This is a genomic window from Pseudomonas sp. SG20056 (genome assembly GCF_031764535.1).
Lineage (GTDB): Bacteria > Pseudomonadota > Gammaproteobacteria > Pseudomonadales > Pseudomonadaceae > Aquipseudomonas.
Window position 1 is genome coordinate 3018470 of record NZ_CP134499.1, and the last position, 56724, is coordinate 3075193.

Annotated in this window: 56 protein-coding genes (2 of these 56 only partly in view); 15 read left to right on the top strand and 41 right to left on the bottom strand. The window is 59.6% G+C overall.

Annotation, left to right across the window (positions count from 1 at the left end):
- The 6 genes from RHP75_RS14380 to RHP75_RS14405 all read left to right on the top strand — a co-directional run.
- On the top strand, positions 1-175 hold the 3' portion of the coding sequence (locus RHP75_RS14380; protein ID WP_311088787.1) for an rRNA pseudouridine synthase. Its footprint begins 536 nt before the window's first position; only the last 175 of its 711 coding nucleotides appear in the window; the start codon falls outside the window, past its left edge; it ends in the stop codon at positions 173-175.
- Between the two features lie 48 nt (positions 176-223).
- Positions 224-685, top strand: coding sequence for a DUF1456 family protein (locus RHP75_RS14385; protein ID WP_311088788.1), 462 nt, complete (start codon positions 224-226; stop codon positions 683-685).
- A 120-nt stretch (positions 686-805) separates the two neighbouring features.
- Entirely contained in the window at positions 806-1576 is a 771-nt protein-coding gene (locus RHP75_RS14390; RefSeq protein WP_311088789.1) for an SDR family oxidoreductase, read from the top strand.
- Between the two features lie 39 nt (positions 1577-1615).
- A complete protein-coding gene (gene tsaA / locus RHP75_RS14395; protein WP_311088790.1) occupies positions 1616-2311 on the top strand; it encodes a tRNA (N6-threonylcarbamoyladenosine(37)-N6)-methyltransferase TrmO in 696 nt (231 codons plus the stop codon).
- 80 nt (positions 2312-2391) lie between these two features.
- Positions 2392-2805: a VOC family protein gene (locus RHP75_RS14400; protein WP_311088791.1), complete on the top strand. Its 414-nt coding sequence runs from the start codon at positions 2392-2394 to the stop codon at positions 2803-2805.
- Positions 2806-3012: 207 nt separating this feature from the next.
- Positions 3013-4347: a diguanylate cyclase domain-containing protein gene (locus tag RHP75_RS14405; RefSeq protein WP_311088793.1), complete on the top strand. Its 1335-nt coding sequence runs from the start codon at positions 3013-3015 to the stop codon at positions 4345-4347.
- Between the two features lie 51 nt (positions 4348-4398).
- Here RHP75_RS14405 and fpr read toward each other — a convergent pair whose 3' ends face one another.
- Positions 4399-5178 carry a ferredoxin-NADP reductase gene (gene fpr / locus RHP75_RS14410; protein WP_160085103.1) on the bottom strand — a complete coding sequence of 260 codons (780 nt, stop codon included), beginning with the start codon at positions 5176-5178 and terminating at the stop codon, positions 4399-4401.
- Positions 5179-5299: 121 nt separating this feature from the next.
- Between fpr and RHP75_RS14415 the strand changes: the two genes are divergently transcribed.
- The gene (locus RHP75_RS14415; RefSeq protein ID WP_311088795.1) at positions 5300-6226 is read left to right on the top strand and encodes a LysR family transcriptional regulator; all 927 of its coding nucleotides are present in this window, start codon (positions 5300-5302) and stop codon (positions 6224-6226) included.
- Positions 6227-6237: 11 nt separating this feature from the next.
- Here RHP75_RS14415 and RHP75_RS14420 read toward each other — a convergent pair whose 3' ends face one another.
- Together RHP75_RS14420 and erdR are read right to left on the bottom strand one after the other, a co-directional pair.
- Complete coding sequence (locus RHP75_RS14420) at positions 6238-6609, bottom strand: diacylglycerol kinase (RefSeq protein ID WP_311088796.1); 372 nt, start codon at positions 6607-6609, stop codon at positions 6238-6240.
- 52 nt (positions 6610-6661) lie between these two features.
- On the bottom strand, positions 6662-7312 hold the full coding sequence (gene erdR, locus RHP75_RS14425; protein WP_275961219.1) for a response regulator transcription factor ErdR: 651 nt from the start codon (positions 7310-7312) through the stop codon (positions 6662-6664).
- 198 nt (positions 7313-7510) lie between these two features.
- Here erdR and RHP75_RS14430 point away from each other — a divergent pair, with 198 nt between their 5' ends.
- Positions 7511-8398 carry a DMT family transporter gene (locus tag RHP75_RS14430; RefSeq protein WP_311088797.1) on the top strand — a complete coding sequence of 296 codons (888 nt, stop codon included), beginning with the start codon at positions 7511-7513 and terminating at the stop codon, positions 8396-8398.
- Positions 8399-8401: 3 nt separating this feature from the next.
- Here the strand turns inward: RHP75_RS14430 and RHP75_RS14435 are convergent, their stop codons facing one another.
- A complete protein-coding gene (locus RHP75_RS14435) occupies positions 8402-9112 on the bottom strand; it encodes a tRNA-uridine aminocarboxypropyltransferase (RefSeq protein ID WP_311088798.1) in 711 nt (236 codons plus the stop codon).
- A 217-nt stretch (positions 9113-9329) separates the two neighbouring features.
- Here RHP75_RS14435 and RHP75_RS14440 point away from each other — a divergent pair, with 217 nt between their 5' ends.
- On the top strand, positions 9330-9728 hold the full coding sequence (locus tag RHP75_RS14440) for a quorum-sensing-regulated virulence factor family protein (RefSeq protein ID WP_269380511.1): 399 nt from the start codon (positions 9330-9332) through the stop codon (positions 9726-9728).
- Positions 9729-9731: 3 nt separating this feature from the next.
- On the opposite strand, the gene RHP75_RS14445 is transcribed toward RHP75_RS14440, so the two are convergent.
- Both RHP75_RS14445 and RHP75_RS14450 read right to left on the bottom strand, forming a co-directional pair.
- Complete coding sequence (locus tag RHP75_RS14445; protein ID WP_311088799.1) at positions 9732-9932, bottom strand: hypothetical protein; 201 nt, start codon at positions 9930-9932, stop codon at positions 9732-9734.
- A 36-nt stretch (positions 9933-9968) separates the two neighbouring features.
- Positions 9969-12371, bottom strand: coding sequence for a xylulose 5-phosphate 3-epimerase (locus RHP75_RS14450; RefSeq protein WP_311088800.1), 2403 nt, complete (start codon positions 12369-12371; stop codon positions 9969-9971).
- A gap of 129 nt (positions 12372-12500) precedes the next feature.
- Between RHP75_RS14450 and RHP75_RS14455 the strand changes: the two genes are divergently transcribed.
- Positions 12501-13904: an MBL fold metallo-hydrolase gene (locus tag RHP75_RS14455; RefSeq protein ID WP_311088801.1), complete on the top strand. Its 1404-nt coding sequence runs from the start codon at positions 12501-12503 to the stop codon at positions 13902-13904.
- A gap of 132 nt (positions 13905-14036) precedes the next feature.
- The gene (locus RHP75_RS14460) at positions 14037-15116 is read left to right on the top strand and encodes an LOG family protein (RefSeq protein WP_311088802.1); all 1080 of its coding nucleotides are present in this window, start codon (positions 14037-14039) and stop codon (positions 15114-15116) included.
- A gap of 197 nt (positions 15117-15313) precedes the next feature.
- Here the strand turns inward: RHP75_RS14460 and recX are convergent, their stop codons facing one another.
- The 3 genes from recX to RHP75_RS14475 all read right to left on the bottom strand — a co-directional run bounded on the left by recX (position 15314) and on the right by RHP75_RS14475 (position 17435).
- A complete protein-coding gene (gene recX / locus RHP75_RS14465; protein ID WP_311088803.1) occupies positions 15314-15778 on the bottom strand; it encodes a recombination regulator RecX in 465 nt (154 codons plus the stop codon).
- 10 nt (positions 15779-15788) lie between these two features.
- Positions 15789-16832 carry a recombinase RecA gene (recA, locus tag RHP75_RS14470; RefSeq protein WP_311088804.1) on the bottom strand — a complete coding sequence of 348 codons (1044 nt, stop codon included), beginning with the start codon at positions 16830-16832 and terminating at the stop codon, positions 15789-15791.
- 90 nt (positions 16833-16922) lie between these two features.
- Complete coding sequence (locus RHP75_RS14475) at positions 16923-17435, bottom strand: CinA family protein (protein WP_311088805.1); 513 nt, start codon at positions 17433-17435, stop codon at positions 16923-16925.
- 78 nt (positions 17436-17513) lie between these two features.
- Between RHP75_RS14475 and mutS the strand changes: the two genes are divergently transcribed.
- Together mutS and fdxA are read left to right on the top strand one after the other, a co-directional pair.
- Entirely contained in the window at positions 17514-20087 is a 2574-nt protein-coding gene (mutS, locus tag RHP75_RS14480) for a DNA mismatch repair protein MutS (protein WP_311088806.1), read from the top strand.
- Positions 20088-20225: 138 nt separating this feature from the next.
- Positions 20226-20549, top strand: a complete 324-nt coding sequence (gene fdxA, locus RHP75_RS14485; RefSeq protein ID WP_090248347.1) for a ferredoxin FdxA — start codon at positions 20226-20228, stop codon at positions 20547-20549.
- A gap of 567 nt (positions 20550-21116) precedes the next feature.
- On the opposite strand, the gene rpoS is transcribed toward fdxA, so the two are convergent.
- From rpoS to RHP75_RS14530, 9 genes are all read right to left on the bottom strand, one after another.
- Positions 21117-22127 (bottom strand): RNA polymerase sigma factor RpoS, encoded by a 1011-nt coding sequence (gene rpoS / locus RHP75_RS14490; RefSeq protein WP_311088807.1) that lies wholly within the window; start codon positions 22125-22127, stop codon positions 21117-21119.
- A gap of 105 nt (positions 22128-22232) precedes the next feature.
- Positions 22233-23090, bottom strand: coding sequence for a peptidoglycan DD-metalloendopeptidase family protein (locus RHP75_RS14495; protein WP_311088808.1), 858 nt, complete (start codon positions 23088-23090; stop codon positions 22233-22235).
- Between the two features lie 56 nt (positions 23091-23146).
- A complete protein-coding gene (locus RHP75_RS14500) occupies positions 23147-24085 on the bottom strand; it encodes a DUF368 domain-containing protein (protein ID WP_311088809.1) in 939 nt (312 codons plus the stop codon).
- Between the two features lie 23 nt (positions 24086-24108).
- Positions 24109-24744: a protein-L-isoaspartate(D-aspartate) O-methyltransferase gene (locus RHP75_RS14505; protein WP_311091950.1), complete on the bottom strand. Its 636-nt coding sequence runs from the start codon at positions 24742-24744 to the stop codon at positions 24109-24111.
- Between the two features lie 41 nt (positions 24745-24785).
- Positions 24786-25535 (bottom strand): 5'/3'-nucleotidase SurE, encoded by a 750-nt coding sequence (gene surE, locus RHP75_RS14510; RefSeq protein ID WP_311088810.1) that lies wholly within the window; start codon positions 25533-25535, stop codon positions 24786-24788.
- Positions 25523-26581, bottom strand: coding sequence for a tRNA pseudouridine(13) synthase TruD (gene truD / locus RHP75_RS14515; RefSeq protein WP_311088811.1), 1059 nt, complete (start codon positions 26579-26581; stop codon positions 25523-25525). The genes surE and truD overlap by 13 nt, the downstream gene beginning before the upstream one ends.
- Positions 26578-27051 (bottom strand): 2-C-methyl-D-erythritol 2,4-cyclodiphosphate synthase, encoded by a 474-nt coding sequence (gene ispF / locus RHP75_RS14520; protein WP_311088812.1) that lies wholly within the window; start codon positions 27049-27051, stop codon positions 26578-26580. Before ispF ends, truD begins: the two co-directional genes overlap by 4 nt.
- Positions 27052-27140: 89 nt before the next feature.
- Positions 27141-27986: an S-formylglutathione hydrolase gene (gene fghA, locus RHP75_RS14525; RefSeq protein ID WP_311088813.1), complete on the bottom strand. Its 846-nt coding sequence runs from the start codon at positions 27984-27986 to the stop codon at positions 27141-27143.
- 40 nt (positions 27987-28026) lie between these two features.
- Positions 28027-29139, bottom strand: coding sequence for an S-(hydroxymethyl)glutathione dehydrogenase/class III alcohol dehydrogenase (locus tag RHP75_RS14530; RefSeq protein ID WP_311088814.1), 1113 nt, complete (start codon positions 29137-29139; stop codon positions 28027-28029).
- Positions 29140-29262: 123 nt separating this feature from the next.
- Between RHP75_RS14530 and RHP75_RS14535 the strand changes: the two genes are divergently transcribed.
- Positions 29263-30150 carry a LysR substrate-binding domain-containing protein gene (locus RHP75_RS14535; protein ID WP_233684109.1) on the top strand — a complete coding sequence of 296 codons (888 nt, stop codon included), beginning with the start codon at positions 29263-29265 and terminating at the stop codon, positions 30148-30150.
- Here the strand turns inward: RHP75_RS14535 and ispD are convergent.
- The 23 genes from ispD to rpsB form a co-directional block, all read right to left on the bottom strand.
- Positions 30147-30857, bottom strand: a complete 711-nt coding sequence (ispD, locus tag RHP75_RS14540) for a 2-C-methyl-D-erythritol 4-phosphate cytidylyltransferase (RefSeq protein WP_311088815.1) — start codon at positions 30855-30857, stop codon at positions 30147-30149. The genes RHP75_RS14535 and ispD overlap by 4 nt on opposite strands.
- Positions 30854-31135, bottom strand: coding sequence for a cell division protein FtsB (gene ftsB, locus RHP75_RS14545; protein WP_090248365.1), 282 nt, complete (start codon positions 31133-31135; stop codon positions 30854-30856). The genes ispD and ftsB overlap by 4 nt, the downstream gene beginning before the upstream one ends.
- Positions 31136-31200: 65 nt before the next feature.
- The gene (gene eno, locus RHP75_RS14550; protein ID WP_311088817.1) at positions 31201-32490 is read right to left on the bottom strand and encodes a phosphopyruvate hydratase; all 1290 of its coding nucleotides are present in this window, start codon (positions 32488-32490) and stop codon (positions 31201-31203) included.
- Between the two features lie 145 nt (positions 32491-32635).
- Positions 32636-33481: a 3-deoxy-8-phosphooctulonate synthase gene (kdsA, locus tag RHP75_RS14555; RefSeq protein ID WP_311088818.1), complete on the bottom strand. Its 846-nt coding sequence runs from the start codon at positions 33479-33481 to the stop codon at positions 32636-32638.
- Positions 33482-33485: 4 nt separating this feature from the next.
- Complete coding sequence (locus RHP75_RS14560; protein WP_311088819.1) at positions 33486-35117, bottom strand: CTP synthase; 1632 nt, start codon at positions 35115-35117, stop codon at positions 33486-33488.
- Positions 35118-35285: 168 nt separating this feature from the next.
- On the bottom strand, positions 35286-36602 hold the full coding sequence (tilS, locus tag RHP75_RS14565) for a tRNA lysidine(34) synthetase TilS (RefSeq protein WP_311088820.1): 1317 nt from the start codon (positions 36600-36602) through the stop codon (positions 35286-35288).
- A gap of 60 nt (positions 36603-36662) precedes the next feature.
- Positions 36663-37613 (bottom strand): acetyl-CoA carboxylase carboxyltransferase subunit alpha, encoded by a 951-nt coding sequence (locus RHP75_RS14570; protein ID WP_311088821.1) that lies wholly within the window; start codon positions 37611-37613, stop codon positions 36663-36665.
- 168 nt (positions 37614-37781) lie between these two features.
- Positions 37782-41303: a DNA polymerase III subunit alpha gene (gene dnaE, locus RHP75_RS14575; RefSeq protein ID WP_311088822.1), complete on the bottom strand. Its 3522-nt coding sequence runs from the start codon at positions 41301-41303 to the stop codon at positions 37782-37784.
- Between the two features lie 111 nt (positions 41304-41414).
- Complete coding sequence (rnhB, locus tag RHP75_RS14580; protein ID WP_311088823.1) at positions 41415-42011, bottom strand: ribonuclease HII; 597 nt, start codon at positions 42009-42011, stop codon at positions 41415-41417.
- Positions 42011-43144 (bottom strand): lipid-A-disaccharide synthase, encoded by a 1134-nt coding sequence (lpxB, locus tag RHP75_RS14585; RefSeq protein WP_311088824.1) that lies wholly within the window; start codon positions 43142-43144, stop codon positions 42011-42013. The genes rnhB and lpxB overlap by 1 nt, the downstream gene beginning before the upstream one ends.
- A 3-nt stretch (positions 43145-43147) precedes the next feature.
- The gene (gene lpxA, locus RHP75_RS14590) at positions 43148-43924 is read right to left on the bottom strand and encodes an acyl-ACP--UDP-N-acetylglucosamine O-acyltransferase (protein ID WP_311088825.1); all 777 of its coding nucleotides are present in this window, start codon (positions 43922-43924) and stop codon (positions 43148-43150) included.
- Complete coding sequence (fabZ, locus tag RHP75_RS14595; RefSeq protein ID WP_160015687.1) at positions 43921-44361, bottom strand: 3-hydroxyacyl-ACP dehydratase FabZ; 441 nt, start codon at positions 44359-44361, stop codon at positions 43921-43923. The genes lpxA and fabZ overlap by 4 nt, the downstream gene beginning before the upstream one ends.
- Before the next feature lie 48 nt (positions 44362-44409).
- Positions 44410-45471, bottom strand: a complete 1062-nt coding sequence (gene lpxD, locus RHP75_RS14600) for a UDP-3-O-(3-hydroxymyristoyl)glucosamine N-acyltransferase (protein WP_311091951.1) — start codon at positions 45469-45471, stop codon at positions 44410-44412.
- Complete coding sequence (locus tag RHP75_RS14605; protein WP_090248384.1) at positions 45471-45974, bottom strand: OmpH family outer membrane protein; 504 nt, start codon at positions 45972-45974, stop codon at positions 45471-45473. The genes lpxD and RHP75_RS14605 overlap by 1 nt, the downstream gene beginning before the upstream one ends.
- A gap of 43 nt (positions 45975-46017) precedes the next feature.
- Positions 46018-48366, bottom strand: a complete 2349-nt coding sequence (bamA, locus tag RHP75_RS14610) for an outer membrane protein assembly factor BamA (RefSeq protein ID WP_311088826.1) — start codon at positions 48364-48366, stop codon at positions 46018-46020.
- Between the two features lie 89 nt (positions 48367-48455).
- Positions 48456-49808: a sigma E protease regulator RseP gene (gene rseP / locus RHP75_RS14615; RefSeq protein WP_311088827.1), complete on the bottom strand. Its 1353-nt coding sequence runs from the start codon at positions 49806-49808 to the stop codon at positions 48456-48458.
- 21 nt (positions 49809-49829) lie between these two features.
- A complete protein-coding gene (gene ispC / locus RHP75_RS14620) occupies positions 49830-51014 on the bottom strand; it encodes a 1-deoxy-D-xylulose-5-phosphate reductoisomerase (protein WP_311088828.1) in 1185 nt (394 codons plus the stop codon).
- Entirely contained in the window at positions 51011-51826 is an 816-nt protein-coding gene (locus tag RHP75_RS14625; RefSeq protein ID WP_311088829.1) for a phosphatidate cytidylyltransferase, read from the bottom strand. The genes ispC and RHP75_RS14625 overlap by 4 nt, the downstream gene beginning before the upstream one ends.
- Complete coding sequence (gene uppS / locus RHP75_RS14630; protein WP_090248390.1) at positions 51826-52581, bottom strand: polyprenyl diphosphate synthase; 756 nt, start codon at positions 52579-52581, stop codon at positions 51826-51828. Before uppS ends, RHP75_RS14625 begins: the two co-directional genes overlap by 1 nt.
- A 16-nt stretch (positions 52582-52597) precedes the next feature.
- The gene (gene frr, locus RHP75_RS14635; protein ID WP_090383231.1) at positions 52598-53155 is read right to left on the bottom strand and encodes a ribosome recycling factor; all 558 of its coding nucleotides are present in this window, start codon (positions 53153-53155) and stop codon (positions 52598-52600) included.
- On the bottom strand, positions 53145-53894 hold the full coding sequence (pyrH, locus tag RHP75_RS14640; protein ID WP_160015693.1) for a UMP kinase: 750 nt from the start codon (positions 53892-53894) through the stop codon (positions 53145-53147). Before pyrH ends, frr begins: the two co-directional genes overlap by 11 nt.
- A gap of 190 nt (positions 53895-54084) precedes the next feature.
- Positions 54085-54951: a translation elongation factor Ts gene (gene tsf / locus RHP75_RS14645; protein WP_311088830.1), complete on the bottom strand. Its 867-nt coding sequence runs from the start codon at positions 54949-54951 to the stop codon at positions 54085-54087.
- 182 nt (positions 54952-55133) lie between these two features.
- Positions 55134-55877 carry a 30S ribosomal protein S2 gene (gene rpsB / locus RHP75_RS14650; RefSeq protein WP_170049648.1) on the bottom strand — a complete coding sequence of 248 codons (744 nt, stop codon included), beginning with the start codon at positions 55875-55877 and terminating at the stop codon, positions 55134-55136.
- Between the two features lie 285 nt (positions 55878-56162).
- On the opposite strand from rpsB, the gene map reads away from it, so the two are divergent.
- On the top strand, positions 56163-56724 hold the 5' portion of the coding sequence (gene map / locus RHP75_RS14655; protein ID WP_090248397.1) for a type I methionyl aminopeptidase. The gene runs 221 nt beyond the window's last position; 562 of the gene's 783 nt are visible here — the first part of the coding sequence; the start codon lies at positions 56163-56165; the stop codon falls past the right edge of the window.

Below are 56724 nucleotides of genomic sequence, written 5' to 3' on the forward strand. Positions count from 1 at the left end.
CGAAACCCGCCTGCGCTTCGCCCTGAAGAACCCGCTGCCCGGACAGATCGTGTTTATGTGCAACAGCGTCGACCTCAAGGTGCTGGGCATGAAGCGTATCCGCATCGGCGGCGTGCCCATGGCCAAAGTCCCTGCAGGCCAGTGGCGCTATCTGGCAGGCAAAGAACGCTTCTAATTTTTTAGCTGATGCGTCTTGCGCATCAGCCCATTTCAGGACCACCCCATGCTTAATAACGACGTACTGCGCAGCCTGCGCTACACCCTCGACATCAGCGACGCGCAGATGGTTGAAATCATCCAGCTCAGCGGCAAGCAGGTCGCCCTCGACGACCTCGCGGCCATGCTCAAGAAGGATGACGAAGAAGGTTTTACCCCTTGCGACGACGAGCTGATGGCGCACTTTCTCGACGGCCTGGTGTACTTCAAGCGCGGCAAGGATGACAGCCGCCCGGCCCAGCCGTTTGAGCTGCCAATTACCAACAACATGGTGCTGAAGAAACTGCGTGTGGCCTTCGAGCTGAAGGAAGACGATATGCACGCCATCATGCAGAGCGTCGATTGCCCGGTGTCCAAACCGGAGATGAGCGCGTTGTTTCGCAAGTTCGGCCACAGCAATTACCGCACCTGCGGCGATCAGTTCCTGCGCAATTTCCTCAAGGGTCTAACCCTGCGCGTTCGCAGCTAAATCCCACCGTCGCGCTGCCATGCCTGCCCGCATGGTAGCGTATTTCCACGGGCAATGATGACTGCCATGGCGCCGTCAGATGATTAGGGTAGTGGCACTCATCCGCTAAAAGGATTCGCCATGTACCCCTACTTCAGCCTGCAAGGCCGCACCGCCCTGGTTACCGGCGGCACCCGTGGTATCGGCAAGATGATCGCCAAAGCCTTTGTCGAAGCTGGCGCCACGGTCTACGTCTGCGCCCGCGACGGCGAAGCCTGCGCGCAAACTGCTGCCGAGCTATCGGTTTTTGGCAGCTGCCACGGCATAGCCGCCAACCTGGCCAGCGAAGAAGGTGTGCAGGTACTGGCCGAGCAACTGGCTGGGCAGATCGACCACCTGGACATCCTGGTCAATAACGCCGGCACCACCTGGGGTGCACCGCTGGAAAGCTATCCGGCCAAGGGCTGGGAAAAGGTCATGCAACTCAACGTGACCTCGGTGTTTAGTTGCATCCAACAATTGCTGCCGCTGCTGCGCAAGGCCGGCAGCGCGGCGAATCCGGCGCGGGTGATCAATATCGGCTCGGTCGCCGGCATCACCTCGCATGGTGAAGACGCCTATGCCTACGGCCCAAGCAAGGCCGCGCTGCATCAGCTGTCGCGCATGCTCGCCCGCGAACTGGTCGGCCAACATATCAACGTCAACGTGATCGCCCCTGGGCGTTTCCCGAGCAAGATGACCCAGTTTATTGCCCAGGACGAGGCGGCCATGGCCGAGGACTGCGCACTGATCCCGATGCAGCGCTGGGGCCGCGAAGAGGAAATGGCCGCCCTGGCGATCAGCCTGGCGAGCACCGCCGGAGCTTATATGACCGGCGCGATCATCCCCATCGACGGCGGTTTTCACCTCTAGTCAGGTACTATGGCGGCGTTTTCACTCGATCACGCCGCCATGTCCTACTCCGTCTCGCCCATCGGTTTTGTCCGCTCCTGCTTCAAGGAGAAGTTTGCCATTCCCCGTCAGCCGCAACTGGCCCCGGCGGCCCGTGGCGTGCTGGAGCTAGTCGCCCCGTTCGATAACGGCGATGCCGTGCAGGGGCTGGAGCAGGTCAGCCATGTCTGGCTGCTGTTTCTGTTTCACCAGGCGCTGGAAGACAAGCCGCGGCTCAAGGTGCGCCCGCCGCGCCTGGGCGGCAATCAATCGGTCGGTGTGTTCAGCACCCGCGCTACGCACCGGCCCAATGGCATCGGCCAGTCGGTGGTCAAACTGGACAAGGTCGAAGCCGGCAAACTGCGGCTGTCCGGTATCGACCTGCTCGACGGCACCCCGGTGCTGGATATCAAACCCTACGTACCCTATGCCGACAGCGTCGCCGGAGCCTACAACCGCATCGCCGACAGCGCGCCGGCGCTGATCGAAGTCAGCTGGCAGGACAGTGCACTGATCCAGGCAAACGAACATGGGCAGCGCCTGAATGAACCACTGGTCGAGTTGATCGAGCAGTGCCTGGCCCAGGATCCGCGCCCGGCCTACCAGCAGCCCAGCCCCGAGCGCCGTTATGGCGTGCGCTTCTGGGATGTCGAGGTGCACTGGCACTACCCACAGCCCGGTAGCATCTGCGTACTGGAGGTCGTACCGGCCGACTGATCCTGGTTAGCACGCATAGGCTGAGCAGCAATTTTGTCTTATATTTACCAATTAAATGTATACAAAATAGGATGCTTACCATGCTCGAACGTCCCGGTCGCCTCAATGGCCTGCGCCACATCGCACTGCTGGTCCCCAACCTGGAAGCCTGCGAACGCTTCTACGTGGATATTCTCGGCATGCAGGTACTGCACCGCGCCAATGAAGACCTGGTCTACCTGACCTGCGGCAACGACAACCTCTCCCTAGGCCGCGCCAGTGTGCCCAGCAGCGGCGAGCAGGCGGTGGATCACTATGGCTTTATCGTCGACAGCATCGACGAGCTGCACGCCTGGTATGCCTACTTCAAGGAGCAAGGCGTGACCCTGCTCGACCGCCCTTTCGCCCATGGCGACGGCGCCCATAGCTTCCACCTGCTCGACCCCGCCGGCAACAAGGTGCAGCCGATCTACCATCCGGCCGTCTCCGGGCAGCGCTTCAGCCACGCGCAATAGCTGGCAATACGCCGCCGACGCAGCGTTCTACACTGGGTAGACGTAAGGCGCTAAAGCTACATCAGCCGCGTCTGGCAGAACCTGCGGCGGCAAACAGTCGTTCACTGTTCGCCGCCTTGCGGCTATGGTGAATACAAGGGCCATACTGCCAAATCGCCAGTAACCATCCCGATAAACCGTCATCACGTATCGACATAATGTGAGCGCATGAAAGCCAGCACCTACATGCCGACCGAAAACCTTGTCGATCTGCTGCTCGACGCCATCTGCGTGGTCGACAGACGCGGACGTTTCGTTTTCGTCAGCGCCGCCTGCCAGCGCATTTTCGGCTACAGCGCAGATGAGATGATCGGCCAGGTGATGATCGATATGGTGCATCCCGAAGACCGCGCCAAAACCCTGCAGGCCGCCAAGGAAATAATGGCCGGCGCGCATAAACCGAACTTCGAGAACCGTTACCTGCGCAAGGATGGCAGCACCGTGCACATCCTCTGGTCTGCGCGCTGGTCGGAAGACGATCAGGTACGCATCGCCGTCGCCCACGACATCACCGAACGCAAACGCAGCGAAGCCCTGCAGACCGCGTTATATGGCATTTCCGAAGCGGCCCACTCGGCCAAGGACCTGCTCGGGTTGTTTCAGCAGGTACACCAGATCATCGGCGAGCTGCTGCCGACCATCAGCTTTTCCGTGGCGCTGTACGATGAGCAGAATGACGAGCTGAGCTTCCCCTACCCCGCCGAACAACCACCGGCAACAGCTGCCGATACACCTCTGAATGCCACCACGCTGAGTGCCCAGGTGATTCGCAGCGGCAACACCCTGCTGTTGCCCGACGCCTGCCAGACACTGCCCGATGTTTCACACAGCTGGCTCGGCGTTCCGCTGCGCTCGCACCGCGGAATTATCGGCGCACTGCTGGTGCAAAGCAGTGCCTCCACGCGCTACAGCGAGCGAGATCAGGAGCTGCTGCAATTCGTCTCGACCCAGGTGGCCACGGCCATCGAGCGCCAGCAAATGCTCAGTCATCTGCAGTTTATGGCGCAGTACGATCAGCTCACCCAACTGCCCAACCGCGAACTGCTGCGCGACCGTTTGCACACGGCCCTGGCCCGCGCACGCCGCGAGCAGTCGCAAGTGGCGCTGCTGTTTCTCGATCTGGACAAGTTCAAGCAGGTCAACGACAGCCTCGGCCATGCCGCTGGCGACCAGCTGCTGCAGGGCGTCGCCCAGCGTATCCAGCTGTGCCTGCGCGAGGCCGATACGGTGGCGCGCTTTGCCGGTGATGAATTCGTCGTACTGCTGGAAGACTTTCATTCAGCCGATCACGCCAGCGTGGTGGCAGAGAAAATCCGCCAGAGTCTCAATCAGCCCTTCGAGCTGTGCGGGCAGAGCCAGACCATCCTGCCGAGCATCGGCATCGCTCTGTACCCGCAACACGCCCAGGATGAACAGCAACTGCTGCAGCACGCCGACAACGCCATGTACCAGGCCAAGCAGAAAGGCGGTAACCGCGCACACAGCGCCCTTGCGCTGGAATAGACGCGCACAAAAAAAAGCCCGCCGATTGGCGGGCTTCTGATGAAGGCAGGCTTACTTCTCGACGAAGGCGCGCTCAATCAGGTAGTCACCTGGCTCGCGCATGCGCGGCGAGACCTGCAAGCCAAACTCGTTGAGCACTTCGCTGGTTTCATCAAGCATGCTTGGGCTACCGCAGATCATCGCGCGGTCGTCCTGCGGATTGATCGGCGGCAGGCCGATATCCTGGAACAGCTTGCCGCTGCGCATCAGATCAGTCAGGCGGCCCTGATTCTCAAACGGCTCACGGGTCACTGTCGGGTAATAGATCAGCTTGTCCTTCAGCGCATCGCCGAAGAATTCATTCTTAGGCAGGTGCTCGGTGATGAATTCGCGGTAGGCCACTTCGTTCACATAGCGCACACCGTGAACCAAAATCACCTTCTCGAAGCGCTCATAGGTTTCCGGGTCCTGAATCACGCTCATAAATGGCGCCAGGCCAGTGCCGGTGCTGAGCAGGTACAGGTGCTTGCCGGGTTTGAGATCATCCAGCACCAGGGTGCCGGTGGGTTTCTTGCTGATGATGATCTCATCGCCTTCCTTGAGGTGCTGCAACTGCGAGGTCAGCGGGCCATCCGGCACCTTGATGCTGAAGAACTCCAGATGCTCTTCCCAGTTCGGGCTGGCAATCGAATAGGCGCGCATCAACGGACGGCCGGTTTCCTGCTGCAAGCCGATCATCACGAACTGACCATTCTCGAAACGCAGACCCGGATCACGGGTGCACTTGAAGCTGAACAGCGTGTCGTTCCAATGGTGAACGCTAAGAATGCGCTCGGCGTTAAGATTGCTCATGTTCGGAGCTCCGCAAAGGTAATGTCGCCTGCGCGCCTGCGCGCAATTGCATGGCATTGTAATGAGCGGCAGAATATCTGTTAACTTGATTATCAAGATATAGGTTATCTGTTATATAGATATGCGATTTACCCTCAGACAACTGCAAGTCTTCGTCGCCGTGGCCCAGCATGAAAGCGTGTCGCGCGCGGCCGACTCCCTGGCCCTGTCGCAATCGGCCACCAGCACCTCGCTCAGCGAACTGGAGCGCCAGTCCGACTGCCAGCTGTTCGACCGCGCCGGTAAACGCCTCAGCCTCAACGCTCTAGGCCTGCAACTGTTGCCACAGGCGGTGGCGTTGCTCGACCAGGCCAAGGAAATCGAACGCCTGCTGGGCGGCAAGAGTGGCTACGGCTCGCTGAATGTTGGCGCCACGCTCACCGTCGGCAACTACCTGGCCACCCTGTTGATCGGCAGTTTTATGCAGCGCCACCCGGAGTGCCGGGTCAAGCTGCAGGTGCACAACACCGCCTACGTGGTACAGCAAATCGCCCACTACGAACTGGACATGGGCATGATCGAAGGTGACTGCCAGCACCCGGATATCGAGGTGCAGCCCTGGGTTGAAGATGAGCTGGTGGTGTTCTGCGCGCCGCAACATGCATTGGCGCAGCGCGGTGAGGCGAGCCTGGACGAGCTGACGCGCGAGGCGTGGATTCTGCGTGAGCAAGGTTCCGGCACGCGCCTGACCTTCGATCAGGCCATGCGTCACCACCCCAGCAGCTTGAATATCCGCCTGGAGTTGGAGCACACCGAGGCGATCAAACGTGCGGTGGAATCAGGCCTAGGGATTGGCTGCATTTCCCGCCTGGCACTGCGCGATGCTTTTCGCCGCGGCAGTCTGGTGGCAGTGGAAACCACTGAGCTGGATCTACGCCGGCAGTTCTATTTTATCTGGCACAAGCAGAAGTACCAGACCGCCGCCATGCGTGAATTTATTGAACTGTGCCGTGCTCTGACCGCCGGCGTGACGCGCAGCGATCAGATCGTGCTACCGACTATCGCCTGAGGACGGCGGAGTTAGCCAAGCACGATAATCGCCCACACCAGGGCAATCAGGCTGAGAGCGGTGAACTGGGCGGCGCTGCCCATGTCCTTGGCATTCTTCGACAGCGGGTGCAGCTCCAGCGAGATGCGGTCAATGGCCGCCTCCACCGCCGAGTTGAGCAGCTCGACGATCAGCGCCAGCAGACACACCGCAACCATCAAGGCGCGCTCGACGCGGCTGACATCCAGATAGAACGCCAAAGGCACCAGGATCAGGTTGATCAGCAGCAGCTGGCGAAAGGCGGCTTCCCCGGTAAAAGCGGCGCGCAGGCCGGCCAGGGAATAACCGGTGGCATTGAGAACACGTTTAAGGCCAGTCTGGCCTTTGAATGGCGACATCATCACAACCATCTCGAGAAAGCCCGGCAGGCTACGCCAAGCCCGGGAGAAAAGCACTTCAGTTAGACGGAATCGATTCCAGCTGCTGCAACAGCAGCGCCGCCTGCGTGCGAGTGCGTACCCCAAGCTTGCGGAAAATCGCCGTGACATGGGCCTTTACCGTGGCCTCGGAGACGCTCAGCTCATAGGCAATCTGCTTGTTCAGCAAGCCATCGCAAACCATGGTCAACACGCGAAATTGCTGTGGCGTCAGGCTGGCCAGGCCGGCGCTGGCGGCCTTGGCCTCAGCCGACAGGGCAATCGCTTCCTGAGTTTGCTGCGGCCACCAGACCTCGCCATCAAGCACCAGACGCACGGCCTGCTGAATGGTTTCCAGCGGGCTGGATTTAGGGATAAACCCACTGGCACCGAACTCCCGCGAACGCGCAACGATGGACGGCTCTTCCTGGGCGGAGATCATCACCACCGGAATATGCGGGTATTGCCCACGCAGCAAAACCAGGCCGGAGAAGCCGTAAGCGCCGGGCATATTCAGGTCGAGCAGCACCAGATCCCAGTCAGTCTTCTGCGCCAGGCAGGCTTCCAGTTCGGCAATGCTGGCCGCTTCGACCAGCCTTACATCGGGCCCCAACCCCAGGGTTAACGCTTGTTGCAAGGCACTGCGAAACAGGGGGTGATCGTCGGCAATGAGGATTTCAAAAGCGGCCATGGTGAATCCTGTTTTTGTTATGTGGGTACCCGCCAGGGTACTGTCCAGGGCACGGTGAACAATGCGCACAGGCCGCAGGGTTGCGGCGCAACCAAGCCTGAAAACGCAGAAAAGCGACCAAGCATGCCCAGCACTGACGGGGTGGTCAAGCACGACGCTTTGCGGCACAGTTCGCAGCTTTGCCGACGAGAGTCTGAAATGCGAAGCCACGCCCTGCGCGCCGACCTGTTAATGCTGCTGACCGCGATGATCTGGGGCTCCTCGTTTGTCGCCCAGCGCCTAGGTATGGACTCCATCGGCCCCTTCCTCTACAGCGGCCTGCGCTTTGGCTTGGCGGCGCTGATTCTGCTACCCGTGCTGCGTCTACTGGAAGGTCGCAGCAGCAGCGCAACGGTAGCGCCACTGAACCGCCAACTGCTGCGTGGCGGTGTGCTGATGGGCCTGGCGCTGGCCCTGGGGATCAATCTGCAGCAGGTGGGCCTGCTGTTTACCAGCGTGACCAACTCCGGCTTTATCACCGGGCTGTACGTGATCATCGTGCCGCTGCTGGGGCTGTTTATCGGCCATAAAACCGGCCTGGGTATCTGGCTGGGTGCCTGCCTGGCTGTGGTCGGCATGTTCCTGCTCAGCGTTGGCGAGGGTTTTACCGTGGCCTCCGGTGACTGGCTGCAACTGGCCGGGGCATTCGTCTGGGGCGTACATGTGCTGCTGGTGGGTTTCTTTGCCGGCCGCCATGACCCGCTGCGCTTGGCCCTGGTGCAGTTCATCACCTGCGCAGTAATCAGCCTGCTACTGGCGGTGATCTTCGAGGAAATCCAACTGCAATCGATCATCGCCGCTGGGCCGGCGATTCTCTTCGGCGGCATCTTCGGTGTGGCCGTCGGCTTTACCCTGCAGGTGGTGGCGCAGAAAGACGCTATCGCTTCCCACGCTGCCATCATCCTCTCGCTGGAAGCGGTTTTCGCCGCCATCGCCGGGGCCTGGCTGCTGGGTGAGTCGCTGGAGCTGCGCGGCTACTTCGGCTGTGCGCTGATGTTTGCCGGCATGCTGTTGGCGCAGTTGTGGCCGAAAAAATTAGCTCACTAGTGCCTAGAGAAACTCGCGCAGGCGATCATGCAACGGATCATCCAGCGGCACCGCGCGCGGCGCCTTGGCTGCCAGGTAGTGCTGACTGAAGACATCCAGGTAGGCATTCAAACCATCCGCCGCCCGCTGGTCGCCGGCCAGTTCCAGGCACAGGGCCGCGACTTCAGCGGTGCAGAAATGATCATCGCGTTTGGAGCGGCGCAGTTTGTAGCGCGACAGCTGCTCGGCCTGCAGGCTGAGCACCGGCAGGCTGTCGAGGTAAGGGCTTTTGCGAAACATCTTGCGCGCCTCGCTCCAGGTCGCATCCAGCAGCACAAACAACGGCCGCTTGCCGGGCGCTGGTTGAACTTCGCTGACCACCCGTTCGGCGGCGACATACTCGCCCGGAAACACCAGGTAAGGCTGCCACTGCGGGTCGCGCAGCAACGCCGGCAAGCCGGCATCGACCTCAACCCGTGACCAGCCAAACGCCGAGGTATCGGCCAGTACGTCGGCAATCAGCCAGCCTGTATTGCTGGGTTTGAGCGCCTCGACATCGTGCATCAGCAGACACACCGCGGAAGTTGCGGCAATACGCGGGCGCCAGGCGCACAGGCAGTGGCTCATCACCAGGCGGCAATCATCGCAACGTACCGAGCGGCTACCACGGGCAAGAAAAGGTTTGGCACTGCGGGCAATCCGCGCAGCCCGCAAACGCGCGACGGCGTGGCTCATCAGGCATACACCTGACAGAAGAGAAGAAACGGCATGAGTCATCCAGGGGTCAGCAAGCGCGGCAGTCTAGCAAAGCCCGCTGCGGCTTATTCAACCGTGCGTCTTGCACCACCTGCCGTGGCAACTGCGTAAGTGTCGGCAGGCGAGTAAGATAACGGCACTGAACCTCTGCCAGGCACTGCCGGTCAGAAGGTGCGAATCGACTTTGGAGAACCCCATGCTGCGTTTGACCAGCCTGACCCTGGCCTTGAGCCTGCCCCTGTTTGCCCATGCCGCCACCCTGAAAGATTTTGAGCTGAGCAAGACCCTGGAAAAAGTCGCGCGCGAAAGCAGCGTGGGCACACCACGAGCGATCAACGAAGACATTCTTGATCAGGGCTACACCGTTGACGGCAGCGAACTGGTCAACCACCTCAGTGTGCGCAGCGAGCATGCGGCACAAATGCGTGGCAATCCGGACGTGGTTCGCGCACAACTGGCCAACAGCGTGTGCCGCAATGCCGGTTATCGCCAGTTGTTGGCGCGCGGTGCAGCGCTGCGTTATGAGTTCAGCGAATACAAGAGCAATCGCCCGGTGACCACCGAGCGCTTCAGCAAAGCAGATTGCGGCTTGTAAGGCTCAGCCGCCACCCTGTTGCGCGCGTCGCTGCTCATCATCGGCGCGCAGATCCGCCAGCAAGGCGTGCATATAACGCGAACGCCGCGCCGCACCTTCAAGCCGCTGCAAACACTCTTCTTCCAGGCTTATCTGGTTGTTGTGCGCGGCCTGCTGCAACAGGCGATACAAATCCACATCAAGATCCAAGGTCAACTTAGGCATACCTGCCCCTCCTTTTCCCGCATCCACTAGCCTGCGCTAACGCAGACAACGTGGTTCTCCCCGCCCTTGCACGGCAGCCTGCTCCTCGGCACTGAGCAAATCGCCAATCGGCTTTTCCAGCAACTCGGCAGCGGCCTCCAGCACATGCGCCCAGCTCGCCTGATTGGCGAACAGCATGCCGGCTTCATCCAGGGTGCCACCTCGATTACAGTAGCCCAGCACCCTGCTGTGTCGAGCCTCACCGAGCAGCGGCCACAGATGCCCACGGGCGACTTCCGGACGCATATGGGTCAGCAGCACACGCCTTGTGCTGGCAGCCGGGAATAACCGCTCAACCCGCTCGGCATCGACAATCACCGCCTGTTCCCAGGTATCGCGGGCCGCACGAAAACGCCCCGGCTCTTGCAAGTAAACCAGACGCCAGGCGCATCCGGCCGCGCTCAGACGAACGGCCGTGCGCTGCATTTCCGCCAACTGATAACTGCCGGTAGCGATCAGCAGCAAAGGCTGCTCGCCTTGGTGCTCGGCCAGCACAAGGGCGCCGTCCTGCGCCAGCTGCTCGGCCTGTTCGCGAGTGAATACGCAAGGCCGCTCGCGCTTGGCAATCACCATGCAGGCGAGCTGGCCACGCGTCTGGTAGATGCCCGGCAGCAGCGCCAATACAGAGTTGTGATCGGCTGGAAACAGCACCCGCACCATATCGCTCATCTCACCGAGCAAGGCCTCACAGAAGGTGGTGTCCTGGTGCGATTGCTGATTCTTGCCGTTCTCCCAGATGTGCGAGGTGGCCACCAGCGGCCAGCCAAGCCAACCTGCGGGGCGTCCCGCCTCTTTTTGCTGCCGGGCAAAAATGATCCGCTGGCGCACCGCGCCGAGCATCTTCACGCAGAAGGCCTCATAGCTGGCCACCAGATTCAAGCCACCCTGGTTGGCCAGGCAGGCGGAGACCACGGCTTCCTCATTGAGCGCAGTGATGATGGCGCCATCCAGCGCTTCCAGCTCGCTCTCCGGCGCGGTCACCCGGTGCTTGAGCGCCTTGAGAACGCCGCCCAGGCGATTGCTGGCCAGCTCATCGGGGTTACCGACACGCGGACGCAACTGCGGATTGGCCTGCACCAGATCGACAAAGAAACGATCCAGGGCCAGCATCGGCGAGCAGGCGCTGTCCTGATACTGCAACTCAGGCAGTTTTGGCAGCGCTGGATGACGCAGCGCCAGCGGGTTATCGCGCTCCAGCGGGCGGGAGCCTCGATCCGCAAACAATGCGCAGGCGGCGCTCAGCTCTTCCGGCGCGACCCAAAGCTGCGCCGCATGCTGATTGAACAGCTCGCGGGCCGCTGCATCGGTATGCGGGTTGGCCGGTAACGGCAGGTTGTGCGCCGCATTGCTGCCAGCGCCGTAAAAGCCGAAACCCTTGAGCGTTTCGGCAATGCCGTAGGGCATGGGCAGCGGGTAATTCAGCACGCCATCACGCAGCTCCTGCACACGGTGCCCCATACGCTGCTCCATGTCCCACAACGCGCAGACAAAAGCCGCCGGGTCGCAGCCATCGAAACTCACGGGATCAAAGCCGCAATGACGCAGGTGCTCACGGAAGTTATCCAGCCCGGCGGGCGTCGCCAGCTCGGTGCGTTGCTCGATGCGCCGACCATTGGCAATCATCAGCGGCAACGCCACACCGCAGTCCTCGGCGCGCCACCAGCGTGGCATCCAGTCACTGCCGCGTTGCTCTTCGGCCGCACCATCAGAGAGGAAGGCCACCAGCTTCTCGCCGGGTAACGGCAGATGAGCATATTGCAGCTCGGCAAAACCCAGATAGCCGCCTTCGGCAATGCCACCTGCCGTATGCGGATTAACGTGGCTGCCCAGCGGCGCGCTGACCTGGCCGGCGGCGTTCTGCGCATAGCTGTAGAAGTCCGCCACCAACTGGCTCATCCCGGCCTCGTCACAGGGGTAACGCTCGGCCTGTTCCGGGTGCTGATTGGCCGTTAGCAGGTTGAGCGCCTCGATGGCTGCCACACAGTGGCCCTGGCCCATCAGCCAGCCACGGGTTTCCCCGGTCAGGTTATTCAACGCCAAGTAACCGGCATAGGCCGGCACCATATTCAACGCGCCGCCGGTATGCCCTTCGGGCGACACCTTGAAGTCCTCTGCAGCCAACGCCACGCCATCGAGGCGCACGCGCTGGGCATAGGTCATATGCACCACCAGCCACAGCCCTGCGGCCGTCAGCCGATCCAGCGCGTGAAAGTGGCGGTAGACGCTCGGCAGATCCGCCTGCACGCCGGCCTGCACCAACTGGTGGGCCATGCGGTAGACCGCAGCGCAGGTCTGCGGACTGTGCTGCAAAGGACCATAACCGCGCTGCCAGGCGGCGAAGGCCGGCTCAAGGCGGGCATGCTCGGCCAACTCGCTGGCGCTGGGAAATAGCTGGGTCATATGCGGCTCCGATAGTTTTAGTCAGCTTAGAGCGCGGGATACAGGCAGATGCTGACCTGTATCAAAACCCCCGGTTACCTGATGGGACAGCCTTAAGCGCCACCCATTCAACTTGTTCAAGGATTAGCCATGGCCCTGCTCAACTTCCTCGGCGCAATTCAACAAGTCACCGGTTCCTGCTACCTGATCGAAAGCCGCGACGGGGCACGGGTATTACTCGACTGCGGCATGCGTCAGGGCCGCCGCGAAGAAGAGGACGGCAACCGCGCGCCGTTTGCCTTTGACCCGAACAGCCTGGACGCCGTGGTGATTTCTCATGCGCACATCGACCACACCGGCCTGCTGCCGAAACTCACAGCCGCCGGCTATCGCGGGCCGATCTTCGCCACTGATGCGACCTGTGAGCTGATGGAATTGATGCTGCTCGACGCAGCCTTTCTTCAGGAGAAAGACGCGGAGTGGGAAAACAAATGGCGCGCGCGGATGGGCAAGGCGCCAATCAGCCCGCTGTACACAACAGCCGACGCCAAACAGGCGCTGAGCCAACGCAGGCCAATGATGTATGGCGAAAGCCGCGAAGTGGCCAAGGGCGTACAAGTGACCTTTCACGATGCCGGGCATATCCTCGGCTCGGCGATTGTCGAACTCGAAGTGCAAGACCATCACCTGACCCGCCGCCTGGTGTTCTCCGGCGACCTGGGCAATACCTGCTCGCCTTTGATGCAAGACCCCAGCACGCTGAACAAAGCCGATGTGGTGCTGCTGGAGTCGACCTACGGCGATCGCGATCACCGCTGCAGCGAGGATACCCTCGAGGAGCTGGCGGAGATTCTGCAGCAGGCCCATCGCGATGGCGGCAACGTGCTGATCCCGTCCTTCGCCGTCGGCCGCACCCAGGACCTGATCTACTACCTAGGGCGCTTCTATCAGGAAGGCCGCCTGCCACAACAGGCGGTGTTTCTCGACAGCCCGATGGCCATAAGGGCCAACGCCATCTACTCACGCTTTCAGGACCAGTTCGCCGCCGAAGACCGTGCGGCGCTGGCAGCCAAAAAGGTTAAGCGCATCGAGGACTGGTTACCCATCCTGCGCGGCACGCCCAGTGTGGAAGAATCGATGGCCATCAACCGGATCAAGAGCGGTGCGATCATCATCGCCGGCAGCGGTATGTGTACCGGCGGACGCATCGTCCACCACTTCAAGCACAACCTCTGGCGCGACGACTGCCACCTGATCTTCCCCGGTTTTCAGGCCAAGGGCACGCTAGGCCGCAATATCGTCGACGGTGCGCAGAACGTGAAAATCCTCCACCAACGCATCGCGGTAAAAGCCAAGGTGCACACCCTCGGCGGCTTCTCCGCGCATGCTGGGCAATCACAGCTGCTCGACTGGGTCAGCCACTTCGAGCGCCACCCTGAGCTGTACCTGGTGCATGGCGAACTGGAGAAGATGCAGGCCCTGCAACTGGCCTTGCGCGAACGTCTGAACTGGATCGCCAACATCCCTGAACCTGGCGAGCAAATCGCCCTCTGATGCAATCCTGGCATGGGCTGTAGGTTGTAACGAATAGGCATGCGCCGCACAATCCATCAGCCAGCAGCCATACTCAGGACAAGGCCAATGCGGCAATAGCCTGCTCGGCCGGTCAGCAGAAGGAGAAGTTGTATGCCCGATGAATCGGACGATTTTCTGTCTCGGCATTTTCAAACCAGCGGCGTCGACCTGACCAACAAAGTGGAAGAACTGGGCATCCTTGCCGCACCGCCTGACAGCCCCAATACCAAGCTCTACCAAGCCATGCTCGGCACGGTTGTGCGCATGGCGCAGGCCGACCGCAACCGCTGGGACGCCAAGATCATGCTGCAGACCCTGCGTGAAATGGAGCTTGCCTTCAGCACGCTGGAACAATTCAAACGGCGGCGCAAGGTCACCGTTTTCGGCTCGGCACGCACACCGCCCGACCATCCGGTTTACCGCCTGGCCCGTGACCTGGGCGCGACCCTGGCCAAACACAACCTGATGGTCATTACCGGCGCCGGCGGCGGCATCATGGCGGCTGCCCACGAAGGAGCCGGCCTGGAAAACAGCCTGGGCTTCAATATCACCCTGCCCTTCGAGCAAGGCGCCAATGCCACCGTACAAGGCAGCAACAATCTGCTGTCATTTCACTTCTTCTTTCTGCGCAAACTGTTCTTCGTCAAAGAAGCCGATGGCCTGGTGCTCTGCCCAGGTGGTTTCGGCACTCTGGACGAAGCTCTGGAAGTGCTGACCCTGATCCAGACCGGCAAAAGCCCGCTGGTACCCGTGATACTGCTCGACCAGCCTGGCGGCACCTTCTGGACCAGCGCCCTGACGTTTTTGCAGGAACAGTTGCAGAACAACGGCTATATCCTGCCCAGTGATATGCGCCTGATGCGGTTGGTCCACAGCGCCGAAGAGGCTGCCGAGGAGATTGCTCAGTTCTACCGTAACTACCACTCCAGCCGTTGGCTCAAGGAACGCTACGTGATCCGCCTCAACCATGCGTTGAACGAGGCAGCCATGCAGCAGCTGAACAATGAGTTCCGCGATCTGTGCACGCACAGCGACTTCCAGCAACAAGCGCACTGCGACTCCGAGCAGGATGAACCGGAGCTGTGCCATATGACGCGCCTGGCCTTTTTCTTTAACGGCCGCAACCACGGCCGCTTGCGCGAACTCCTCGACCTGGTCAATCAGCCGCACAACTGGGCAGAAAACGCCTGAGTTTCCGCCCAGCCGATAGCCTGCTGCGGGCTATCGGCAATAGCGGCTCCGCTGGTTAAAGGAAAAAGGTCGGCTACACGCATTTCAGTACAGAAAGCATTGGCTTCCGATACTGCTGCATCATCGGCGTGTGGGAGTAGATAACGGGGAAAACGGAGAGAGTTGATACAACGGGTCGGCGAACAGCGGGCTTCCGCTTAATCGTCCAGCGCACCGCGTAGCAAGCGCCCGATTAGCTCAGGCGGATAACCCCGATAACTGAGAAAACGCCCTTGCTGGGCACGCTCGCGCGCATCACGGGGTAGCTCACCGGCAAACTTGCGCTGCCAGGTTTCCTGCAGATGTTCACGCCAGTCGATACCACTGTCGCGCAGGGCCTGATCGACATCACTGCGAGTTAGACCACGCTGGGTCAGCTCTTCACGAATGCGCAGCGGCCCATAGCCGGAACGCGCGCGGTAGCTGACAAAGGCTTCCAGATAACGCGCCTCAGACAACAGGCCTTCTTCAGTCAAGCGATCGAGGGCGGTTTCGATCAACTCATCTGCAGCCCCGCGACTGCGCAACTTGCGGGTCAACTCGACCCGGCCATGTTCGCGCCGTGCCAGCAGATCCATGGCCGCCCGCCGCACCGCGACGGGGTTATCCAGAGCAATGGACATGGCAGGCAAATCAGGCGTCGGCGTCAGCCAGGTCATCGGCCGTGGAGTTGGCCTTGACCGTCGGGCTGGCCACCAGCAATTTCTCACGGATCAAGCCTTCAATGGTGCGTGCCACTTCCGGGTTGTCTTCCAAGTACTTGGCCGAATTGGCCTTGCCCTGGCCAATCTTGTTGCCTTGGTAGCTGTACCAGGCGCCAGATTTTTCCAGCAGACCGAGCTGCACGCCGAGGTCGATGATCTCGCCGTTACGGTAGATGCCCTTGCCGTAAAGAATCTGGAATTCGGCCTGACGGAACGGCGGAGCGACCTTGTTCTTCACCACTTTGACGCGGGTTTCGCTACCGACCACCTCGTCGCCTTCCTTCACCGCACCGGTACGGCGGATATCCAAACGAACCGAAGCATAGAACTTCAGGGCGTTACCACCGGTGGTGGTTTCCGGGCTACCGAACATCACGCCGATCTTCATACGGATCTGGTTAATGAAGATCACCAGGCAGTTGGCGTTCTTGATGTTACCGGTGATCTTGCGCAGCGCCTGGCTCATCAAGCGGGCCTGCAGGCCTACGTGCATATCGCCCATTTCGCCTTCGATTTCCGCCTTCGGCACCAGGGCCGCCACGGAGTCGACGATGATCACGTCAACAGCGTTGGAGCGTACCAGCATGTCGGTGATTTCCAGGGCCTGTTCGCCGGTATCCGGCTGCGACACCAGCAGGTCATCGACATTGACGCCGAGTTTACCGGCATAGTCCGGGTCGAGTGCATGCTCAGCATCGACGAAGGCGCAGGTGGCGCCGAGCTTTTGCGCTTCGGCGATCACCGACAGGGTCAGGGTGGTTTTACCCGAGGACTCTGGGCCATAGATTTCAACGATTCGGCCTTTCGGCAGACCGCCAATGCCCAGCGCGATGTCCAGACCCAGCGAGCCAGTGGAGATGGCCGGGATCGCCTGACGATCATGATCGCCCATGCGCATCACTGCACCTTTGCCGAATTGCTTTTCAATCTGGCCCAAGGCTGCCGCCAAGGCGCGCTTCTTATTCTCGTCCATTTAAGTCCTCACGTAATCAAGAAGGGCCAGCTAGCGGCCACCAACAACTGTATAAGTAGACAGTATTATTCCACAGGGCAAGTCGCCCGCCTACCCCGCGTTTGGATTTTCTTGCGCAAGCAGGCGCAACAGCCCAGCCAGTGCGGCCTCGACCGTTTGTCGGCGAACTTCGCTGCGATCCCCGGCAAACTGCCGGCGCACACTAAATAGCTGCGCGCCATCGCCCCAGGCCAGCCAGACCGTGCCCACTGGTTTCTCCGCCGATCCGCCATCCGGCCCCGCGACACCGCTGACTGCCACCGCAAAACGCGCACCGCTATGAGCCTGCGCGCCCCGCGCCATAGCCTCGACTACCTCCTGACTCACCGCGCCAACCGCAGTGAACAGCACCTCGGGCACATTCAGCTGCTTAGTTTTCTGCGCATTGGAATAGGTGACGTAACCAGCTTCAAACCAAGCCGAGCTACCGGGAATGCGGGTAATCGCCTCGGCAATACCGCCGCCGGTGCAGGATTCCGCCGTGGTCACCTGGGCCTTAGCGGCAATCAGTTGTGCGCCCAGTTCGGCAGCCAGTTGGGTCAGGGCATATTCATTAGCAGTCATCTGCACTCCGGGGTTAAAGCCAGCCAGGCCGATACCGTACACTAGGCGCTTTTGCGATTCAGCCGGACAGTTAAAACGATGAACCAAAGCGACCTCAGTTCTCACACGCCGATGATGCAGCAGTACTGGAAGCTGAAAAATCAGCATCCCGAACAGCTGATGTTTTACCGCATGGGCGACTTCTACGAGATCTTCTACGAGGACGCGAAAAAGGCCGCCAAGCTGCTGGATATCACCCTGACCGCCCGTGGCCAGTCCGCTGGCCAGGCGATTCCCATGTGCGGTATCCCATTCCATTCGCTGGAAGGCTACCTGGCCAAGCTGGTCAAGCTGGGCGAGTCGGTGGTGATCTGCGAGCAGGTCGGCGACCCGGCCACCAGCAAAGGCCCGGTGGAACGCCAGGTGGTGCGCATCATCACCCCCGGCACCATCAGCGACGAAGCCCTGCTCGATGAGCGCCGCGACAACCTGCTAGCCGCGGTACTGGGCGATGAGCGCCTGTTTGGCCTGGCCGTACTGGATATCACCAGCGGCCGCTTCAGCGTGTTGGAGATCAAGGGCTGGGAAAACCTACTGGCCGAACTTGAGCGCCTGAACCCGGTTGAACTGTTAATCCCCGATGACTGGCCGCAGGACCTGCCTGCTGAAAAACGCCGGGGCTCACGCCGTCGCGCGCCGTGGGACTTCGAACGCGACACCGCGCACAAGAGCCTGTGCCAACAGTTCGGCACCCAGGACCTTAAGGGTTTTGGCTGCGAGAATCTGACCCTGGCCATCGGCGCTGCCGGCTGTTTGCTGGCTTATGCCAAGGAAACCCAGCGCACTGCTCTGCCGCACTTGCGCAGCCTGCGCCATGAGCGCCTGGATGACACGGTGATTCTTGACGGCGCCAGCAGGCGTAATCTGGAGCTGGACATCAACCTGGCCGGCGGTCGCGAGAACACCCTGCAATCAGTGGTCGACCGTTGTCAGACAGCTATGGGTAGCCGTTTGCTCAGCCGCTGGTTGAATCGCCCGCTGCGTGACCGCAGCATTCTCGAAGCGCGCCAGGAATCGATTGCCTGCCTGCTGGAGCGCTACCGCTTCGAAACCCTGCAGCCGCAGCTGAAGGAAATCGGCGATCTGGAGCGCATCCTCGCCCGGATCGGCCTGCGCAATGCGCGCCCGCGCGATCTGGCGCGCCTGCGCGACGCCCTCGCCGCGCTGCCCACACTGCAGATGGCCATGGCCAATCTGGAAGCGCCGCACCTGAGCGAGCTGGCGGGCGTAGTCAGCACTTACCCGGAACTGGCCGAGCTGCTGGCCCGGGCGATTATCGATAACCCACCGGCGGTGATCCGCGATGGCGGTGTGCTGAAAACCGGTTACGACGCCGAGCTGGATGAGCTGCAATCGCTTAGCGAGAACGCCGGCCAATACCTGATGGACCTGGAAACCCGTGAGAAAGCCCGCACCGGCCTGGCCAACCTCAAGGTCGGTTACAACCGCGTGCACGGCTACTTTATTGAGCTGCCGAGCAAGCAGGCCGAATCGGCTCCGGCCGACTATATCCGCCGCCAGACTCTGAAAGGCGCCGAGCGCTTTATCACGCCTGAGCTGAAAGAGTTTGAGGACAAGGCGCTGTCGGCCAAGAGCCGCGCCCTAGCCCGGGAGAAGATTCTCTATGACGAATTGCTGGAGCGCCTGATCAGTCACCTCGGCCCACTGCAGGACAGCGCCGCGGCCCTGGCCGAGCTGGATGTACTGAGCAACCTGGCAGAACGTGCGCTGAACCTGGATCTCAATCGCCCGCGCTTTGTCGATGAGCCGTGCATGCGTATCGACCAGGGCCGTCACCCTGTGGTCGAACAGGTACTGACTACACCCTTTGTGGCCAACGACCTGAGCCTGGACGATGACACGCGCATGCTGATCATCACCGGGCCGAACATGGGCGGTAAATCCACCTATATGCGGCAGACCGCTCTGATCGTGCTGCTGGCGCATATCGGCAGCTTTGTGCCGGCGAAAAGCTGCGAGCTGTCGCTGGTTGACCGCATCTTTACCCGCATCGGCTCCAGCGATGACCTGGCCGGTGGCCGCTCGACTTTTATGGTGGAGATGAGCGAAACCGCCAACATTCTGCACAACGCCAGCGAACGCAGCCTGGTGCTGATGGACGAAGTCGGCCGCGGCACCAGCACCTTCGACGGTCTGTCGCTGGCCTGGGCCGCTGCCGAACAGCTGGCCAAGCTGCGCGCCTACACGCTGTTCGCCACCCATTACTTCGAGCTGACCGTGCTGCCGGAAAGCCAGCCCATCGTGGCCAACGTGCACCTGAATGCCACCGAGCACAATGAGCGCATCGTGTTCCTCCACCACGTGCTGCCTGGCCCTGCCAGTCAAAGCTATGGTTTGGCGGTAGCGCAACTGGCGGGTGTACCGAATGAGGTGATCCTGCGTGCCCGCGAGCACCTGGCACGCCTGGAAACCACCAGCCTGCCCCATGAACTGCCGCCGACGCAGCCTGGTCAGACGGCGGCTCCGATGCAGAGCGATATGTTCGCCAGCCTGCCGCACCCGCTGCAGGAGGAATTACGCAAGATCAACCCGGATGATCTGACTCCGCGTAAAGCGCTGGAACTGTTATATACATGGAAGACACGCTTCTAACGCTATTGCGCGCGAACTGTTAGAATCTCGCGCATTTTTATGACTGCCCGACTTAAAGCCTGAGCCGTGGCCATTACCCCTAGCCTGCTGAAACCCGCATAGAACGGGGCAGGCTGGCGCCCGAGGAGAGAATCAGAAATGACCTTCGTCGTTACCGACAACTGCGTCAAATGCAAATACACCGACTGCGTAGAAGTCTGCCCGGTGGACTGCTTCTACGAAGGCCCGAACTTCCTGGTGATCCACCCGGACGAGTGCATCGATTGCGCACTCTGCGAGCCTGAGTGTCCTGCACAAGCCATCTTCTCCGAAGATGAGGTGCCGGAAGATCAGCAGGAATACATCGAACTGAACGCTGATCTGGCCGAAGTCTGGCCGAACATCACCGAGAAGAAAGAGTCCCTGCCGGACGCTGAAGAGTGGGATGGCGTGAAGGACAAGCTGCAGTATCTGGAGCGCTAGTACTTAGCTGCGCTTGCTGCACAAAAAACCCGCCTTGCGCGGGTTTTTACTTTTCTGCAGGTCCGAAATTGCCTGAAGCCAGGCCGCAGAGTGATCTGCAAACGATAGACACAAAAAACGCAGGCAAAAAAAGGGGCGACTCGCGTCGCCCACTCTTTTGTCCCTAGTCCCTGTATTTCCCAGCTCATCATCCTGATGAATCGCGTCTTGCGATGTCCTGATTGTCTTCCTGACAACCTGTGCTTGTCCCTGAGCACAGGTGTAATACTAGCGATTTCCGCCCTCTGAACAAGCGCTGAAAACGCCACACGGATGGCATTCAGCCCTCCTTATAAAAAACAAATATCTTTTAAAAACAGCAACTTAAAACAAACAAGAGCACTTCACCCGCCGTATTCCGCACCAATGGCTTACGCACCCTGTAAGCAATGGCTTACATAGGCACGCACAAAACTCGCCCGCAACAACTTCTGCCGTCATGTATTTCTCTCACGAGAGGAGTAGCGAGCATATAACACAAGCACAAAAAACCCGGCCAAGGCCGGGTTGAGTGTTAACGCATCAAGCTCACTGGAATAGCGAATCGCTCGACAGACCATTCTTTTCCAGAATCTCCCGCAAACGCTTGAGGGCTTCGACCTGAATCTGCCGAACGCGCTCACGGGTCAGGCCGATTTCCTGGCCAACTTCTTCCAAAGTGCAGCTTTCATGACCACGCAAACCGAAGCGGCGAATCACCACCTCACGCTGCTTGTCGGTCAGTTCAGACAGCCACTGGTCGATGCTCTGCGACAGATCATCATCCTGCAGCAACTCGCAGGGATCGGTCGGACGATCATCGGTCAGGGTATCGAGCAGGGTTTTGTCCGAATCCTGGCCCAGTGAAACATCCACCGAGGAAACACGCTCATTCAGACCGAGCATGCGTTTAACTTCGCCCACCGGTTTTTCCAGCAGGTTGGCAATTTCTTCTGCCGACGGCTCATGGTCGAGCTTCTGGGTCAATTCGCGAGCTGCACGCAGGTAGACGTTGAGCTCTTTGACCACATGAATGGGTAAACGAATGGTACGGGTCTGATTCATGATCGCCCGTTCGATGGTCTGACGGATCCACCAGGTGGCATAGGTCGAAAAACGGAAACCGCGCTCAGGGTCGAATTTCTCCACGGCGCGAATCAGACCGAGGTTGCCCTCTTCAATCAGATCCAGCAGGGACAAGCCGCGATTGACGTAACGACGAGCGATCTTCACCACTAAGCGCAGGTTGCTTTCGATCATGCGCTTGCGGCCAGCAGGGTCGCCCTTCTGCGCCAGGCGAGCGAAGAACACTTCTTCTTCAGGAGTCAGGAGAGGGGAAAAGCCGATTTCGTTGAGGTACAGCTGAGTGGCGTCGAGCGCACGGGTGTAATCGATGTATTTGTGTTGCTTGCTGCTGGTTGCGGATGCTTTTGCTTTGCTGCGGGAAAGTGGCGGTTGCGCTTCTTCGTCTGAATCATCGTCAAGGACAATAGCGGGCTCCATCAGGAGCACTTCATCATCGACGTCAAACTCCGGCGCTTCTTTTTTATTGAGAGCCATTTTTGTTATTCCTTGCTGAGTTCGACAGCAAGCCCTAGCGTGACCAAGTCCCTGGTTACACCAAAGCCTGTCCCTCCCACGTGGTGGAGACAGGCCAGCGCTAGATCAACGTCGCGGCAGGTATTGCAGCGGGTCTACAGGTTTACCTTGGCGGCGCACTTCAAAATGCAACTTCACCCGGTCGGTTCCTGTGGAACCCATCTCGGCAATTTTCTGCCCGGCTTTGACCTGTTGCCCCTCCTGCACCAACAGCCTGCGGTTGTGACCGTAGGCGCTTACGTAGGTATCGCTATGTTTGATGATCACTAATTCGCCGTAGCCCCGTAAACCACTCCCGGCGTAGACCACTGAACCATCAGACGCAGCTAAAACAGGCTGGCCCAATTCTCCGCCGATATCAATGCCTTTATTCAAACTGCCGTTTGAGGAAAAACGCCCGATAACCGGCCCATTGGAAGGCCACAACCAACCCGATGCAGAGCGCTGCGTCGGCGGTAACGCGGTGACGCTTGGAGCGGTTTTCACCGGTGCCGGCGGTTGGGTTTGCAAGGGTTTGGTTTGAATGGGTGTACTCGGGCGGCCGGGCGGAGGCGTGCTGACCACAGGAGCGGTCGCCACTACAGGCGGGCGACTGGCAGACTGCCCATCAAAGCGGATGATCTGACCAACGCGGATCAGGTAAGGCGGTGCAATGCCATTGCGTGCCGCCAGCGCTTTCCAATCCCAGCCATAACGGAATGCAATCGAGTACAGCGTATCGCCACGCTGCACCTGATATTGGCCACTGCTGACCGGCTGGCGCTGCGGTGCCTGAGTACCGCCGCCCTGGGTACGGTCAACCACCTTGACGCCACCCGGAGGCGGGCTTGCACAGGCGCTGAGCAACGCACCGAGAACAAGACCACTCAACAGGGTACGAGCACTGCTGGCGCGAATCGGCAATTGAATGGCTGTGAAACTCACCTGCATCCCCCTCGGGCAAAACTGCTTACATCTAACTGGCGTGCATTGTGCCGCAATTATCGGTTATCACCAGCGCTTTGCGGATTACGCCCGGCCAGCCACTCCAGGCCCAGCACCAGCAGAATGCCGGCAATCGCCAGAGCAACGGCCAGCAGCAACTGTGGGTCCTGACCGCTGATTTCAGCGAATTGTTGAGGCCAGAGATTGGCTTGCAACAGCGGCACCTGCTCACCACGGCTATCGGCACGCCAGGTCAGGGTTTCCTTCCAGGGCCAGATCTTGTTCAGCGAACCAATCATCAGCCCAGTGAGAAACGCCAGGGTCAGGTCACGCCAGCGCGCTAGCAACCAACGCAAAATTCCGGCGAAGCTAACAATGCCCACCAGGCAACCGCTGACAAAAATCAGCAGCACAGTAATATCCAGGCCCTTCACCGCCGTCAGCACAAAGCTGTACAGGCCCAGCAACACCAGAATAAAGCTGCCGGAAATACCGGGCAGAATCATCGCGCAGATAGCGATAGCACCGGCGAAGAACAGGCTCAACGGGTCATGCCCCAACTGCAGCGGCGAAGCCACGGTAATCCAGTAGGCGAATGCCGCTCCTAGCACCAAACTGGCAACCCGCGTCCAGTTCCAACGCTGGACTTCGCGTACCACTAGGTGCGTGGAAACCAGAATCAAACCGAAGAAGAACGACCAGACCGGGATCGGCTGCTCATCCAGCAGGTAGGTGATCAAACGAGCGAGGCTCAGGACACTGGTCATGATGCCCAGCAGCAGCACCAGCAAAAATGTCGCATTGGCAGCCTTCCAGGCCTCGACGATACGCCCGCGCAGAAATAGCCCTAGCGCTACCGGCACGCTGGCAATCGAGCGCAGCAGCTCGTCGTAAATACCGGTAATAAAAGCCACGGTGCCGCCGGATACGCCGGGCACAACGTCCGCAGCGCCCATGGCAATGCCTTTGGCGTACAGCAGGAAATACTTCTTCATCGGTTCATCCGTAAACAATCGAGTCAGGCCAGGGGCCCGTTAAGCAAGGGCACAAAGCGCACCGCATCCAGCACATGACGGGAGAAGCCATCGTCTTCACGGACGATCAGCAACAGCTCCTGTACATCGCCTGCACCGACAGGAATCACCAGACGCCCGCCCGGAGCCAGCTGATCGAGCAACGCCTGCGGCACATTGGCCGCCGCTGCGGTGACGATGATGCCGTTGTACGGCCCCAGAGCATTCCAGCCTTCCCAGCCGTCACCCCAGCGGAATACCACATTGCGCAGATTGAGCTGAGTCAGGCGCTCCTTGGCCTTGTCTTGCAGGCTCTGGATGCGCTCGACACTGAACACCCGCTCCACCAGCTGCGCCAGAATCGCGGTCTGATAGCCCGAGCCGGTGCCGATCTCCAGCACCTTGTCCAAGGGACCTGCCGCCAGCAGCAGCTCGCTCATGCGCGCGACCATATAGGGCTGCGAGATGGTCTGGTTGTTGCCGATTGGCAGAGCGGTGTCTTCGTAGGCGCGATGGGCAAGGGCCTCATCGACAAACAGATGACGCGGCGTGCGGCGAATGGTTTCCAGCACATGGGCGTTGGACAACCCTTCCTCGTACAGCCGCTGAATCAGCCGCTCGCGGGTACGCTGCGAGGTCATGCCAATACCGCGATGGTGCAGCTCGTCCTGTTCACGGCGGATCACAGCAGCCCCTCCAACCAGGGCTGCAGGCTGTTGAAGCCATCAGCAAAGGTACGGTCCAGCTGCAGCGGGGTGACCGAGACATAGCCCTGCATTACCGCATGGAAATCCGTGCCGGGACCGCCATCTTCGGCATCACCGGCCACCGAGATCCAATAGCCTTCCTTGCCGCGCGGATTGACCACCTTCACCGGTGCAGCAGCACGAGCACGATGGCCCAGGCGGGTCAGCTGAATGCCGCGAATATGCTCCAGCGGCAGGTTAGGGATATTCACATTGAGCACAGTGCGCGGCGGCAGATCGAGCTGCTCATGCGCCTCGACCAGCTTGCGGGCGAAATAGGCTGCGGTGGCCAGGTTATCCGGCATGCGCGAAAGCAGAGAAAAGGCAAACGCCGGCCGGGCCAGAAAGCGCCCTTCCAGCGCAGCGGCCACTGTGCCGGAATACAGCACGTCATCGCCCAGATTGGCGCCCAGGTTGATGCCGGACACCACCAGATCCGCGACCTGCGGCAGCAGGCCGTTGAGGCCCAGGTGCACGCAATCGGTCGGCGTACCGTTCAGGCTGATATAGCCATTGGGCAGCGTGGTCGGGTGCAGCGGGCGGTCGAGAGTCAGCGAGCTGCTCGCGCCGCTCTTGTCCTGATCGGGGGCAATCACCGTGCACTCGGCATAGTCGGCCAGCGCCGCATGCAGCGCAGCCAGGCCTGGCGCAGCAACGCCGTCATCATTGGAAATCAGAATACGCATGGGTTGTCCGTCTGCCCTGCAGGCAACAGATCGACGAGCTCACGCACCAAGACGGTGGCGAAGCATCCAGCCGGCAGGACGAATTCCAGTTGCAGAATGTCAGGTTCCGGATAATGCCACGACAGGCCGCCAATGGGGAGGCGCAGGATACGCCGTTCGTGCGTCATGTCTGCTTCTGCCAACCAGTCGACCAGAACGCTTTCGCGTGCGGCCAGATCCTGCTCAAGCGCCTGCGCCACACCGCCGGCGCTGGAGACACCTGCGCCCCACAACGGGCCCGTTGGGTGCAGATCGAGAATCGCCAGGCGCGGATCGCTGCACTCCGCCTCGCCGGCCACAAAGAAGCTGCGGCTGTCGGTAAAGGCCAGCAGATCACCAAGCAGCGCCTGATTCCAGCTGCCGGCTGCTACTCGCGCGGCTAAAACCTGATTGAACAGATAGCTGCGCGCAGCCGAGAGCACTCGCGAGCGCACATTGCGCTTCTCCGGCAGGCTCTTGTTCGCCGCAAAATGCCGGGCATGGGCGACATTGCCGCCCTCAAAACCAAAACGCTGCAAGCCGTAATAGTTGGGAATGCCCTTGGCAGCGATTTGCGTCAGGCGCTGATCCAGCACCTCACGATCCGCAGCCAGCTGAGTCAGGCGCAGGGTAAAGCCGTTGGCCGCATGGGCGCCGCGCTGCAGTTTGCGGGTATGCCGCACCTGCTTGAGGATGCTCAGACTGGCATCTTCGGCGGCGCTCAGGTCTGGGTCAACTTTGCCCGGCAGGTGCAGGCTGAACCACTGACGGGTCAGGGCCTGACGATCTTTGAGGCCAGCGTAGCTGATCAACTTCAACGGCACGCCGGCGGCACGGGCGATGCGCTTGGCGGCCTCTTCGGTGTTCAGCTCACGCTTTTCCACCCACAGCCAGAGGTGCTCGCCCTCGCCGGCCAGGGGAATATCCAGCACTTCATCGACCTGAAAGTCCTCCGCCACGGCCTTGAGCACTGCCGTGCCACAGGGTTCGCCATAGGCGCGCGGGCCTAGCAGTTCAAGCTCGTTCATCGGGCGACCAACAGCGCAACGGCATGCACGGCAACGCCTTCTTCGCGACCGGTAAAACCAAGTTTCTCGGTGGTAGTGGCCTTGACGTTGACCTGATCCAGGCCCACCTGCAGGTCTTCGGCAATCCGCGCGCGCATGCTCTCGATATGCGGCGCCATCTTCGGTGCCTGGGCGACGATGGTGGCGTCGACATTACCGACTTGCCAGCCCTTGGCATGCACCAGACCGAGCACATGGCGCAGCAGCATGCGGCTGTCAGCGCCCTTGAAGGTCGGATCGGTATCAGGGAAGTGTTTGCCGATATCACCCAACGCGGCCGCGCCGAGTAGAGCATCGCTCAGGGCATGCAGCAGCACGTCACCATCGGAATGGGCCAACAGGCCGAATTTATGGGGAATCTGCACGCCGCCCAGGGTGATAAAGGAACCCTCACCGAAGCGGTGCACATCGTAGCCGTGGCCAATACGCATAAGAAACAACGCCCTGAAAAAGTCAGGGCGTGATTCTAACTGAAAGCTACAGGATCAACCCGGCTAGCTGGCCATCGGTCAGTAGCGGTTCAGCTCAACAACGCCTTGGCGTGATGACGCAGGTGGTCATCGATAAAGCTGGCGATAAAGTAGTAGCTGTGGTCATAGCCCGGCTGCAGCCGCAAGGTCAGCGGATGACCTGCAGCCTGTGCTGCTGCCTTGAGCGCATCCGGCTTGAGCTGGTTTTCCAGGAAGTCATCACGATCGCCCTGATCCACCAGAATCGGCAGTTTTTCCGTTGCCTCGGCAAGCAAGGCGCAGGCATCCCATTCGCGCCAGCGTGAGCGCTCGTCGCCCAGGTAACGCGAGAACGCCTTCTCACCCCAAGGGCAGTTGCTCGGGTTGCTGATCGGCGCAAAGGCCGACAGCGACTGATAGCGCCCCGGGTTGCGCAACGCACAGACCAGCGCGCCATGCCCGCCCATGGAGTGGCCACTGATACCGCGCTTGTCGGATACCGGGAAGTTCGCCTCGATCAGCGCCGGCAGTTCCTGCACCACATAGTCGTACATGCGGTAATGCCGCGCCCAGGGCTCCTGGGTGGCGTTCAGATAAAAGCCCGCGCCCAGACCGAAATCCCAGGCCTTGTCCGGATCATCCGGCACATCGGCGCCGCGCGGGCTGGTATCCGGCGCAACGATGATCATCCCCAGTTCGGCCGCCAGCTTGTGCGCGCCGGCTTTCTGCATAAAGTTCTCATCGGTGCAGGTCAGACCGCTCAGCCAATACAGCACCGGCAATGTACCGCCCTGCTCAGCCTGCGGCGGCAGATACACAGCAAACACCATGTCGCAGCCCAGCACCGCCGAGCGGTGGCGGTAACGCTTGTGCCATCCACCGGCACTCTTCTGGCAGGAAATATTTTCCAAGGTCATAAGGCCTCCAGTGAGCGGCCATCACAGCCGCCCAGCGTGATCAGAAGTGGATAACGGTGCGGATGCTCTTGCCTTCATGCATCAGGTCGAAGGCCTTGTTGATGTCATCCAGCGGCATGTTGTGGGTGATAAAGGTGTCCAGCGGGATTTCGCCCTTCTGCGCCTTTTCCACATAGCTCGGCAGCTCGGTACGGCCCTTGACCCCGCCGAACGCTGAACCGCGCCAGACGCGGCCGGTGACCAGCTGGAACGGACGAGTACTGATTTCCTGACCGGCACCGGCCACGCCGATAATCACCGACTCACCCCAGCCCTTGTGCGCGCACTCCAGCGCGGCGCGCATCAGTTGCACATTACCGACGCACTCGAAGGAGTAGTCCACGCCGCCGTCGGTCATCTCGACGATGACCTCCTGAATTGGCTTGGCGAAATCCTTGGGGTTAACGAAATCAGTCGCCCCCAGCTCACGGGCCACCTCGAACTTGGCCGGGTTGATATCGATGGCGATGATGCGCGAGGCCTTGGCCATCTTCGCACCGATAATCGCCGCCAAACCAATACCACCGAGGCCGAAAATCGCCACGGTAGCGCCCTCTTCCACCTTGGCGGTGTTGAGTACGGCACCGATGCCAGTGGTCACGCCGCAACCAAGCAGGCAGACCTTCTCTAGCGGCGCGTCCTTGGGAATCACTGCCAGGGAGACTTCCGGCAACACGGTGTATTCGGAGAAGGTCGAACAGCCCATGTAGTGGTAGATCGGCTCGCCGTTGTAGCTGAAGCGGCTGGTGCCGTCCGGCATCAGACCCTTGCCCTGGGTGGCGCGTACCGAGCTACACAGGTTGGTTTTGCCGGATTTGCAGAATTTGCAGGCGCGGCATTCGGCGGTGTACAGCGGAATCACGTGGTCACCCACCTGTACCGAGGTCACGCCCTCACCGATCGCCTCAACGATGCCACCGCCTTCATGACCGAGAATCGCCGGGAATACCCCTTCGGAATCCTCACCCGACAGGGTGTAGGCATCGGTATGGCACACACCGGTGGCGACAATGCGCACCAGCACTTCCCCAGCCTTGGGCGGCGCCACGTCGACTTCGACGATTTGCAGCGGCTGATTGGGGGCAAAGGCTACGGCAGCACGGGACTTGATCATGATCGCTCTCCAGCGGATTCGACGGTGGCGCAGAGTGTAGATCAGTGATGCAGATAGATAATCCAACAAAAAACAAAACATTCTTGCTATACAGGGACAATTAACCCACCACAGGACATCCGTATGAACCGTTGGGAAGGCCTCGATGAATTTGTCGCCGTAGCCGAATGCGGCCAGTTCACCGCCGCCGCCGAGCGATTGAGCCTGTCGTCATCCCAGGTCAGCCGGCAGATCGCCCGTCTGGAAGAGCGCCTGCAAACCCGCCTGTTCTACCGCAGCACCAGGCGCGTGGCGCTGACCGAAGCCGGGCAAACTTTTCTGCAGCACTGCCAACGCCTGCAGGATGCCCGCGAGGAAGCCCTGCGCGCCGTCGGCGACCTGGGCAGCGAACCCAAGGGCCTGCTGCGCATGACCTGCGCCGTGGCCTATGGCGAGCGCTTTATCGTGCCGCTGGTCACCGACTTTATGGTGCTGCACCCGCAGTTGCGGGTGGACATCGAGCTGAGCAATCGCACCCTCGATCTGCTGCATGAAGGCCTCGACTTGGCCATCCGCCTCGGTCGCTTGCAGGACTCGCGCTTAGTGGCCACACGCCTGGCACCACGACAGATGTATCTGTGCGCCGCCCCGGCGTACCTGCAACGCTACGGGCGCCCGCATTCGCTGTCGGAACTGGCGCGGCATAACTGCCTGATCGGCAGTTCGGATCTCTGGAGTTTTCAGGCCAGCGGCCGCGATTCAAGCCTGCGGGTGCAAGGCAACTGGCGCTGCAACAGCGGCCAGGCGGTGCTGGAAGCCGCGCTGCGCGGCATTGGCCTGTGCCAACTGCCGGATTATTACGTGCTGGAGCATTTACGCAGCGGCGCACTGGTCTCATTACTGGATAACCAACAACCGCCGGACACTGCGGTGTGGGCACTGTATCCACAGCAACGTCACCTTTCGCCCAAGGTGCGGCAGCTGGTGGAGTTTCTTAAGCAAGGGTTGGCACAGCGCAGCGAGTATCGCTAGCTCTTCAGGTGCCAAAGACTGGCCAGACTGCGCAAGTCTTCCGGGCGAGTGACTTTCAGGTTATCCGCACGTCCCTCGATCAGGCGCGGTGCCTGCCCGGCCCACTCGATAGCTGAGGCCTCATCGGTAATCGCCACACCGGCGATCAACGCATCAGCCAGCGCTCGCTGCAACTCGCCAAGACGGAACATCTGCGGGGTAAAAGCCTGCCAGATGGTTGAGCGATCCACCGTAGCTTGCACCCGGCCATCAGCACCAGCACGCTTGAGCGTATCGCGCGCCGGCACGGCCAACAGGCCGCCCACCGGATCATCGGCCAGTTCGCTGAGCAGCAGATCGAGATCGCTACGTGCCAGGTTAGGCCGCGCTGCATCGTGCACCAGCACCCAATCCTGCTCCTGAGCGCCAAGTTCACTCAAACGCAGCAAGCCATTGAGCACCGAATCAGCGCGTTCGGCACCGCCATCGGCGCGCTGGATGCGTGGATCATGCGCGCAGCTCAGGGCCGGCCAGTAGGGATCATCCGCCGCCAGGCTGACCACCACCGCACGCAGCTGCGGATGCTCGAGAAAGCACGCCAGGGTGTGCTCGATAATGCTTTTGCCGGCCAGTTGCAGGTACTGCTTGGGCCGATCGGCGCGCATCCGGCTGCCAATACCGGCAGCAGGGATTAGCGCCCAGAAAGGGGGTAATTCAGAGGTATTCATTCAGCCAACTGATAGAGGGTTTCGCCCTCTTTAAGCATGCCCAGCTCGTGCCGCGCACGCTCTTCGACGGTTTCCATCCCGCTTTTCAGCTCCAGAACCTCGGCTTCGAGAATCCGGTTACGCTCTTGCAGCTGCTGGTTTTCGCCCTGTTGATCGGCGATCTGCTGCTGCAACTGGGCCACCTGTGCCAGGCTGCCATCGCCGACCCACAGGCGATACTGCAGGCCTGCCAACACGGCAATCAGCACGATAAATACCCAGTAAAAGTTATTGCGCATAGCGTAGAAAGCTTCCGAACGAAAAAGGGGCGACTCGCGCCGCCCCTCTTTTACCATGCCTGGGTTCAACCACGGAACTCGGCGCGACCTTTGTAAGGTGCTTTGCCAGCCAGCTGCTCTTCGATGCGCAGCAGTTGGTTGTACTTGGACACGCGGTCCGAGCGGCACAGCGAGCCGGTCTTGATCTGGCCAGCAGCAGTACCGACCGCCAGGTCAGCGATGGTGCTGTCTTCGGTTTCACCCGAACGGTGCGAGATCACGGCGGTGTAACCGGCAGCCTTGGCCATCTGGATGGCTTCCAGCGTCTCGGTCAGGGTACCGATCTGGTTGAACTTGATCAGGATCGAGTTACCGATCGACTCGTCGATACCGCGCTTGAGGATCTTGGTGTTGGTTACAAACAGGTCGTCACCCACCAGCTGTACTTTCTTGCCGATCTTGTCGGTGAGGACTTTCCAGCCAGCCCAGTCGGACTCGTCCATGCCGTCTTCGATGGAGATGATCGGGTAACGCTCGGACAGACCAGCCAGGTAGTCGGCAAAACCAGCAGCGTCAAACACCTTGCCTTCGCCAGCCAGGTCGTACTTGCCGTCCTTGAAAAACTCGCTGGAGGCGCAGTCCAGTGCCAGGGTCACGTCATCACCCAGCTTGTAGCCAGCATTGGCCACGGCTTCGGCGATAGCAGCCAGAGCGTCTTCGTTGGACGCCAGGTTCGGCGCGAAACCGCCTTCATCACCCACGGAGGTGCTCAGGCCACGGGCCTTCAGCACAGCCTTGAGGTGGTGGAAAATCTCGGTACCCATGCGCAGCGCGTCGGCGAAGGTCTTGGCGCCAACCGGCTGGACCATGAATTCCTGGATATCGACGTTGTTATCGGCGTGTTCGCCGCCGTTGATGATGTTCATCATCGGCACCGGCATCGAGTAGACGCCCGGAGTGCCATTCAGGTCGGCGATATGCGCGTAAAGTGGCACGCCCTTGGCCTGTGCAGCAGCCTTGGCCGCAGCCAGGGATACCGCGAGGATGGCGTTGGCACCCAGGGTGGCTTTGTTCTCGGTACCGTCGAGGGCAATCATCGCCAGGTCGAGGGCTTTCTGGTCAGTGGCATCTTTGCCCAGCAGCAGGTCGCGGATCGAGCCATTGATGTTGGCCACGGCCTTCAGCACGCCCTTGCCCAGGTAACGGCTCTTGTCGCCATCACGCAATTCCAGCGCTTCACGCGAACCGGTAGAGGCACCGGACGGCGCGCAGGCGCTGCCGATGATGCCGCTGTCGAGAATTACATCGGCTTCCACAGTCGGGTTACCACGGGAATCGAGAACCTCACGGCCTTTGATGTCGACGATCTTTGCCATTGCGTGTAGCACTCCAAAAAATTGACGAAAAGGGTAGTACCGAGTTGCACACTCATTGCGCGCTGGCAGTGACTCCAGAGCACAACATGTACTGACTATTTATTCAGATTGTATACAAATGGCACTTTACCGGAGATTTGCCGTTTCAGGCAGTCTCAATCGGCGCAAAACTCTTGATCAAGTCATCCAGCTGCTTGAGCTGGGTGAGGAACGGCTCTAGCTTGTCCAGACGCAGGGCGCAAGGGCCGTCGCATTTGGCATTGTCCGGGTCCGGATGGGCTTCCAGGAACAACCCGGCCAGGCCTTGGCTCATGCCGGCCTTGGCCAGATCAGTGACCTGAGCACGGCGGCCACCCGCGGAATCGGCGCGGCCACCCGGCATTTGCAGGGCGTGGGTCACGTCGAAGAACACCGGGTAGTTCATCTGCTTCATGATGCCGAAGCCGAGCATGTCCACCACCAGGTTGTTGTAGCCGAAGCTGGAACCACGCTCACAAAGAATCAGCTGGTCATTACCGGCTTCTTCGCACTTGGTCAGGATGTGCTTCATCTCCTGGGGCGCGAGAAACTGGGCCTTCTTGATATTGATCACCGCGCCGGTCTTGGCCATGGCCACCACCAGGTCGGTCTGCCGCGAAAGAAACGCCGGCAGCTGGATAATGTCGCAGACATCGGCCACAGGCTGCGCCTGATGCGGCTCATGCACATCGGTGATCACCGGTACGCCGAAGGTCTTTTTGATTTCCTCGAAGACCTTCATGCCCTCTTCCAGGCCTGGGCCACGGAATGAGGTCACGGACGAGCGATTGGCCTTGTCGAAGCTGGCCTTGAACACGTAGGGAATGCCGAGCTTGTCGGTGACCCGGACGTACTCTTCACAAGCGCGCATGGCCAGATCGCGGGATTCGATAACGTTGATCCCGCCGAACAGCACGAACGGCTTGTCATTGGCAATTTCAATACCGCCAACCTTAATGATCTTCTGCGTCATATCCCTATGCCTTCTTAGCTTTCTGCGCCAGCGCTGCAGTGACAAAGCCACTGAACAGAGGATGACCATCACGCGGAGTCGAGGTGAACTCAGGGTGGAACTGGCAAGCGACGAACCATGGATGATCCGGTGCTTCCACCACTTCAACCAGCGCACCGTCGCCGGAGCGACCGGTGACCTTGAGGCCGGATTCAATCAGCTGCGGCAACAGATTGTTGTTCACTTCATAGCGATGACGATGGCGCTCAACGATTACATCCTTGCCGTAGCAGGCATGTACTTGCGAGCCGGCTTGCAGCTGGCAGTCCTGTGCGCCCAGGCGCATGGTGCCGCCCAAGTCGGAAGCATCGGTGCGCTGCTCGGTCACGCCGGTGGCATCCTGCCATTCGGTAATCAGACCGACCACTGGATGTGTGCTGACGGTGTCGAATTCGGTGGAGTTGGCATCAGTCCAGCCCAGCACGTTGCGGGCAAACTCAATGACCGCGACCTGCATGCCGAGGCAGATACCCAAGTAGGGAATCTTGTTCTCACGGGCGTATTGCACGGTCTTGATTTTGCCTTCCACGCCGCGCAAACCGAAACCACCCGGCACCAGAATGGCATCCACGCCTTCAAGCAGCGCGGTGCCTTTGTTCTCGATGTCTTCGGAGTCGATGTAGCGCAGATTGACCTTAGTGCGGTTCTGGATGCCGGCATGGCTCATCGCTTCGATCAGCGATTTGTAGGCATCCAGCAGCTCCATGTACTTACCGACCATGGCGATGGTGACTTCGTGCTCCGGATTCAGCTTGGCATCAACCACGCGGTCCCACTCGGACAGGTCGGCACCGTTGCACTCCAGACCAAAGCGCTCGACGACAAAATCATCCAGGCCCTGGGCATGCAGCACGCCTGGGATCTTGTAGATGGTATCGACGTCTTCCAGACTGATCACCGCACGCTCTTCAACGTTGGTGAACAGCGCAATCTTACGACGCGAGGAGATATCCACCGGGTGGTCGGAGCGGCAGATCAGTACGTCCGGCTGCAGGCCGATGGAACGCAGCTCTTTTACCGAGTGTTGAGTCGGCTTGGTCTTGGTTTCGCCAGCGGTGGCGATATACGGCACCAGAGTCAGGTGCATCAGCATGGCGCGCTTGGCGCCCACTTCCACACGCAACTGGCGAATGGCTTCGAGGAACGGCTGCGACTCGATGTCGCCCACCGTGCCGCCAATTTCAACCATGGCCACGTCAGCGTCGCCAGCACCCTTGATGATACGGCGCTTGATTTCGTCGGTGATGTGCGGGATGACCTGAATGGTCGCACCCAGGTAATCACCACGGCGCTCGCGGCGCAGCACGTCTTCGTAGACGCGGCCGGTGGTGAAGTTGTTGTTCTGGGTCATGGTGGTGCGGATAAACCGCTCATAGTGGCCCAGGTCGAGGTCGGTTTCAGCGCCGTCGTGGGTGACGAACACCTCACCGTGCTGGAACGGGCTCATGGTGCCCGGATCGACGTTGATATAGGGATCCAGCTTGAGCATGGTGACCTTCAGGCCCCGCGCCTCCAGGATAGCCGCCAATGAAGCCGAGGCGATGCCTTTCCCCAATGAAGAAACAACACCACCCGTGACGAATATGTAGCGCGTCATGAAAAACCCTAGAAGTCTGCGTTTAAGCGGTCAATGCCGCCGGGGAAAGCGAAGGAATACCGAAGCGGCCAATTGCAATACACCGCAATTAGCTAACCCTGCCGATTCCCAAAGGGAGTCAACAAAAGCTGTAGTAAGACGGGAGCGTAGTCTACCGGAAAGGGCTTATCAGCTCAAACCTTGATCATTCGTCGGTGGCTGCCAATGCAATTGCCAACTGCCATCGGCGGCGCCCTGCGGAGCTGGCAGGTTGGCGATTGCCATGACCTGGTTATTCAGACGCAGCAACGGCAGGCGATCACGCACAAAAACCGGTACGCGCAGTTCATTGAACAAGCGTTTGAGATCGCGATGCCCGCGCCCCGGTATAAGAAGCTGATCGCCGCCTTGGCGGTAACCCAGCTGCCAGTTACCCGCCGGCAACTGGCCGTCAATTCGCACACTGCCGTTAGCGGGCAATATCAACGGCTGATTACCTTGCACCGCCAGATTGACTGGCACGGGAGCGCGCAGCCAATCACCCGCCAACCACCACACCCGCTCATCACTGCGGCGCAGCTCCCCCGCCGCCAGCATCCAGACTGGCGCAGCATCCGACGCGGCATCGCGCAGCGCCTGCCAGCCGGCCCAGTGTTCGCTATCCGGCATCGTCGTCAGCGGGCGGAGCCAATAACGCAGGGCATTGCGCTGACGCGGCTCACTCAGGCTGCGCAGCGCAGGCAGCGCCAGGCTGGGTAACGGTAACCAGGCAAACTCGGCTGGCACCTGCGCAGCAGCCATATCCTGCTGCGCCAACTCATCGAGCAACTGCGCGGCCTCACTCAAGTGCGCGGCGCTACGGGCCATATTGGTGGTGGCTTGCGGCCAGCGACTGAGCAACGCAGGCAACACCTGACGGCGCAGGTAATTGCGCGAGAAGCGCTCATCGGCATTTGACGGATCTTCAACCCAGGCCAGCTTGTGCTCTCGGGCATAAGCCAACAGTTCATCGCGCGAGCAGTTGAGTAGCGGTCGAACCAGCCGCCCCGCGCCCAATGCACGACTCACCGGCATGGCCGACAAACCCTGCACGCCGGCACCGCGTAACAGGCGAAACAACAGGGTTTCAGCCTGATCATCGCGATGCTGCGCGGTCAGCAACAGTTCATCAGCGCCGAGACGGACCGCAAAAGCCGCGTAGCGGGCCTCGCGGGCCGCACGCTCCAGACTGGCGCCTGGAGCAACCTGAACATATTCAACCTGCAACGGCACGGACAAGGCAGCGCACAGCTCACGGCAATGCGCCGGCCAGGCATCAGCCGCAGCCTGCAGGCCGTGATGAATATGAATGGCGGAAAGAGGCGGCAATGCCTCGCGTTGCGCGAGGCTGGCCAGCAGGTGCAGCAGCACCGTGGAGTCCAGCCCGCCAGACAGGGCCACACACCAGCCAGGGGCACTGAGCCAGGGCTGCAGGGCATCACGCAAACGAATATGCACAGGAGTCATCGGCCAAGCTTAAAACAACAACGGGCCCGAAGGCCCGTTGTATGCGCAGCTGCCGAGCAATCAGGCAATTCCGTAGCTCATCAGACGCTCATAACGACGCCTGAGCAGCGCGTCGGTATCGAAGGTTTTGAGCATTGCCAGCTGTGTCAGCAAGGCCTGACGAATCGACTCGGCCGCAGCGGCCGGGTCGCTGTGCGCGCCACCGAGCGGTTCACTGATCACCTGATCAACAATGCCCAGGCCTTTCAGGCGTTCAGCCGTGATGCCCATCGCTTCGGCGGCATCAGGGGCCTTTTCTGCGGTTTTCCACAGAATCGAAGCACAACCTTCCGGCGAGATCACCGAGTAGGTGGAGTACTGCAGCATGTTCAGCTGATCGCATACGCCAATCGCCAAGGCACCGCCGGAACCACCTTCACCAATTACGGTGGCGATAATCGGGGTTTTCAGGCGCGCCATAACACGCAGATTCCAGGCGATGGCTTCACTCTGGTTGCGCTCTTCAGCGTCAATGCCCGGGTAGGCACCCGGGGTATCGATAAAGGTCAGGATCGGCATCTTGAAGCGTTCGGCCATTTCCATCAGGCGGCACGCCTTGCGGTAGCCCTCCGGACGCGGCATGCCGAAGTTGCGGCGCACCTTCTCGCGAATCTCACGGCCTTTCTGGTGACCAATCACCATCACCGGCTCACCGTCCAGACGGGCAACGCCGCCCACCAGGGCCGCGTCGTCGGAGAAGTGGCGGTCGCCATGCAGCTCATCGAATTCGGTAAAGATGTGCTGCAGATAATCCAGGGTGTAAGGACGGCGTGGGTGGCGCGCCAGCTGAGCGATCTGCCAGCTGCTCAGGTTGCCGAAAATGCTTTCGGTCAGCGAGCTGCTCTTGTCCTGCAGGCGGGCGATTTCATCGTTGATGTTCAACGAGTTGTCGTTACCGACCAGGCGAAGCTCTTCGATCTTGGCTTGCAGGTCGGCGATCGGCTGTTCGAAATCGAGAAAATTCGGGTTCATAGTCATCCGTCTTGCGTCGACGGCCAAGTGGCCGGGAGCTGTATCCGTTATCGCGCCCTACCTTATAGCAGCAGGCGCATTCAGGTCGACACCCGGTTCTGCACGAAAGCCTTCAATACAGAACATGCCGGGTATCACGACCGACCGGCGAGGCCGCAGCCCCGCAAATCAGCGGTAGTGCAAAAAGACGTTGTCGCGACCGAACTGGTCACGCAATGCCTGAATCAGACTGTCAGCCGGCTCGATACGCCAGCTCTCGCCAAACTGCAGTTGCGCCCTGGCATCGCTGCCGCTGTAGTCGACGGTGATCGGGCAGGCGCCACGATGACGGCCGCACAAATCAGCCAGCCAACGCAGACGATCGCCCTGCAAGGCACTACTGGCGACCTTCAGACGCAGGCTGTCGGCTAGGCCGGTGCGCGCCTCTTCCAGGCTCATCACCCGTTTGGCACGCAAGCGCAGGCCACCGGAGAAATCGTCATTACTCACCTCACCCTCAACCACCACCAGGGCGTCGGTCTGCAGAAGGGCCTGCGCACTGTTGAACGCATCGGCAAACAAGGAGGCCTCGATCCGCCCAGAACGGTCATCGAGGGTGATAAAGCCCATCTTGTCGCCCTTCTTGTTCTTCATCACCCGCAGGTTGACCACCAGGCCGGCAATCGTCTGATCGCCGCGCGCGGCTTTCAGGTCGACGATGCGCTGGCGGGCAAACCGCCGCACTTCGCCTTCATACTCATCAATCGGGTGGCCGGTCAGGTACAGACCCAGGGTGTCTTTTTCACCCTTGAGACGCTCCTTCAGCGTCAGTTCACGGGCGCGCAGATGGTTGAGATAGACATCCGCCTCGGCATCGGCAAACACCCCGCCGAACAGGTCCATGTGCCCGCTCTCGGCGCTGCGCGCGGTCTGTTCGGCGGCCTGTACGGCTTCCTCCATCGCAGCTAGCAATACCGCGCGATTGCGGTCGATATTGGCCTTGTAGGCTTTCAGTTCTTCATGGAAATGCGGCCCCAGGCGATCCAGCGCACCACTGCGAATCAGCGCTTCGAGGGTGCGCTTGTTGATGCGCTTGAGATCGACGCGCGAACAGAAGTCGAACAGGTCCTTGAACGGCCCGTCCTGGCGCGCCTCGACGATGGCCTCCACCGGACCCTCGCCCACGCCCTTGATCGCGCCCAGGCCGTAGACGATCCAGCCTTCGTTGTTAACCGTGAACTTGAACTCGGAGATGTTCACATCCGGCGCGTCGAGGCGCAGCTTCATGCTGCGGCATTCCTCGATCAGGGTGACCACCTTGTCGGTGTTGTGCATATCCGCCGACAACACCGCCGCCATAAAGGCCGCCGAGTGGTGCGCCTTGAGCCAGGCCGTCTGATACGAGAGCAAGCCATAGGCGGCGGAGTGCGACTTGTTGAAGCCGTAACCGGCGAACTTTTCCACCAGGTCAAAGATGTTACCGGCCAGATCGGCATCAATACCGTTATTGGCACAACCTTCAATAAAGCCGCCGCGCTGCTTGGCCATCTCCTCGGGCTTTTTCTTACCCATTGCGCGGCGCAGCATGTCCGCACCACCGAGGGTGTAGCCGGCCATCACCTGGGCAATCTGCATCACCTGTTCCTGGTACAGGATGATGCCGTAGGTCGGTTTCAGTACCGGCTCCAGGCCCGCGTACTGATAGTCCTGATGCGGGTAGGAAATCGGCTCACGACCGTGTTTACGGTTGATAAAGTCGTCCACCATGCCCGACTGCAATGGCCCCGGACGGAACAGGGCCACCAGGGCGATCATGTCTTCCAGGCAGTCCGGCTTGAGCTTTTTGATCAGCTCCTTCATACCGCGTGATTCCAGCTGGAACACCGCAGTGGTCTCAGCCTTCTGCAACATGGCGAAGGTGGCTTTGTCATCCAGCGGGATAAAGTCGATGTTCAGATCCGGCAAGCCCTGCTTGGCCTGCTCGCGGTTGATGGTCTCCATCGCCCACTTGATGATGGTCAGGGTACGCAGGCCGAGGAAGTCGAACTTCACCAGGCCAGCGGACTCCACGTCGTCCTTATCGAACTGGGTGACCAGGCCGCCGCCCTCGTCATCGCAAGCAATCGGCGAGAAGTCGGTGAGTTTGGTTGGAGCGATAACCACACCACCGGCGTGCTTACCGGTACCGCGACAGATGCCTTCGAGCTTGAGCGACATTTCCCAGATTTCCCGGGCGTCTTCGTCGACCTTAAGGAAATCGCGCAGCGGCTCCTCCATCTCGTAGGCTTTTTCCAACGTCATGCCGACTTCGAAAGGAATCATCTTCGACAGGCGGTCCGCCAAGCCGTAGGACTTGCCCTGGGCCCGCGCCACGTCGCGCACCACCGCCTTGGCCGCCATAGTGCCGAAGGTGATGATCTGGCTCACTGCGTTGCGGCCGTATTTCTCGGCCACGTAATCGATCACCCGGTCACGGCCATCCATGCAGAAGTCGACGTCGAAGTCGGGCATGGATACCCGTTCCGGGTTGAGGAAACGCTCGAACAGCAGGTCATAGGCCAGCGGGTCGAGGTCGGTGATCTTCTGTACGTAGGCCACCAGCGAACCGGCACCCGACCCACGACCTGGCCCCACCGGCACGCCGTTGTTCTTCGCCCACTTGATAAAGTCCATTACGATCAGGAAGTAACCGGGGAAGCCCATCTGGATGATGATATCCAGCTCGAAATTCAGCCGATCAATATAGACCTGACGCTTCTCTTCGTAATTGGGCGTGGTTTCCTTCGGCCAGAGCACCGCCAGGCGCTCTTCCAAGCCCTCAAACGAGACCTGGCGAAAGTACTCGTCCATGGTCATGCCGGCCGGCACCGGGAAGTCCGGCAGGAAGTATTTGCCCAGCTGCACTTCGATATTGCAGCGCTTGGCAATTTCGATGGTGTTTTCCAGGGCCTCTGGCAGATCACTGAACAGCTCGGCCATTTCCTCCGGCGTTTTCAGGTACTGCTGATCGGAATAGGTGCGCAAACGGCGCGGGTCATCCAGGCTACGGCCTTCACCGATACACACGCGGGTTTCGTGGGCGGCGAAGTCGTCCTGCTTGATAAAGCGTACATCGTTGGTCGCCACCAGCGGCGCGCCGACCTTGTCAGCCAGGGCCACCGCAGCGTGAAGATGTTCTTCGTCGTTAACCCGATTGGTGCGCTGCACTTCCAGATAGAAACGCTCAGGGAACACCGCCATCCACTCGCGCAGTATGGCTTCGGCAGCCGCCGGCTCGCCATCGAGCAAGGCATGGCCGACTTCGCCTTCTTTCGCGCCGGACAGGGCAATCAGGCCTTCGGCCGCTTCCTTGACCCAGTCACGCTGGATGATCACCAGATCATTGCTCTGCCCTTCGCTCCAGCCGCGCGATACCAGTTCGGTGAGGTTGCGATAACCCTTGGCATTCATCGCCAGCAGGGTCATGCGGCTGAGCGGGCCATCTTCATCGGCACTGGCCAGCCAGATGTCGGCACCGCAAATCGGCTTGATACCGCCGCCCATGGCCGCTTTATAGAACTTCACCAACGAGCACATATTGCTCATATCGGTAACCGCTACCGCCGGCATTCCGGCTGCCGCCACCGATTTGATAAGTGGTTTGACCCGCACCAACCCGTCGACCAGGGAAAACTCGGTGTGCAAACGCAGGTGGACGAACGAAGCGGTCATGGCAGTCCTATACAAAACGCAAAAACGACAAGGCAGGGATTGTACAACCGCAGCAGCGCGCGACAAGCGCTACCGGGCACAGGATAACGAGGGAATCTCAGAAGCGTTGCGTCAGTCGTCTAACAACGCACGTACCGGGCCAAAGGAGCGCCGGTGAATCGGGGTTGGCCCCAGGCGCCGCAACGCTTCCAGGTGCACCGGAGTCGGATAGCCTTTGTGGCCGGCGATACCGTAACCGGGGTATTGCTGATCAAGCGCCTGCATCTCGCGATCACGACTGACCTTGGCCAGGATCGATGCCGCAGCAATTGCCGGCACCTGGCTATCGCCCTTGATCACCGCCGCGCTGGGCACCTGCAGTTTCGGGCAGCGATTGCCATCGATCAGCGCCAGCTTGGGCGTGATACTCAGGCCTTCGACCGCGCGCTGCATGGCCAGCATGGTGGCCTGGAGGATATTCAGCTGGTCGATTTCCTCGACCTCAGCGCGGGCAATGCACCAGGCCAGGGCTTTTTCACGAATCTCGTCGAAAAGTTTCTCGCGACGCGCCTCGGTCAACTTTTTCGAATCATTCAGGCCGAGAATCGGCCGCGCCGGGTCGAGAATCACCGCCGCCGTTACAACCGCACCGCAGAGCGGGCCACGGCCGACTTCATCAACGCCAGCCACCAACTCCTGCACCAGGGTGAAATCCAGCCCGAGCTGCATCAGCCGCGCCCTGTCAGCTGCAACACGGCTTTGGCAGCCTGCTCCGAGGCATCACGTCGCAACGCCCGGTGAATCACATCAAAGCCTTCGGTCTGCACCTCGCCGCCGTCCAGCAGCGGAGCCAGCAACTGGGCCAAAGCTTCGGGCGTAGCGGCGTCCTGAATCATCTCAGGCACTAGCAAACGCTCAGCCAGTAGATTCGGCAGAGAAATATAAGCGCTGGTAACCAGGCGTTTGAGGATGCGATAAGTCAGTGGTGCAACCTTGTAAGCCACCACCATCGGCCGCTTGTATAGCAGAGCCTCAAGGGTCGCCGTACCCGAGGCGATCAACACCGCATCACAGGCCGCCAGCGCCTCATGGGAACGACCATTGAGCAAGGTCAGCGGCAGATCGCGGCCCACCAGCATCTGCTCAAGCTGCGCACGACGCTCCGGGCTGGAACAGGGCAGAACAAACTGGATACCGGGGCGCAAGGTGCGCAACCGCATGGCGGCATCAAGAAACAGGCTGCCAAGGCGCGACACTTCGCCGCCACGGCTGCCCGGCATCAAGGCAACCACCGGCTGATCCTGCGCCAAATTCAGCGCCTCACGGGCCGCTGCGCGATCCGCTTGTTGCGGAATGGTATCGGCCAACGGGTGACCGACAAAACGCACCGGCACCTGATGATCCTGATAGAACTGCGCCTCGAACGGGAACAGGGTCAGCATCAGGTCGCAGGCCTCGCGAATCTTCAGTACGCGCTTCTGCCGCCAGGCCCACACGGACGGGCTAACGTAATGCACGGTCTTGATGCCAGCCTGACGCAGTTTGAGCTCTAAAGTCAGATTGAAATCCGGCGCATCGATGCCGATAAAGACATCCGGCTTGGCCTCTATCAAGGTGTTGATCAGCCGCTTGCGCCGTGACAGCAGTTCGGGAAGACGACCAAGTACCTCGACCAGGCCCATTACCGACAGACGCTCCATCGGAAAATAGGAATTCAGCCCCTGGGCCTGCATCAGCGGACCACCGATACCGATAAATTCGATCTGTGGGTATTGGGCTTTGAGGGCCGGCATCAGGCCCGCACCGAGAATATCGCCAGACGCCTCGCCGGCGACCAGCGCGACACGCATCAGGTCAGTCATAAATTATCGGGTAATGCCGCGGCTTGAAGCCTGAATGGAGTCGCGAAAGATCGCGACTTCGGGAAACTCTGCGGCCGACGCGGCCAGCTCGGCCATCGCCTGCTCAACCGTAAGGCCCTGGCGATAGACGATCTTGTAGGCACGGCGCAAGGCAGCAATCGCCTCAGCGCTGAAACCACGGCGGCGCATACCTTCAAAGTTCATGCTGCGCGCTTCGGCCGGGTTGCCGAACACGGTGACGAACGCCGGTACATCCTTGCCAATCGCCGTGCCCATGCCGGAAAAGCTGTGCGCACCGATACGACAGAACTGATGAACCAGGGTGTAACCAGAGAGAATCGCCCAGTCATCGACCCACACATGCCCGGCCAGCGCAGTGTTGTTGACCAGGATGCAATGGTTGCCGATCACACTGTCATGGCCAATATGGGCATAGGCCATGATCAGATTGTGGTCGCCAAGGGTGGTTTCGCTGCGATCCTGCACGGTGCCGCGATGGATGGTGACACCCTCGCGGATCACGTTGTGGTCGCCAATGACCAGACGAGTCGCCTCGCCCTGATACTTGAGATCGGGGGTGTCTTCACCCACCGAGGAGAACTGATAGATGCGGTTGTGTTTACCGATCCGGGTCGGCCCCTTGAGGATCACATGGGGGCCGATCACTGTACCCTCGCCAATTTCTACATCGGCCCCGACTATCGACCAAGGGCCGACGACTACGTCGTCAGCCAACTTGGCGCTGGGATCAATGATGGCGCGAGGGTCAATCAAACTCATAGTTTGCGTTCCGCACAGATGATTTCTGCCGAGCAGACTTCCTTGCCGTCGACGCTGGCCTTGCATTCAAACTTCCATATGCTGCGCTTGCTGCTCAGGTAGCGAGCCTCAAGGATAAGCTGATCACCCGGCACCACTGGCTGGCGAAAGCGTAGCTTGTCGGAGCCGACAAAGTAATACAGGGTGCCATCGGATGGTTTCAGATCCATCATCTTGAAGCCAAGAATGCCGGCGGCCTGAGCCATGGCTTCGATGATCAATACGCCCGGCATGATCGGGTGCTCAGGAAAATGCCCGTTGAAGAACGGCTCATTGATGCTGACATTCTTGTAGGCGCGAATTCGCTTACCTTCAATATCCAGCTCAGCCACCCGGTCCACCAAAAGGAACGGATAGCGGTGCGGCAAGTATTCGCGAATCTGGTTGATGTCCATCATGTGCAGAGAAGCCTGTAAGAGAAAAAAGAGAAACCGGTAAACACCGGCTCAGGCATCAGATGAAGTGTCGGCAGCTGGGGTCACGGCGGCCAGCTGCTTTTCCAACTGTTGCAGGCGTCGCGCCATGTCATCCAACTGACGAATCCGTGCCGCGCTCTTGCGCCACTCAGCCGCTGGCTGCATGGCGGTGCCCGAGGAATAGGAGCCCGGCTCGGTGATCGAACGAGTGACCATGGTCATACCGGTGACGAACACGTTGTCGCACACCTCGATATGCCCAACCATGCCCACCCCACCGGCGATCATGCAGTTCTTGCCAATTTTGGTGCTACCGGAAATTCCCGCGCAGCCGGCCATGGCCGTGTTGTCGCCGATCTGCACGTTATGCGCGATCATGATCTGGTTATCCAGCTTGACTCCATTGCCGATCAGCGTGTCCGACAGCGCGCCACGGTCGACGGTGGTATTGGCGCCGATCTCGACGTCATCACCGATGGTTACCCCACCGATCTGCGCGATCTTCTGCCAAACGCCCTTCTCGTTGGCAAAGCCGAAGCCCTCGCCACCGATCACCGCACCGGATTGAATCACCACCCGCTTACCGATCCGTACGTCGTGATACAGCGTCACTCGCGGGGCCAACCAACCACCTTCACCTATAACCGAACGCGCACCGACAACGCACTGCGCGCCTACGGTTACACCGGCAGCGATGTACGCACCACTTTCGATCACCGCATAAGCACCGATACTGGCAGTCGCATCGATCTGCGCATCTGCAGCCACCACAGCAGTGGGGTGAACACCAGGCAATGCCTGGGGCTTGCGGTCAAATAGATGCGAGAGTTCGGCATACGCTAGGTAAGGATTAGCGACGACCAGGGCATTGCCGGCATAGCCTTCGGCATCCGCTGCGGTCAACAGCACCGCGCCCGCCTGACAGCCCGAGAGAAACTTGCGGTATTGCGCATTTGCGAGAAAGCTCAGCTGATCAGCGCCGGCTTCCTGCAAGGTAGCCAAGCCACTGATCTGCTTGTCCGTGGCGCCACGTAAGGTAGCGCCCAGACGCTCGGCCAACTGGCCAAGGGTATAAACCGTTGCACTCATGATCAGCGCAGCTGATTCATGCGCTCGATAACCTGGCGGGTGATGTCGAACTGAGGTTTGACATCAATCACCGCACCGCGCTCCAGCACCAGGTCGAAGTTACCGGTCTTGATCACTTCTTCCACAGCCTTGTCCAGGTTCGGCTTGAGCTTCTTCAGCATTTCACGATCAGCAACAGCCTTAGACTCGTTCAGTTCTTTGGACTGGAACTGGAAATCACGGGCTTTTTGCTTGAACTCAAGCTCCAGGCGCTCACGCTCGGCGGTCTGCATTTTTTCGCCGTCTTTGACCAGACGGTCCTGAATGCGCTTGGCGTCGCTTTCCAGGGTTTTCAGCTTGTTCAGCTGCGGACCGAATTTCTTCTCGGCATCCACGGCGTAACGCTTGGCAGCATCAGATTCCAGCAAGGCCATTTGGTAGTTCAGTACCGCTACTTTCATCTCGGCAAAAGCCGGGGTCGCCAGCAAGGCAACGCTTAACAAAACCAGTTGAGTCAACTTACGCACGGTGCAACTCCTGCAAAACTGTTGGTATTCAAAAATCCGACGCTTAGAACGTCTGACCGAGAGAGAACTGGAAAATCTGCGTATCGGCATCATCCGGCTTGATGATTGGCATGGCCAAGCTAAAGCTCAACGGACCCAGAGCTGTAATCCAGGTCAGGCCAACACCGACGGAGCTGGCCAGGTTGCCTGGATCAATGCTGCCGCACTCTTCCTGCGACTTACCGCAATTGGTGTCGAAGACGTTACCCACATCCCAGAACAGCGCAGTACGCAGGGAACGCTGATCCTTGACGAACGGCATGGGGAACAGCAGTTCAGCGCCACCTTGAATCAGGACGTTACCGCCAAATGGCAGCGGATCTTGATCCGGATCGAAGGCTGTACCTGGGTTAGTACCACGGCTCGGCGTACTACGCGGCCCGAGGCTGCTATCTTTGAAACCACGCACCGAGTTGAAACCACCCGCGTAGTAGTGCTCGTAGAACGGCAGATCGGAAGTAGAGCCATAGCTCTCGCCATAACCCAGCTGGGTATGCAGACGCAGGGTATAGGTGTCACTCAGTGGTTTGAAAACCTGACCACGGTAATCCACCTTGAAGAACGACAGGTCACTGCCCGGCACTGTGGTTTCGAATACCAGACTTTGCGAGTGACCACGATTAGCCAGCACGCCGCGGTTTAGAGTCGACTCAGACCAGCCAATGGATGCCTTGAGGTTCAGGTAGCTGTCACCTTCTTCCTCGATAAAGTTAAAAATTTCGTCGACGGTATACACGCCAGTGCCGATGCTATCGTTCTGGATGGTCAGGCCATAAGTCAGGCGCGAGGTATCGCTGATTGGATAACCAATGCTGGCACCTGCACCATAGCTGTCCACCGAATAGCTGGACACATCGGTATTCAACTCGTCGTAATCGGTCTCACGGAAGAAGGCGTTATAGCCCAGGCTAACGCCGTCTGGTGTCCAGTAGGGGTCAACGAACCCGAAGTTGTAGTTGCTCTGGTATTCGCTGCGCGTAAGCCCGACGCTGACCTTGTTACCTGTACCAAGGAAGTTGTTCTGAGTAATCGAGCCACCGAGAATCAGGCCGGCGTTCTGGGCAAAACCGACGCTGGCAGTGATGGAACCGGAAGCCTGTTCTTCAACGCTGTAGTTGACGTCGACCTGGTCATCGGTGCCCGGCACCTGCGGGGTTTCGACGTTGACTTCCTTGAAGTAACCCAGGCGCTCCAAACGGGTCTTGGACTGGTCAATCAGGTAAGTTGAAGCCCAACCACCTTCCATCTGACGCATTTCACGGCGCAGCACTTCGTCTTCCGACTTGGTGTTACCACGGAAGTTGATGCGATTAACGTAAGCACGCTTGCCCGGATCGACCACAAAGGTAATCGACACGGTGCCATCATCATGGGCTTCTGGCACACCGTTGACGTTGGCGAAGGTATAACCTTCGTTACCCAGACGCCGGGTGATCAGTTCGGACGTGGTGGTCATCACTTTGCGCGAGAACACCTGCCCTTCCTGAACCAGCAGCAGGGCACGGACTTCTTCTTCCGGCACCTTCAGCTCACCGCTGAGTTTGACCTCACGCACGGTGTACTTCTCGCCTTCGTCAACGTTGACCGTGACATAGACATGCTTCTTGTCCGGGGTAATGGATACCTGAGTCGAACTGATATCCATATTGATATAGCCGCGATCCAGGTAATAGGAACGCAGGCGCTCCAAGTCACCGGAGAGTTTCTCACGGGCGTACTTGTCATCATTCTTGAAGAAGGACAGCCAGTTGGTGGTCTTCAACTCGAACAGGTCAATCAGATCTTCATCGGAAAAGACCGAGTTACCCACCACGTTGATGTGCTGAATCGCGGCTACCGAGCCTTCATTGATATTGATCTTCAAGGCCACGCGGTTGCGCGGCTGCGGGATCACTTCGGCTTCGATTTCGGCGGAATAACGACCCTGGGCAACGTACTGGCGCTGCAGCTCGTTGCGCACGCCCTCAAGGGTGGCGCGCTGGAAGATCTCACCCTCGGCCAGACCAGACTGATTCAGACCTTTTAGCAAGTCTTCACTGCTGATGGCTTTGTTGCCCTCAATCTCGATACTGGAAATCGATGGACGCTCAACCACAGTGACAACCAGTACATCGCCATCGCGACCGAGCTGGATATCCTGGAAGAAACCAGTTTTGAACAGTTCGCGAGTAGCCTCAACCAGTGACCGGTCATCGGCTTGCGCGCCCACATTAAGGGGCAAGGCACCGAATACACTGCCAGCGGAAACACGCTGCAGACCGGTAACCCGGATATCGGAGATGGTGAAGGACTCGGCGTGAACTTCGGTGATCATCAGTGCGGCAAGCACCGCAGGTAGCAGCAGACGTTTCATGAAGTCCTTTCTTATTCCAACTGACAATAAAAAATCTGCCGCTTAGCGCGACACGTCTTGTTCGTACCGAGAGCGTAATTCAGCAGCGGCTACAGACGACCCAAATCGTTTACCAGGGCCAGCAACATCACCCCGATGACCAAACTGATGCCGATCTGCATCCCCCAACCCTGTATCCGTTCCGACAGCGGGCGACCACGCACCCACTCGACCAGATAAAAAAGCAGATGCCCCCCATCCAGCACGGGGATAGGCAACAAATTAAGAACCCCCAGACTAATGCTCAAGTAGGCAAGAAATTTAAGAAAATCACTCAAACCCGACTCAGCAGAAGCGCCCGCCACTTTAGCAATGGTTATCGGCCCGCTCAAGTTTTTTACCGAGAGCTCACCAAACAGCATTTTCTTCAGAGAATTAAGGGTTAGAACGCTCATTGTCCAAGTATTTTTGGCACCTTCGGCGATGGCTTCTAACGGGCCATAGCTGACTTCACGCAGCATCTCCGGCGGCCATTTGCCACCCGCCACCCCGGCGCCTAGATAACCACTAAGGGCCTCACCCTCACCTCGTGCAGCCAAGGTAAGCGGTACATCCAGCTGCTGACCTTGACGCTCGACCGACAAGCTGATTTTTTTACCTGGTAAACCGCGGACCTGATCTACAAGCTGTTGCCAATCCGCAAGGGGCTGACCATCTAGCGCAAGCAAACGATCACCGACCTGCAAGCCCGCAGCAAATGCAGGGCCTTCGGGGTCAAGCTGCGCCAGAATCGGCTCCAGCGCCGGACGCCAAGGCCGAATACCTAATGAAGAGATAGGGTCCGGCTCATCGGCACCACGCAGCCAGTTATCCAGGACGATCTGCCGAGGACTGTCGACCGAGGAACCCGGCTCGCGTACCGCGAGATCCAGTCGACCACTTTCACCCAACCGGCTGACCAGCTGCAGATTCACCGCAGCCCAGCCCGTAGTGGGCTCGCCATCAATCGCGACAATTTCCTGCCCGACCTGCAAGCCGGCGACATCGGCCAGGCTACCCGCCTCAACCGCGCCGATAACCGGGCGCACCTGCTGGCTGCCCAGCATCGCTACAACCCAGAAAAATAGAAGAGCAAGGAGGAAATTCGCCACTGGGCCGGCCGCCACAATGGCAATACGCTGCTGGACCGACTTGCGATTGAACGACTGATCAAGCAACTCCGTCGGCACATCACCTTCGCGCTCACCAAGCATTTTCACGTAGCCACCCAGCGGGATGGCGGCCACTACAAATTCGGTCCCCTGGCGGTCATGCCAACGCAGCAACGGGCTGCCAAAGCCTACGGAAAACCGCAGCACCTTGACGCCACAACGGCGGGCGACCCAGAAGTGTCCATATTCGTGGATGGTTACCAGCACCCCAAGCGCAACAAGGGTACCGACCAGCATATAAAGCGCACTCATCAAACTTCTCCGCGTCGGCGATCAGCGCCGACTCAGCCATTGTTCGGCCAGATGGCGGGCCCGACCATCAGCGGCCAGCACCGTATCCAGGCTCTCAACCGCCAAGGCGGGCTCAGCATGCAGAACGTCTTCGATGATACTCGCGATCTCGGGAAAGCGGATGCGCCGCTCAAGAAACGCGGCAACCGCCACTTCATTGGCCGCATTAAGCATGGCAGGAGCAGTGCCGCCAGCCTGCGCCGCTTCACGCGCCAGGCGCAGACAAGGAAAGCGCTGTTCGTCCGGAGCCTGGAAGTCCAACCGAGCGATGGCGAACAGATCCAGCGGTGCAACACCGGAGTCAATACGCTCCGGCCAGGCCAAGGCATGACTGATGGGTGTACGCATATCCGGATTGCCCAACTGGGCCAGTACCGAACCGTCGACATAATCGACCAGCGAGTGGATCACGCTCTGTGGATGCACTACCACCTCAACCTGATCAGGACTGGCATCAAACAACCAGCAAGCCTCGATCAGCTCCAGGCCTTTGTTCATCATGCTCGCCGAATCAACCGAAATCTTGCGCCCCATTGACCAGTTCGGGTGAGCGCACGCCTGCTCGGGAGTGACAGCATGCAAATGCTCCAGCGGCATCTCGCGAAACGGCCCGCCCGAGGCGGTCAATAGAATACGCCGCACACCGACTTGCTGCAGGCCGCGAGCGTAGTCACCCGGCAGGCACTGGAAAATCGCATTGTGCTCACTATCGATGGGCAACAGCACAGCGCCGCTTTTACGCACAGCCTGCATAAACAGCGCGCCCGACATCACAAGAGCTTCTTTGTTGGCCAGCAGCACCTTCTTGCCAGCCTCAACGGCTGCCAGGGTCGGCGGCAAGCCTGCCGCACCGACGATAGCAGCCATCACCGCATCCACTTCAGGATGCGCTGCCACTTCACACAACCCCTCGGGACCATGCAGCACGTGAGTAGCTAGACCAGCTGCACGCAGACCTTCTTGCAGGTGACGGGCATCCAGAGCCTGCGGCACCACAGCAAAGCGCGGGCGGTAGATCATGCACAACGCCTCCAGTTCAGTCAGACGACTGAAGCCAGATAGCGCAAAGACTTGATAACGCTCAGGGTGACGCGCAATGACATCGAGGGTGCTCAGACCAATCGAGCCGGTCGCCCCCAGCACAGTGATCTGCTGCGGATGACTCACAGCGCGCCCCAACCCGCTAGCCATAGCAGCGCGGCGAACACAGGAATCGCCGCCGTCAGGCTGTCGATACGGTCCAACACGCCGCCGTGGCCCGGCAGCAGATTGCTGCTGTCCTTAACTCCGGATTGGCGCTTGAACATGCTTTCGGTCAGATCACCGACCACCGAGATCAACACCACCACGGCGGTGCCGGTCAAGCCCAGCAACAGACTGGCAAACGACCAGTCACGGTAAATCGCCACACCCACACAGATCAGCAGGGTCGCCAGCAGGCCACCGAATACCCCCTCCCAGCTTTTACCGGGACTCACCTGCGGGGCCAGCTTACGTTTGCCGAAGCGGCGGCCGGCGAAATAGGCGCCGATATCCGCCCCCCACACCAGCACCATCACCGCGAGAATCAGCCAATTCGCCTCAGGCCACTGCTTGAACAGCACCAGGCCCTGCCAGGCTGGCAGCAGAATCAACAAGCCAATCAGCAATCTGATCGGAGCCTGAGTCCAGTAACGGCTGCTGGCTGGATAACCCAACACCAGAAAGGTTGCTACTACCCACCAGACAACCCCAAGCAACAGCACCCAAAGCGCCAACGCCGGCAACAGATACAAGCCAAACAAAAACGCAGCTACCAGCGCGGCGTAGGCCACGCGCTGCACCTGAGCAGTAAATCCTGCCAGCCGCGCCCACTCCCAGGCGCCCAAACTGACCACCGCACCGATAAACAGCGCAAACAGAGCGCCATTGAGCAGAAAGAAGCCACCCAGAGCGAATGGCAACAGCACCAGCGCCGTGATAATTCGTTGTTTGAGCATCAGCTACGGGCCTCAGCAGCCACCTGATCGCTGGTTTTCCCAAAGCGACGCTGGCGGCTAGCAAAATCGGCCAAGGCTTTGCGCATGGCGTCGTGTTTGAAATCCGGCCAAAACAGGTCGGAGAAATACAGCTCGGTGTAAGCCAGCTGCCAGAGCAGGAAGTTACTGATGCGGTGCTCACCACCGGTGCGGATGCACAGATCCGGCAGCGGCAAATCGCCGGTTACCAGGCAGCTCTGCAGTAACTCAGGGGTAATGTCCTCGGCGCGCAAATGACCACCTTGAACTTCACGGGCCAAACGTTGCGCCGCCTGAGCGATATCCCACTGGCCACCATAGTTGGCCGCCACTTGCAGGACAAAGCGTTTGTCGCCAGCAGTCTGCGCTTCAGCCTCACGCATCGCGGCCTGCAACTCAGGGTGAAAGCGTGAGCGATCACCAATAATGCGCAGACTGATGTCATTGGCATTGAGTTTCTTCGCCTCGCGGCGCAGTGCACTGAGGAACAACTCCATCAGCGCACTGACTTCCTCGGCCGGGCGCTGCCAGTTTTCACTGGAAAAGGCGAACAGAGTCAGCACCTCGACGCCCGCCTCGGCGCACACCTCGATCACCGCACGCACCGCATCGACACCGGCTTTATGACCGGCCACGCCGGGCAACAGACGCTTCTTCGCCCAGCGATTATTACCGTCCATGATGATCGCCACATGCCGTGGCACGGCGAACGGACTACCGTCTTTGGTCTTTTCCATGACGATATCCTGGCCGTTAAACGGCCATCAAATCCGCTTCTTTCTGCTTCACTGCCACTTCGATTTCCGCGACAAACTTGTCGGTCAGCTTCTGGATTTCGTCGGCCGCACGGCGCTCTTCGTCTTCGCTGATTTCCTTCTCTTTAACCAGGTCTTTCAACTGGCTCAGGGCGTCACGACGAATATTGCGCACCGCCACACGACCATCTTCAGCCGCATCACGCGCCTGCTTGGTGAAGCCCTTACGGGTTTCTTCGGTCAGCGCCGGCATGGATATCAGCAGCAGCTCACCCAGGTTGGTCGGATTGAAGCCCAGGCCGGAGCTCTGGATCGCCTTGTCGACAGCAGACAGCATGTTGCGCTCGAAGGCCACAACCTGCAGGGTGCGGGCGTCCTTGACGGTGACGTTGGCCACCTGGTTCAGCGGGGTGTCGGAGCCGTAGTAAGGCACCATCACGCCACCTAGGATGCTTGGGTGGGCCTGACCGGTACGGATTCGGCTGAAGGCATGAACCAGTGATTCCAGGCTCTTTTGCATACGCACTTGGGCGTCTTTCTTGATCTCATTGATCATGTTTATCTTCCTCAATCAGAGTGCCTTCAGCGCCGCCGACTACAACGTTCAGCAGGGCACCAGGCTTGTTCATGTTGAAAACACGCAACGGCATATTATGGTCGCGGCACAGGCAGATGGCCGTCAGGTCCATTACGCCCAGCTTGCGGTCGAGCACCTCATCGTAGGTCAGGCGATCGAACTTCTCGGCATGCGGGTCTTTGAATGGATCGGCAGTGTACACACCATCGACCTTGGTGGCCTTCAACACCACGTCGGCATCAATCTCGATGGCGCGCAGGCAAGCGGCCGAGTCGGTGGTAAAGAACGGATTACCAGTGCCAGCGGCGAAAATCACCACCTCACCGGTTTTCAGATGGCGCATAGCCTTGCGGCGATCGTAATGATCAGTCACCCCGACCATGGAGATGGCCGACATAACGATGGCCGGAATGTTCGAACGTTCCAGGGCGTCGCGCATGGCCAGGGCATTCATTACAGTGGCCAGCATACCCATGTGGTCGCCGGTTACCCGGTCCATGCCCGCAGCACTCAGCGCCGCGCCACGAAACAGGTTGCCACCGCCGATCACCAGCCCGACCTGTACGCCAATACCGACCAACTGGCCGACTTCCAGAGCCATGCGGTCAAGCACCTTGGGATCGATGCCGAAATCTTCCGACCCCATCAGGGCCTCGCCGCTAAGTTTGAGCAGAATGCGCTTGTAGCGCGGTTGACGACCACTCATCTGCTGAGCCATTGCGAGTCTCTCCTGCGGCGTTTGAATTCTGTGCAAACCTTCGGTTCGCTTTTATCGAGCGCTTCGACAGCGCCCCGAGTCATTGGTGCCAAAGCCCCAACCACCCCACAGCTTAGCTGTGCCCTCAATTTGACAAAGAGGCCGCGCGCGTTAGCGGGCAGCCTCTTCGGGGCAACAGCGGTTAGCCGTCTTACTGCTTGCTGGCAGCAGCTACTTGCGCAGCAACTTCTTCAGCAAAGTTGTCGACTGGCTTCTCGATACCTTCGCCAACCTTGAAGTAGGTGAAGGAAACGATTTCAGCACCGGCTTTCTTGGCCAGAGCACCGACCTTGATTTCCGGATCCTTAACGAAGGCTTGCTCAACCAGGCTGGCTTCAGCCAGGAACTTCTGGATACGACCAGCAACCATCTTCTCGACGATTTCAGCCGGCTTGCCCTTGATCTTGTCTTCGTTGAGGCTGACGAACACGGCTTTCTCGCGCTCGATGGCTTCAGCAGACACTTCCGAAGGCAGCAGGAATTCAGGGTTGCTTGCAGCTACGTGCATGGCGATGTCTTTAGCCAGTTCGACGTTGCCGCCCTTGAGCACAACCACAACACCGATCTTGTTGCCGTGCAGGTAAGAACCCAGAACGTCACCTTCAATACGCGCCAGACGACGGATATTGACGTTCTCACCAGTTTTGGCAACCAGGGCCAGACGGGCTTCTTCTTGAGCAGCGATCAGCGGCTCAACTTCGGTCATCTTGTCAGCAAAGGCTTTCTCGACGCTGGCAGCAACGAAGTTCTTGAAATCGTCCTGCAGAGCCAGGAAGTCGGTCTGCGAGTTGACTTCGAGAATGACGGCAGTCTTGCCATCTTCCTTGATGCTGATGGCGCCTTCAGCAGCCACGTTGCCGGCTTTCTTGGCAGCTTTGATCGCGCCGGAAGCACGCATGTCGTCGATGGCTTTTTCGATGTCGCCGCCAGCCTTGGTCAAGGCCTTCTTGCAATCCATCATGCCTTCGCCAGTACGCTCACGCAGTTCTTTAACCAACGCTGCAGTAATTTCTGCCATTTCAAAATCCTCTGGATAGGTTGTTAACCATTCCACCCGCGAAAACGGGCGCTCAATTCGTAACGCATTGCCGACAATGACCAGAAACGATTGCAACTGCACGTCGACGATGGTTTTCAAGGTGGCAAAAAGGGGGCAAAGCCCCCTTTTTGCGAACTAAGCAAACGCTAGGCGCGTTTTACTTAGCCTTCAGCAGCTTCTGCAGCCGGGGCTTGCTCAACGAACTCGTCGGCGCCGCCGTTAGCGTTGGTGCGACCACGGATTACCGAGTCAGCCATGGCACCCATGTACAGCTGGATGGCGCGAATGGCGTCATCGTTACCTGGGATGATGTAGTCAACGCCTTCCGGGCTGCTGTTGGTATCGACGATGCCGATAACTGGGATGCCCAGCTTGTTGGCTTCGGTGATAGCAATGCGCTCGTGGTCAACGTCGATCACGAACAGAGCGTCTGGCAGACCGCCCATGTCCTTGATACCACCCAGGCTGCGATCCAGTTTTTCCAGATCACGGGTGCGCATCAGGGCTTCTTTCTTGGTCAGCTTGGCGAAAGTACCGTCCTGAGACTGAACTTCCAAATCACGCAGACGCTTGATCGAGGCGCGGATGGTTTTGTAGTTGGTCAGCATGCCGCCCAACCAGCGATGATCAACGTACGGCGAACCACAACGTGCTGCTTCTTCAGCAACGATCTTGCCAGCGGAACGCTTGGTGCCCACGAACAGAATCTTGTTTTTGCCCGAAGCCAGTTTCTCAACGAAGGACAGCGCTTCGTTGAACATTGGCAGGGTTTTTTCAAGGTTGATGATGTGGATCTTGTTGCGCGCGCCGAAAATGTACTTGCCCATTTTCGGGTTCCAGTAACGGGTCTGGTGGCCGAAGTGCACACCGGCCTTCAGCATATCGCGCATGTTGACTTGGGACATGATAGTTCCTTGATAAGTCGGGTTAGGCCTCCACGCATCCCGATCTCCAACCCGGCGAACTTGTCGCAAGGCACCCAGGAAACCGTGTCGATACGTGTGTGGGTTTAAGCTTTCGAGCACACAGCCCGTAAAGCGGCGCGTTTTATACCATAAAAGTCAGGAGCAAGCTACTCGCAGACAGCAACATATGCAGCCAAGTCAGCCGCATGTTTAACGTGGCGCTTATGGCTGGCGACTTGTAGCTGTTAAGATGTCGCCCTTTCTGTTCGCGTTCGAGAGCCGCACATGACCGTCACCATCAAAACGCCCGACGAAATCGAGAAAATGCGCGTAGCCGGTCGCTTGGCTGCCGAAGTTCTGGAAATGATTGGCGAACACGTCAAGCCCGGCGTCACCACCGAAGAGCTTGATCGCATCTGCCATGACTATATTGTCAACGTGCAACAGGCCATCCCTGCGCCGCTCAATTACAAAGGCTTTCCCAAGTCGATCTGCACTTCGGTCAACCACGTGGTCTGCCACGGCATCCCGAATGACAAGCCGCTGAAAGAAGGCGACGTGATCAACATCGATATCACCGTAATCAAAGATGGCTACCACGGCGATACCAGCAAGATGTTTATGGTTGGCAAGGTGCCGGAGTGGGCTGAGCGCCTGGCCAAGATCACCCAGGAGTGCATGTATAAAGGTATCGAACTGGTCAAGCCGGGCACGCGCCTGGGCGACATCGGCGAGGTGATCCAGAAGCATGCGGAGAAGAACGGTTTCTCGGTGGTGCGCGAATACTGCGGCCACGGCATTGGCGCGGTGTTCCATGAAGAACCGCAAGTGCTGCACTACGGCCGCG

Excerpts from the sequence above, each read along its gene's own strand:
- rnhB (WP_311088823.1), bottom strand. The coding sequence starts at position 42,011 with ATGCAGCTCGGGCTGGATTTCACCCTGGTGCAGGAGTTGGTGGCTGGC.
- RHP75_RS14535 (WP_233684109.1), top strand. The coding sequence starts at position 29,263 with ATGAACCGTTGGGAAGGCCTCGATGAATTTGTCGCCGTAGCCGAATGC.
- RHP75_RS14560 (WP_311088819.1), bottom strand. The coding sequence starts at position 35,117 with ATGACGCGCTACATATTCGTCACGGGTGGTGTTGTTTCTTCATTGGGG.
- uppS (WP_090248390.1), bottom strand. The coding sequence starts at position 52,581 with ATGGAAAAGACCAAAGACGGTAGTCCGTTCGCCGTGCCACGGCATGTG.
- RHP75_RS14430 (WP_311088797.1), top strand. The coding sequence starts at position 7,511 with ATGCGAAGCCACGCCCTGCGCGCCGACCTGTTAATGCTGCTGACCGCG.
- RHP75_RS14570 (WP_311088821.1), bottom strand. The coding sequence starts at position 37,613 with ATGAACCCGAATTTTCTCGATTTCGAACAGCCGATCGCCGACCTGCAA.
- surE (WP_311088810.1), bottom strand. The coding sequence starts at position 25,535 with ATGCGTATTCTGATTTCCAATGATGACGGCGTTGCTGCGCCAGGCCTG.
- RHP75_RS14435 (WP_311088798.1), bottom strand. The coding sequence starts at position 9,112 with ATGAGCCACGCCGTCGCGCGTTTGCGGGCTGCGCGGATTGCCCGCAGT.
- RHP75_RS14505 (WP_311091950.1), bottom strand. The coding sequence starts at position 24,744 with ATGACCTCGCAGCGTACCCGCGAGCGGCTGATTCAGCGGCTGTACGAG.
- ispD (WP_311088815.1), bottom strand. The coding sequence starts at position 30,857 with ATGAATACCTCTGAATTACCCCCTTTCTGGGCGCTAATCCCTGCTGCC.
- RHP75_RS14445 (WP_311088799.1), bottom strand. The coding sequence starts at position 9,932 with ATGCCTAAGTTGACCTTGGATCTTGATGTGGATTTGTATCGCCTGTTG.
- RHP75_RS14400 (WP_311088791.1), top strand. The coding sequence starts at position 2,392 with ATGCTCGAACGTCCCGGTCGCCTCAATGGCCTGCGCCACATCGCACTG.
- RHP75_RS14405 (WP_311088793.1), top strand. The coding sequence starts at position 3,013 with ATGAAAGCCAGCACCTACATGCCGACCGAAAACCTTGTCGATCTGCTG.
- RHP75_RS14460 (WP_311088802.1), top strand. The coding sequence starts at position 14,037 with ATGCCCGATGAATCGGACGATTTTCTGTCTCGGCATTTTCAAACCAGC.
- RHP75_RS14385 (WP_311088788.1), top strand. The coding sequence starts at position 224 with ATGCTTAATAACGACGTACTGCGCAGCCTGCGCTACACCCTCGACATC.
- fabZ (WP_160015687.1), bottom strand. The coding sequence starts at position 44,361 with ATGATGGACATCAACCAGATTCGCGAATACTTGCCGCACCGCTATCCG.
- fdxA (WP_090248347.1), top strand. The coding sequence starts at position 20,226 with ATGACCTTCGTCGTTACCGACAACTGCGTCAAATGCAAATACACCGAC.
- tsf (WP_311088830.1), bottom strand. The coding sequence starts at position 54,951 with ATGGCAGAAATTACTGCAGCGTTGGTTAAAGAACTGCGTGAGCGTACT.
- lpxB (WP_311088824.1), bottom strand. The coding sequence starts at position 43,144 with ATGACTGACCTGATGCGTGTCGCGCTGGTCGCCGGCGAGGCGTCTGGC.
- ftsB (WP_090248365.1), bottom strand. The coding sequence starts at position 31,135 with ATGCGCAATAACTTTTACTGGGTATTTATCGTGCTGATTGCCGTGTTG.
- lpxA (WP_311088825.1), bottom strand. The coding sequence starts at position 43,924 with ATGAGTTTGATTGACCCTCGCGCCATCATTGATCCCAGCGCCAAGTTG.
- tilS (WP_311088820.1), bottom strand. The coding sequence starts at position 36,602 with ATGACTCCTGTGCATATTCGTTTGCGTGATGCCCTGCAGCCCTGGCTC.
- recX (WP_311088803.1), bottom strand. The coding sequence starts at position 15,778 with ATGTCCATTGCTCTGGATAACCCCGTCGCGGTGCGGCGGGCGGCCATG.
- mutS (WP_311088806.1), top strand. The coding sequence starts at position 17,514 with ATGAACCAAAGCGACCTCAGTTCTCACACGCCGATGATGCAGCAGTAC.
- rpsB (WP_170049648.1), bottom strand. The coding sequence starts at position 55,877 with ATGTCCCAAGTCAACATGCGCGATATGCTGAAGGCCGGTGTGCACTTC.
- erdR (WP_275961219.1), bottom strand. The coding sequence starts at position 7,312 with ATGGCCGCTTTTGAAATCCTCATTGCCGACGATCACCCCCTGTTTCGC.
- ispF (WP_311088812.1), bottom strand. The coding sequence starts at position 27,051 with ATGCGTATTGGCCACGGCTACGATGTGCACCGCTTCGGTGAGGGTTCC.
- RHP75_RS14440 (WP_269380511.1), top strand. The coding sequence starts at position 9,330 with ATGCTGCGTTTGACCAGCCTGACCCTGGCCTTGAGCCTGCCCCTGTTT.
- rpoS (WP_311088807.1), bottom strand. The coding sequence starts at position 22,127 with ATGGCTCTCAATAAAAAAGAAGCGCCGGAGTTTGACGTCGATGATGAA.
- dnaE (WP_311088822.1), bottom strand. The coding sequence starts at position 41,303 with ATGACCGCTTCGTTCGTCCACCTGCGTTTGCACACCGAGTTTTCCCTG.
- RHP75_RS14455 (WP_311088801.1), top strand. The coding sequence starts at position 12,501 with ATGGCCCTGCTCAACTTCCTCGGCGCAATTCAACAAGTCACCGGTTCC.
- rseP (WP_311088827.1), bottom strand. The coding sequence starts at position 49,808 with ATGAGTGCGCTTTATATGCTGGTCGGTACCCTTGTTGCGCTTGGGGTG.
- RHP75_RS14450 (WP_311088800.1), bottom strand. The coding sequence starts at position 12,371 with ATGACCCAGCTATTTCCCAGCGCCAGCGAGTTGGCCGAGCATGCCCGC.
- tsaA (WP_311088790.1), top strand. The coding sequence starts at position 1,616 with ATGTCCTACTCCGTCTCGCCCATCGGTTTTGTCCGCTCCTGCTTCAAG.
- eno (WP_311088817.1), bottom strand. The coding sequence starts at position 32,490 with ATGGCAAAGATCGTCGACATCAAAGGCCGTGAGGTTCTCGATTCCCGT.
- RHP75_RS14625 (WP_311088829.1), bottom strand. The coding sequence starts at position 51,826 with ATGCTCAAACAACGAATTATCACGGCGCTGGTGCTGTTGCCATTCGCT.
- pyrH (WP_160015693.1), bottom strand. The coding sequence starts at position 53,894 with ATGGCTCAGCAGATGAGTGGTCGTCAACCGCGCTACAAGCGCATTCTG.
- truD (WP_311088811.1), bottom strand. The coding sequence starts at position 26,581 with ATGAACGAGCTTGAACTGCTAGGCCCGCGCGCCTATGGCGAACCCTGT.
- fpr (WP_160085103.1), bottom strand. The coding sequence starts at position 5,178 with ATGAGCAATCTTAACGCCGAGCGCATTCTTAGCGTTCACCATTGGAAC.
- RHP75_RS14415 (WP_311088795.1), top strand. The coding sequence starts at position 5,300 with ATGCGATTTACCCTCAGACAACTGCAAGTCTTCGTCGCCGTGGCCCAG.
- RHP75_RS14500 (WP_311088809.1), bottom strand. The coding sequence starts at position 24,085 with ATGAAGAAGTATTTCCTGCTGTACGCCAAAGGCATTGCCATGGGCGCT.
- RHP75_RS14390 (WP_311088789.1), top strand. The coding sequence starts at position 806 with ATGTACCCCTACTTCAGCCTGCAAGGCCGCACCGCCCTGGTTACCGGC.
- kdsA (WP_311088818.1), bottom strand. The coding sequence starts at position 33,481 with ATGACGCAGAAGATCATTAAGGTTGGCGGTATTGAAATTGCCAATGAC.
- bamA (WP_311088826.1), bottom strand. The coding sequence starts at position 48,366 with ATGAAACGTCTGCTGCTACCTGCGGTGCTTGCCGCACTGATGATCACC.
- RHP75_RS14530 (WP_311088814.1), bottom strand. The coding sequence starts at position 29,139 with ATGATCAAGTCCCGTGCTGCCGTAGCCTTTGCCCCCAATCAGCCGCTG.
- fghA (WP_311088813.1), bottom strand. The coding sequence starts at position 27,986 with ATGACCTTGGAAAATATTTCCTGCCAGAAGAGTGCCGGTGGATGGCAC.
- RHP75_RS14475 (WP_311088805.1), bottom strand. The coding sequence starts at position 17,435 with ATGACTGCTAATGAATATGCCCTGACCCAACTGGCTGCCGAACTGGGC.
- recA (WP_311088804.1), bottom strand. The coding sequence starts at position 16,832 with ATGGACGAGAATAAGAAGCGCGCCTTGGCGGCAGCCTTGGGCCAGATT.
- frr (WP_090383231.1), bottom strand. The coding sequence starts at position 53,155 with ATGATCAATGAGATCAAGAAAGACGCCCAAGTGCGTATGCAAAAGAGC.